Below are 56,182 nucleotides of genomic sequence, written 5' to 3' on the forward strand. Positions count from 1 at the left end.
GGCGGGGCCGGCAAAACCGCACAGACGGGCAGAGGACGTCCCCTGCACCCGTGCCATCGCCACGGCGCGCAGACCAGCGCGGCCACAGCCGCCTGATGGGCCCCCCTTCTGCCGTCCGGCTGCGCTTTCCGCCCCCTTTCACCGGGGAAGCGAAAGGGCGGGACAACAGGTGCCGCGGGGGCCCTAGCGGCCGACGAGCATTTGAAAGAGGGGGGCGCTCTCGTTCCAGACCAGGGGGTAGGTGTGGGGGAAATAGAGGGCCATGCGCACCACGTAGATCAGCAGCACCCCCACCATCATCGCCCCGTAGGGCCAGACCTGGGTATGCCAGGTCTTTTTGAGGAGGAGGGAGAGCAGGGCAACCCCCGCCGTCAGGGCCACCAGATAGATGGCCGGGTTGAGGGCGAAGGCACCGGCAAAGTCCAGCTGCAACAGGCAGATCCCGGCGCGGGTGAGGCCACAGCCGGGGCAGGGCACCCCGGTGATTGCATAGAAGGGGCACTGGTAGTGGCCGGTGAGGATCAGCACCACCTCCACCGCAAAGAGGGCGACGATGAGCCAGACCAGCCAGCGGTTTTTGGGGCGGGGGGCGGATGGAGCACGGTTCACGGACAGACCTCCTCTCCTTCGTTTTTCCGGGCCGCCCAGCACGGAGCAGCGGGCGGCCGATTTTTTTATTTTACCATGAAACGGCCCCGCTGGCAAAGGGGGACGGCGGGTTTCCAGCGGGGTTTCAGCGGGCGAAAATCGGCGAGGGACCCGGCTGCTTGCCGGGCGGCAGGGCTTTTCTCTGCCAACCGCATGTGGACAGGACATCCTCTCAACCGTGCTCCAAACGGTTCTTCCATTTCAAAATTTCCCGATGCAACAGCGCTCCTGCCTGTCAGGGCCTCTCCATTTCCCCGGCGGCAGAGCCGCAATAGGGTGGCACGCCGCCCCCTGCCACGGGCCGCATTGTTTACTGCCGCCTGTGCAAGCGCCCAACTCGTAGCGGGGAAATCGAACGCCCTTATAAGGCCAAACCCGGCCAGCCCTGAAATAGGGGGTCGGCACAGCTTTGGGGAGCTGCGCTCGCGGCCCTCTCCAACCGCCGGTTGGGGCGCACCTCATTTTACGACAGATAAAATCTGCAAATCCGCCCCCGCCGTCTTGCGCAACACCGGGCGGTATGGTACACTATTTTTGTCTAATTTGCGGGATAGAGGCCGTTTTCCAGCGGCTTTTTCCGCCCTGTGAGGAGGGTGTTTCATGACCAAAAAAGAGCGCGCCTTAGAGGCGGTGCGGCGGCTGAAGGAGATCTACCCCATGTCCGACTGCACCCTGGAATACGACCAGCCCTACCGGCTGCTCATCGCGGTGCGGCTGGCGGCCCAGTGCACCGACGCGCGGGTAAACCAGATCACGCCCATTCTATTCGAGCGCTTCCCCACTTTGGAGTCCCTGGCCGACGCCGACCCCCAGGACGTGGAGGCCATCGTCCGCCCCTGTGGGCTGGGCAAGACCAAGGCGCGAGACATCGTCAGCCTCTGCGGGATGCTCATCGACCAGTACGACTCCCAGGTGCCCGACAGCTTGGAGGAGCTGCTCAAGCTGCCCGGGGTGGGGCGCAAGACCGCCAACTTGATCGTGGGGGACGTGTTCGGCAAACCGGCCATCGTCACCGACACCCACTGCATCCGCCTGTCCTACCGCATCGGCCTGACGGAGCGCAAAGAGCCGGTGAAGGTGGAGATGGCCCTGCGCAAGATCATCCCCCCGGAGGAGTCCAACAACTTCTGCCACCGGCTGGTCAACTTCGGGCGGGACGTCTGCAACGCCCGCAGCCCCAAGTGCGAGGGCTGCCCCCTGGCGGACATCTGCAAAAAGACCGACGTGGAGAAAAAGCCCGCCAAGAAGCCCGCCGCCAAAAAGGCGGCCGCCCCGGCGGTCTGAGGAACAAGTGGAGAGAGACGAGAGGAGAGAGAGCATGGCCCCTTCAAAAGTGTATTTCACCAACATGCGCACCACCCTGGAGGAAAATCTGCTGCAGAAGCTGGAGCGCCTCTGCCGGGAGGCGGGGATGGAGCGCATCGACTTTCACAACAAGTACGCCGCCATCAAGATCCACTTCGGCGAGCCGGGGAACCTGGCGTTTTTGCGGCCCAACTACGCCAAGGTGGTGGCCGACCTGGTCAAAAAGCTGGGGGGCCGCCCCTTCTTGACTGACTGCAACACCCTCTATGTGGGGCGGCGCAAAAACGCTCTGGACCACCTGGACGCCGCCTATGAAAACGGGTACAGCCCCTTTTCCACCGGCTGCCACGTGATCATCGCCGACGGTCTCAAGGGGACCGACGAGGCCCTGGTGCCCATCGACGGGGAGTATGTGCGCGAGGCCAAGATCGGCCAAGCGGTGATGGACGCAGACGTGGTCATCTCCCTGACCCACTTCAAGTGCCACGAGGCCACCGGCATCGGCGGGGCGCTCAAGAACATCGGCATGGGCTGCGGTTCCCGCGCCGGGAAGATGGAGATGCACTCCAGCGGCAAACCCTATGTGGAGGAGGAGCGCTGCATCAGCTGCGGCAGCTGCCGCAAGAACTGCGCCCATGGCGCCATCTCCTTTGTGGAGAAAAAGGCCCGCATCGACCACAGCCGCTGCGTGGGCTGCGGGCGCTGCATCGGCGTCTGCCCGGCGGACGCGGTGCAGCCCGCGTCGGACGAGGCCAACGAGATCCTCGACTGCAAGATCGCCGAGTACTCCCTGGCGGTACTTCAGGGGCGGCCCCACTTCCACATCAGCCTGGTGATCGACGTCTCCCCCTTCTGCGACTGCCATGCTGAAAACGACGCGGCCATCATCCCCGACGTGGGGATGTTCGCCTCCTTCGACCCGGTGGCGCTGGACATGGCCTGCACCGACATGGCCAACCGCCAGCCCGCCCTCCCCGGCAGCCACCTGGACGGCAGGGAGGACGGCGACCACTTCTGCGCCGCCCACCCCACCACCGACTGGAAGGGCACCCTGCTGCACGCCGAGAAGATCGGCCTGGGCAGCACCGAGTACGAACTGGTTGAAATCTAGGCCCGCCGGGCGGGCTCTCAGCGCGAAAAATCATTCACAAACAAAGCGGGGCCGGAAGGGATCCTCCTTCCGGCCCCGCCTTTTTGCGCCCTCTTTTCACCCCAAACATTTTCGCCCTTTGCTCCATCCCCCGTGCGGGTGCGCCCGGCAGGCCGCTCTTTGGCCCCAGCAACAGGGCCATCGCCGAGGGCGACCCCCGCAAAGGCGTCCCCATTGCCTCCCCCTCTTGTCCGCCCCCAAACAGACGCTGATCGGTTCGGACCGGGCCGGCCTTATAGGCGCGAGCCCTCTTCTGCTTGAAGTGGGGGCCAATTGGTCGGGGGAAACCGTCCTCCTCCCTTGTTGGGGTCAGCGGCGGCCCGCCAGGGGGATATCCAGGCGGGCCGCCCCTGCCCCCGTCCCTGCCGGTACAACGCAAGGGGCTTGCACTCTAGGGAGGGGGGACATCCCACAGGACGTGGAGTGAACGATCACAGCAAGCACTTGCGACAATATCGTCAAAAAATCATCCCCTCGCGGGGCAATGTTTGAAAGCGCGGCCAGACGGGGAATGGCGGGTCGCACAGCCGCATATTGCAGCCTCCAAAAGTCCCCCCACAACCTGGCGGGGTGTTGGCGGCGCTTTCCCCTGCCTGTCCCACAGAACTTCTCCTTCCCGGCCGAAGGCCCCGCTGGCAGGGGCGGTGGGGCTTTTTTGACCCGCCATCACCCCCTTCACCTGGGGATTCCCTTTCTCCCGGCCATACATGGCATATAGAAGGGCAAGAGAGGACAGGGCCGAAAAGGGGTTCCCTTTTCTCCCATACAGGTAGGCGCGGCCGGAAAGGCCCTGTCAAAATTGGTCCTCACCAGTCGCCCCCCTCTCCTATCCCCTTTCATCGCTTTTGGAGTGCAGGGCAAAGGGGCGCGCTTTTCCCCTCCCGCCCCGGTAGAAAAAGGGGGCCGGCGGTCTAAGACCGCCAGCCCCACAAGGTTTTTTACAGCTTGATTTCCACCACGCCGCCGTCTTTGGTGCGCACCTCCACCAAGGTGAAGCCCGGATGGGCTTTGCGGTAGCGGCGGATGGCCTGAAAGAAGGTCAGGATCTGCGCAGCCGTCAGCTCGATGCCCCGGTCTTTTGCCGCGCGGGCGAAAACCCTGGCCGAGAGGCCGCTGAAGGCCAGCCGGTTGGGGATGGGGAGGTGAAGGCGAAAGCCCTCCTCCCGGATGCGAATGTTCATTCCACCACGATCTCCACGTGTTCGCCCTTGGCGGTGTCGACCTCTACCAGGCGGCCGATGACCCCCTGCTCCACCAAATCAAAGATCTTGTCGAAGTCCAGATCCTTGAGGGCGGGGTTCTCCCCCACCTGGGGGATCTGCAGTCCGATTTGCAGGCCGATGCGCACCAGCGAGAGGGGCAGCTTGATCCGCACCCGGTCCCCCTCGTCGCTGTCGACGATGATTTTGATGAGCATCTCGTCCGCGTTCTTCCGCTCCTCCGGCGGCAGCAGCCGCACCTCTTCCCCCCGGGGGCCCCGCAGCAGTTCGTCCACGGTGATGCCGAAGAAGTCGGCGAGTTGGGGGAGGATGAGGATGTCGGGACAGGAGGCGCCGTTCTCCCACTTGGAGACCGCCTGGGGCGAAACCCCAAACTCCTCCGCCAGCTGTTCCTGGGTGAGCCCCTTGGCCCGCCGGTTTTCCGCGATCTGTCTGCCGATCTGATTCTCTTCCATTTTTCATTTCTCCCTTTCGGTGATGTAGGCGGCTCCCTTTGGGGCCTGGTACCAGTATGCCGGAAATGGCCCCCCGTCGGAAGGGACTTGCCGTTGAGCGAAGGGAGAGCGCTGGTTGCATTTTGCCCGCTTTTCCCCGGTTTTTCACAACTGCGGGTTGGATTTTGCCGGTTTTCCCTCAACCGGCGTCCATCTCTCTACTGTTGGTTGTATCACACCTCCAGCAGCTTGTCAAAGCAGAGGCGCTCGGCCCCCGCCTCGGCGCCGTCTTGCAGGTAGATGATCCCGCAGTAGGCAAAGCCGTTTTTTTCGAGCATCCGCTGCATCGAGGCGTTTTGCCGGTGGGTGTCGATGCGGATCTGCCCCACCCCCTGCGCCCTGCAGAGGTCGGCCGCCGCCGACACCAGCCGGCCGGCCAGCCCCTGCCCCTTGCAGTCCTCCCGCACCGCGACCCGGTGCATCACCGCGTAGGGGCCCTCGCCCCGCCAACTCCCCTGGGAGATGGTGTCGTAGGTGGGCTCCCCCGCAAAGGAGATGGCGGCGGTGCCCAGCACCCGCCCCCCGTCGGCCAGCACATAGGACCAGCCCCGGGCGATGTCCGCCTCGATGGCGGGGCGGTCGGGGTAGCCGTTTTGCCACTGGTCGATCCCCCGCGCCTTTAAGGAGGCCTGCGCCTGGCGGACGATCTCCATCACCCCGTCCAGGTCGGCGGCCTCTGTCCTGCGAAATGTCATCTCTTGCACTCCTCCCTCTTCTCTTTCTCTGTTTGTCCTTTTATTATACGGGATGTGCCCCCCTCCCGCAACACGCAAAAAAGCGCCCCGGACGGGGTCCCGTCCAGGGCGCTTTTCGTCAGGTGGAAAACGGGTCACTGCCCCTGCACCACCGGCTCTGCCGACTCCTCGGGGAGGGCCGCCAGCCGGCTGCGCAGGTTGTAGATGAGCAGGCCGATGCACAGCAGGAAGGTCAGCAGTTCGGAAGAGGGGGTGGTCAGCCAGACCCCGTCGACCCCCAGCAGGCTCGAGAGGGTCCAGAGGCCCAGCAGCATGAAGACGACCCCCTTGCAGATGGAGAGGAGGTTGGCGCTGCGGGAGCACTCGAGCCCCTGAAAGATGGCGATGGTGGTCAGGTTGCAGGCCATGGTCAGGAAGGCAAAGCTGTACAGCCGCAACCCGTGGGTGCCGATGGCGATGAGGGCGTCCTCCCCCGCCTTGGCAAAGACCCCGATCACCTGGCTGGGGAAGAGCTGGAAGAGGGCGAAGAGGAACAGTCCAAAGCCCACCGCCACCGCATAGGCGGTGACGAGGGAGCGCTTGACCCGCTCCCGCTTGCCGGCACCGTAGTTGACCCCCACCAGGGGCTGGGCCGAGAGGCCGATGGAGTTGCACATGGAAAAGACCACGAAGGAGAGGTTGGAGACCACCGAGTAGGCGGAGACCGCCAGGTCGCCCCCCAGCCGCAGCATGGCGTTGTTGAAGCAGAAGATGGTGAAGGCCGAGGCCAGTTCGGACACGCAGGAGCCAAAGCCGTTTTTGGCCACCCGCCCCAGCCAGGAGAACATGGCTTTGGAGGGGCGGAAGGCGATGGTGTGGGGATGCCCCTTGCGGAAGTGGAGCAGGTTGACGGCAATGCCCACCGCCGGGGCCAGACCGGTGGCCAGAGAGGCGCCGAAGACCCCCATCCCCATGGGGAAGATGAAGACGTAGTCGAAGATGATGTTGAAGCTGTTGGAGGCGATGGTCGCCCCCATCACCAGGTTGGGGGCCCCGTCCACCCGCACAAAGAAGCCGATGATCTGGTTGAGGATGTAGAGCACCTGGGTGGCGGTGAGGGGGAGCAGGTAGTCCTTGACCATGGGCAGCAGCTCCTCGCTGGCGCCGGAAAAGCGGGCGATGGGGTCCAAAAAGAGCATGACCACGGCGGTGATGAGCACCCCGGCGATCGCCCCCAAGCTCACGCAGAGGGAGAAGAGCTCGGTCCCCGCCCGCTCGTTTCGCCGCCCGGTCTCGATGCCCAGGATGGTGCAGCCGCCGATGCCCAGCAGCAGGGAGATGACCCCGCCCACAATGACAAAGGGCAGCGCCAAACTCAGCACCGCCAGCCCGTCGGCCCCCACCCCTTTGCCCACATAGAACATGTCGACAAAGGCAAAGGCCGAGACGGAAAAGTTGCTCAGCAGCGTCGGCACAAAGTAGCGGATGAAGTGCCCCTTCACACTTCCCCTGGTCAAATCGTACTGTTTCAAACAAATCCTCCTCTGTCAAAACCGGCGGCGGATGGCCCCGGAAAAATTAGTCCAAAGTTATACTATATACCCCCAAAAAGGGGCACGGCGATGGCTCGCCGCACCCAATTCGGTTGGTTCTTGGCGCCGGTGAAGACCCTGTCAAGGCCCCTGCGGCTATTTTTGAGAACCCCTTAAAGGGGCTTTTTCTCCCGCATTCGCTGGAGGAAGCGCTGGGCCCCCACCACGGCGCGGGTGTGCTCCCCCTCGCCGATCTTGCCAAAATCGTCCTCGGCGGTGACGGCGAAGCGGGCGGTGCGCCCGTCAAAGGACAGCAGGGTGGCCGTGGCCCGGACGGTGGCCCCCAGCGGACTGGGGGAGAGGTGGGTCGAGCCGATCTGGGCCCCTACCGAGGTCTCGCCCTCTTTTAACAAGGGGGCCAGGCAGGCGGTGGCCGCCTTCTCCATCAAGGCCAGCATGGCGGGGGTGGCGTACACCTCCAACGCGCCGCTGCCCACGGCTTTGGCGGTCTTTTCGGGCGTCACCTCTTCGGTGGCGGTGTAGCTGCGGTTTTCCTGCTCCATTGGGCTCCCCCTCGATCGTCCGATATTTTACGAATCGTGTTTAGTATAGAAGAACTGGTCGCCATAGTCAAGGGTAATGGCGTCATTTTTTTGCAGTTTTCCGGCCAACAGCTCCTCCGAGAGCATATCCTCCACGTGGGAGACGATGGCCCGGCGCAGGGGGCGGGCCCCGTAGACCGGGTCAAAGCCCACCGAGGCAAGCTGTTTGACCGCCGCCTCGGTCCAGTCCATCTGCACCCCTACGTTTTTCAGCCGCCCAGCCAGTTCGCCCAGCATGTTGCCGGCGATCTGTTCGATGTTTTCCTGGGTGAGCTTGGAGAAGACGATGATGTCGTCCACCCGGTTCAAAAACTCGGGGCGGAAGGTCTCTTTGAGCTGCTCCATCACCCGGGCCTTGACGTCCTGTTCCAGGCTGTCGGCCACCCCGGAAAAGCCCAGGCTCTGGCGCTTTTCGGTGATGAGCCGGGCCCCCACGTTGGAGGTCATGATGATCACGCAGTTGCGGAAGTTGACCTTGCGGCCCTGGCTGTCGGTGAGGGTGCCCTCGTCCATGATCTGCAGCAGCATGTTGAAGACGTCGGGGTGGGCCTTTTCGATCTCGTCAAAGAGGACCACGCTGTAGGGGTTGCGGCGCACCTTCTCGGTGAGCTGGCCGCCCTCGTCGTAGCCCACATACCCCGGGGGCGAGCCGATGAGCTTGGAGACGGTGTGCTTCTCCATGTACTCGGACATGTCCAGCCGGATCATGGCGGTGTCGTCGCCGAAGAGGGCCTCGGCCAGAGCCTTGGTGAGCTCGGTCTTGCCCACGCCGGTGGGCCCCAAAAAGATGAAGGAGCCGATGGGGCGGCGGGGGTCTTTGAGCCCGGCCCGCCCCCGGCGGATGGCCTTGGCGATGGCGGTGACCGCCTCGTCCTGGCCGATGACCCGCCGCTTGAGGATATTTTCCATGTCCAGCAGGCGCTCGCTCTCCTGCTTGGTCAGCTGGCTCACCGGCACCTTGGTCCAGAGGGAGACCACCTGGGCGATCTCCTCGGGGCCCACCTCGTCGGACTTGTGGGTGTTGCCCTCCTCCCACTTTTTCTTCTGGGCGTCCAACTTCTCCTTGAGGGTCTTTTCCTGATCGCGCAGGGCGGCTGCCCGCTCGAAGTCCTGGGCGTTGACCGCCGACTCCTTCTCGGCGGCCAGCTGGCCCAACTGCTCTTCCAGCTCCCGCACGTCCTGGGGGGCGGTGTAGTTTTTCAGCCGCACCCGGGAACAGGCCTCGTCGATGAGGTCGATGGCCTTGTCGGGCAGGTAGCGGTCGCTGATGTAGCGGGTGGAGAGCTCCACCGCCGCCTCGATGGCCTCGTCGGTGATCTTGACCTTGTGGTGGGCCTCGTACTTGTCCCGCAGCCCCTTGAGGATCTCCACCGAGTCCTCCTTCGAGGGCTCCTCCACCGTCACCGGCTGGAACCGACGCTCCAGGGCGGCGTCCTTTTCAATGTACTTGCGGTACTCGTCCAGGGTGGTGGCGCCGATGACCTGGATCTCCCCCCGGGAGAGGGCGGGCTTCAGGATGTTGGCGGCGTCCACCGCCCCCTCGGCCGCGCCGGCACCCATGATGGTGTGCAGCTCGTCGATGAAGAGGATGACGTTTTTGGAGGCGGTGAGCTCGGCGATGGCGTTTTTCAGCCGCTCCTCAAAGTCGCCCCGGTACTTGGTGCCCGCCAGCATCCCGGTCAGATCCAGGGTGATGACCCGCTTGCCCTTGAGGATCTCGGGCACCTCCCCGGCGGCGATCTTCTGGGCCAGCCCCTCGGCCAGGGCGGTCTTGCCCACCCCCGGCTCGCCGATGAGGCAGGGGTTGTTCTTGGTGCGCCGGGAGAGGATCTGGGTCACCCGCTCGATCTCCCGGTCCCGGCCGATGACCGGGTCCAGCAGCCCGTCGCGGGCGGCCTTGGTCAGGTCCTTGCCGTATTTGTCCAGGGTGGCGGTGCTCCCCTTCCCCCCCTTGGGGGCGCCGGGTTCCACCGCCTCGCCGCCGTCGGCCGAGACCGACTCGGCGCACTCGCCGTAGAGGCGGTCGATGTCCACCCCGCACTGTTCCAGTAGCCGCACCGCCACCGAGTCCCGCTCGCTCAGCAGAGCCAGCAGCAGGTGTTCGGTGCCCACATAGTTGTGGCCCATCTTGCGGGCCTGGAGGATGGATAGCTCCAAGATCCGCTTCACCCGGGGGGTGAAGTCGTTGGGAGTGACGCTGGAGTGGATGCCCCGCCCCACCATCTCCACGATTTTTTGCTCTAAGTCGGTGTAGGTGATCTCGCTCTCGGAGAGCACCTGCCCCGCCACCCCGGAGCCCTCTTTGATGAGCCCGGCCAGGATGTGTTCGCTGCCGATATAAGTGTGGCCCAGGTTCTGGGCTGTCTCAATGGCCATGTTCAAGGCCGTGTTGGCCTTTTCGGTGAATCCGCGAAATGAGTACATCATTTCATCCCTCCTCTATCCCCGCCCTGTGGGCGGGCGCTCTCGGCGGCCTCTGCCGCCCTCTGTCACTGGTTTTCCCGGCCCTCTGCCGGGGATCGGTCCTCTCGGACCCGCCGCTCCCGGCCCAGGATGTCCCGCACGATCTGGGCGCGGATGCGGTCGCGCTCCCGGGCCGACTGGGCCTCGGGGTGGGCCGCGGCGATGGAGTTGGCCCCGGTCTCCCCCAGCAGGCGGGCGGCGGTGAAGAAGTCCAGCTTTTCCACCACCTGCCCGGCGATCCCCAGCCGCAGCTGGGAGACGCAGTCGATGACCTCCCGGTGGGAGAGGAGCCGGGCGTTTTCCAGCACCCCCAGGGCGCGGTAGACCCGGTCCTCAAAGGCCAGGGGGTCCTCGGCGCAGAACTGGGCGCGCTGGCGGCGCTCCTCGGCGGCCAGCTGCCGCACCACCGCGGCCAGATTGTCCCGCACCTGCTTTTCCGAGAGGCCCAGGCTCAACTGGTTGGAGATCTGGTAGAAGCTCCCCTCGGCCGAGGTGCCCTCGCCGTAGGTGCCCCGAATAGTTATGCCCAGTTTGTAGGCGCTGTTAATCAGGCTGCGCAGGTATCCCGAGCGCTCCAGCGCCGGCAGGTGGACCATCACCGAAGCCCGCATCCCGGTGCCCAGGTTGGTGGGGCAGTGGGTCAGGTAGCCCCACCGCTCGTCAAAAGCGAAGTGCAGCCCCTCGTCCAGCAGGTCGTCGAGCCGGTCGGCCAGCTGCCAGCACCCTTCGCAGCAGAGGCCGGCCCCCATGATCTGGATGCGCAGGTGGTCCTCCTCGCAGAGCATCACCGAGACCGTCTCGTCGTCCGAGAGGAGGAGGCCGCCCCCGGCCTTGGCCATCTCCAAACTGATGAGATGGCGCTCGACCAGGGCCATGCGGTGGCTCTGGTCAAGGGCGCCCACGTCCACATAGCGAAGCTGCAGCCCCTCGCCAAAGGCGGCATTTTCCACCGCTGCCTGCACCCGCTGGATGAAGGCGGCCCGCTGCCGGGCACTCATCAAATCGGGGAAGGGCAGATCGCCCACGTTGCGGGCCAGGCGGATGCGGCTGGAAATCACCACGTCCCCCTCGGGGCCCGACTGAAAGTACCACTTCTCGCCCATCACTGCTCCCCCTCCTCTCTCGCGCACTCGGGCTGTTCCAGGGCGCGGATCTGGTCGCGCAGCACGGCCGCCCGCTCAAAGTTCTGGCTCTCGACGGCCGCCTGCATCTCCTCCTTGAGGGCGGCCAGCTCGGCCGACCGGTCCTGCCGCGGGGCCAGGTGGGCCGAGTGGGGGATCTTTCCCTGGTGGGTCAAGTTGCCGTGGATCTTGCCCACCATCCGCGCCACGTCCTCGCCGAAGAAGTCGTAGCACTGGGCGCAGCCCAACTTCCCCTTCTCGGCGATCTGTTCAAAGGTGCTGCCGCAGCCCGGGCAGCGCCGCTGCACCTGGGGGGTATGCCCCTCCCCGAAGAGGGCCCCGGCGAGGATGCCGCCGCCCAAAAGCCCCATGTTGGCCATACAGCTGGGGCAGAGGTGCAAAATGGTCTCCTGCCCGCCCGCCACCTGGCGGTAGCTGATCTGGGCCTGGTTTTTCTTGCAGATGTCACAGAGCATATCGCTTCCTCCTCACGCGTTGAGCAGCATGTTTTTAAACAGGGCCGCCCGCACCCGGTCGCGGCAGTCGGGGGGGCAGGGGCGCAGGGTCTTGTCGGACACCGCCGAGAGCATCAGCCGGGCGGTGTCCTCGCTCAAGATCTCCCGCTGGGCCAGATTTTTTAAGAGGATGCGGGCGGTGTTCTCGTCCAGCGCCTCGCCGATGGAGTTGACCACGTGCATGATGAAATTCTGCGGCCCCACGGTGATGCGGGTGATGCGGATGTACCCCCCGCCCCCCCGGCGGCTCTCGATGGTGTAGCCCTGCTCCGGCGTAAAGCGGGAGGTGAGGACATAGTTGATTTGGCTGGGCACACAGCCGATCTCCCCGGCAAACTCGTTGCGCTGGATCTCGGCAATGCCGTCCTGCTCCTCCATCAGCTGGAGGATGCGCTGGGTGATCAAGTCGCTGATTTTCATCGTTCCCCTTCCCCTTTCTGGGCCTCGTCTCTATCTCTATGCAATAGGAGCTGACTTTATCTGACCTTATGAAATCAGTATACTCATAAGTCAGGAAAAGTCAAAGTATCAAATATTGGAAATAGCTCTCCCACGCGCCCATTTTTGAGACCGTTTGCCCTTTTTCGCCTTCTGACAAAAAAAGCGGGCGCTTCACCAGCGCCCGCTCTCTCTTCTCTCTCACAGCTCTTTGAGCATGCTCACATGGGGCCAGCCGTCCTTGGTAAAGGCTTTGCCCTGGGAGGTGTAGCCCGCCGCCTCGTAAAAACCCGCCGCCTGCACCTGGGCGTGCAGCAACAGCGAGCGGGCCCCCAGTTCGCGGGCCTTGCCCTCGGTCTCCTCCATCAGCAAAAGGCCCAGCTTCTGGCCCCGGCAGCTCTTCTTGACGCAGACCCGGCCGACGATGTACTGCCCCGGCTCCTCTCCGGGAAAGAGGCGGCAGACAGCCACCGCCTCGCCGCCCCGGCGGACGATCAGGTGGTATGCGGTGTCGTCCACCTCGTCCACCTCGATCTCGGCGAGAAAGTCCTGCTCGTAGGTAAAGACCTCCATCCGCAGGGCAAATCCGTCCTCCGCCCCCTCTTTGCCCCGGTGCCACTCGCACCGCAGGGCCTCGCTTTGCAGCTGTCTCGCCATCTCAACGCCCTCCCCTTTTTCACGATTCCCCGCCATTATAGCACAAAGGGAAGGCGGGGAAAAGGCGCGGGCAGTCTCACCCTGACTGGGCGGCCCGGCCGCTCCCTCGCGGCGACGTACTGGGCGGCAGAGACGAAGTTCTGGATGTCCTCTTCGTCCAGCTCCCGGACGGCGCAGAGCTCCTCCCAGAGCAGGGTGCTCCCCTCCACCGTGAAAAGGCCGATGACCGTGTTGACGCCGACGAAGATCCTGCCGCCCACCCTTCCCTCGGGGGCCGAATCGCCGCTCTCCCCCTCACACAGGGTCTTTCTCGCCCCGCTGTTTTCCAGGTAAAAGGTCCGTGCGGCAGGGCGGGCGGCGGCCGGCAATTTTTCGCGGCAGCAGGCATTTCCCAAAACGCTGCCGGTCACGCTACCGGCGGCCCACCCGTCGAACATTTCGGTCAGCTCATACCTGCCCTGCAGATAGCCAAGCAGCGCCCGCCCCGAGGCCCGGTCCGGCCGCAGCCGGTCGCGGTACCCCTCCCAAAGGGCCCGCCACTGCGCGGTCGTCTCTTTTGTCGGCTCTTCTGTGACCACGGCGCACCACCCTCCCTCTGTTTTTTCCCGCCATAACACACCGGGCCCTGCCCTGCTACCCCCGGCGGAGGATCCCCATGGGGGTCTGCTCGCTGCACTGGCCCAGGGGGTTGTCCCGCAGCAGGGAGCGCAGGTGCGCCCGGTCCATCCGCCGGTCGGAGACCCCGAGGATCTCGCCCCCCAGGTCGTTGAGGTCCACCACCGCTACCGCACAGCCCAGGGCCTGGGCCAGCTCTTCGGCCACCCCGTCGGGGCGGAGGGGGCCCAGCACCACATAGCGGTTGTAGGGGGGCAGGGTGTTGGGGCAGGGGCCGTCGATGCTGGCCGCCCGATACCCCGCCACCCGATAAAACCAGCCCCGCTCCCCCAGCAGTTTCCCCACCGCCGAGACCGCCGCCGCCAGCAGGATGCGGAGGGTGCCGCACTCCCGCAGGGCGCACTCCATGGTCTCAGGCATGGCCAGGCCGATGCCGTAGGGGGTACGGCGGACAAACCGGCTCAAAAAGCGGGCCAGAGGGCGGGGGTGGATCTCCTCCAGGGGGATGGCCCGCCGCTGGGTGCAGGCCACCGCCTTCTCGGTGACAAAGAGGATGTCCCCCTTCTCGAGCAGCGGCCCGGCGTACCGGCGCGCCACCTGCACGATGTCGTCCCCCGCAGTGATGACGGGGGTGCGGATGCACAGCCGCCGATAGCGCATCCCCTGCCAGGTGATCTCCTCCTCCTTGTCGGGGTTGATGACGGTCCCCGCCACCGAGGCGGGGCGCTGTACCCCCTTTTCCCCGTCTCTCGACTGCTCTTTTTCTCTCTCGTCCATCTCTCGACTGCTCCTCTCCGGCCCAGGCGGGCCCGTTTCTCTTTGACAAGACCCATTCTAGCGCGGGCGGCGAAGCGGTGTTTTGAGGGGAGATGGAGAAAAAGTGGGGAATTGATGGAGGCTTTCTCAAGACTTGACGGAAGGGGGTACCAAAACGGCCCAGAGATAGGCGGACGCAGCGGCAGGGAGAGGTGGAGCGGCAGAGGGCCGAGCGTTCCAGCGCGGAGAAACCGGCAAGAAGGGGGCCGATGTCCACGGCACGGAGAAATCGGCGAAAGGGAAGCCAGTGGCCATGATACAGGGGAACTGGCAAGAGAGCAGCCGGGAGGGGTGGTGCGAAAAACCCTGTAGGGCGGGCGGAAGCGGCGGTACAAAAAAGCGGCAGGGGGGCTACCCAATGCGATTGCACAGGGAAACTGGCGAGAGCATACCCAGCGCCGCAGCGCGGGGAAAGCAATGAGAGGATGTCCGGGAGACGGGAGGGCACAGGGAAATCGGCAGGAGGGCGACTGGGCGCTGCCGCGCAGGAAAATCGGCAAGAAGAGGGGCTGGGAATGGGGGCTGGGGAAACCAATGGGAGGCTGCTCGAGAGCGGCGGCGCCGGAAAGCCAGCGGAACGGCGCCCGGGAGGGGTCGCGCAAAAAATCGGCAAGCGGGGATGAGAGCGGCAGCGCGGGAAAACCGCGGGAGGAGAACCGGGAGAGGCGGCACGGAAAAGGCAGCAGGAACTCTGCCGAGGGGGGATGGCGCGGGAACCCCCTTGAGCAGACGACGCGGAAGCGAGACCGGCCAAAAAGGCCGGGCTGCAAAGAGAGCGGGCAGCTGCCCCATTCGGCAACCGCCCGCTCCTCTTTATCTATCTCGCCGGTCCTGATGGCCCCCCGCCGGTCCCCACCGGCAGGTCGACGGTGAAGGCGATGCGCCCACCCCCGCTCTCGGCCCGGATATCCCCCCCGTGGCGCTGCACGATGTCCCGGGCGATGGCCAGCCCCAACCCCGCGCCGCCGGTGGCCGTCTGCCGGGAGGCGTCGAGCCGGTAAAACTTCTCAAAGATCGCCTCCAGCTTTTCCTGGGGAATGTCGCCGGCGTTCTCAAAGCAGACAGAGACCCTCTCCCCTGTCCGATTGCCGAAGATGTGGATGTCGCCCTCCGGCGCGCCGTAGGCGACGGCGTTTTTGAGGAGGTTTTGAAAGACCCGGGCCATCTTGTCCGGGTCGACCCAGGCGCAGAGCGAGGGGGGGAGGTGCAGCCTCGCCTGCCGCCCCCCGGCGGCCAGCTGGGGGTAGGCCTCGTCGGCGACCTGTACCAGCATACAGCAGAGGTCCACCGGCTGGCGGGAAAGGGCCTCCTGTTGCAGCAGGTCCCGGGTGATTTCAAAGAATTCCCCCACCAGCCCCTCCAGGCGGCCGGCCTTTTCCAGGGCGATGCGGATGTACTTCTCCCGCTGCTGGGGGGGCATATCCGGCGCCTCGTCCAGCAAGCTCAAATAGCCGATGACCGAGGTGAGGGGGGTCTTGATGTCGTGGGCCAGGTAGAGCACCAGGTCGTTTTTGCGGCGCTCGGCCTCCCGCTCGGCGGCGGCGCTGCGCTCCAACTCGTCCTTGACCGCCCCCAGCTTCTCGGCCATAAAATCCAATTCGGGCGGGAGGACCAGATTTTCCCCCTTCCCGCCGGCCAGCCAGTCCACCCCGGCGATGATCTCGTCAAAGTAGCCGGTGAACCAGCTCAACAGCGCCCAGAAGAAGAGGAGGAAAAAGGCGACGATGGCCACCCCCAAAAAGATGTCCAGGTACTGGCGCACATAGTTGAAGTAGAGCCGGGCGGCGGTCTCCCAGCTGACCCCCAGGTAGGTGCTGATGCACCCGGCGATCCAGTTGCCGATTTTCCCCCGCCCGGCCGAGCGCAGCACCGCCACCGTCACCACCGCCAGCAGGGCTATGCCCAGCACCCGCCCGAACACCTTGCGCATCATCTGCCGATAGGGCTTTTGCCGCCAGCCGTTACCCCTCAATTTTATACCCCACTCCCCACACCGTCTTGATGTATTTCGGCCGCTCCACCGAGTCGCCCATCTTCTCGCGCAGGTGGCGGATGTGGGTGGCGATGGTGTTGTTGTTCTTGGTGAAATAGGCCTCGCCCCAAATTTGGGCGAAGAGCTGCTCTGAACCGACCACCCGCCCCCGCTCCTCGCAGAGGATCTGCAGGATGGCAAATTCGGTGGGGGTGAGCACCAGGGGCTTCCCGTCGAGGGTGCACTCGTGGGTGCCGGGGTCGACGGTCAGCCCGCCCCGCACCAGCAGCCCGTCAGGACGGGCGGCGGCGGGGTTGTAGCGGGTGTAGCGCCGCAGCTGCGCCTTGACGCGGGCCACCAGTTCCAGGGGGCGAAAGGGCTTGGTGACGTAGTCGTCGGCCCCCAGGGCAAAGCCGGTGATCTTGTCGGTCTCCTCCCCCTTGGCCGTCAGCAGAAGGATGGGAAAGGTGTGCTCCTCCCTGATTTGGCGGCAGAGGGCAAAGCCGTCCCCGTCGGGGAGCATCACGTCCAGCACCGCCAGGTCGATCTTCTCCCCGGCGATGCAGGCCAGGGCGTCTTTGGCCCGGTAAAAGGTCCGCACCGCAAAGCCCTCGTTTTTCAAGTACACCTCGATGAGGTCGGCGATCTCCCGCTCGTCGTCCACCACCAACACCGTCTCGCCCATCTGCGCATCCCCCTCTTCTCCCATTTTCTCCATTGTACCAGAAAAGGGGGCGGATATTTATTGAGAATTTCTGTGTTTTTGCGAAATACGGCCCTCCTCCAAGCAGGCGGACTTTTTTGCATTTTGGTTGCACGGCGGGGAAAAATGGGGTATACTGAAGGCAAGAAAACAGCATTTCACAGCGACGACGGGAACTGCGGTCCGCGAATCCGCCCAGAGAGCCGGTGGTTGGTGCAAACCGGCGGGAGGGACGGGCCTTTCCACCCCCGAGCTGTCGGCGACGAGCCGAAGGCCGGTGCCCTTTACCGCACCGTCGAGAGGCCGCCCCGCAGGGGCGAGCAATTTGGGTGGCAACGCGGAAGGAACGCCTTTCGTCCCAACAGCGCCGAGAGGGCGGCTGGGGACGGGGGGCTTTTTTGTTGCCCCACAGCTTTGAAAGAAGAGGAGAGAGAAGCGATGCTGGACATCAATCTGCTGCGGCAGGACCCCCAGCGGGTCAAGGAGAACATCAAGAAAAAATTTCAGGAGGAAAAGCTGATCCTGGTGGACGAGGTGGTAAAGCTGGACCGGGAGTTCCGCGAGGCCAAGTCCCGGGGGGATCTGCTGCGCAGCCAGCGCAACTCCATCAGCAAGGAGATCGGCGCCCTGATGGGCAAGGGGCTCAAGGAAGAGGCCGAGAAGACCAAGGCCAAGGTGGCCGCCATCGCCGGGGAGCTGAGCGAGCTCAAGGCCAAGGAGGAGGAGCTGACCCAGCAGATCCGCGAGCGGATGCTGGTCATCCCCAACCTGATCGACGACTCGGTCCCCATCGGCAAGGACGACAGCGAGAACGTGGAGATCGAGCGCTTCGGCGAGCCGGTGGTGCCTGACTTTGAGGTGCCCTATCACGTGGACATCATGGAGGGGCTCGACGGCATCGACCTGGACAGCGCCCGGCGCACCAGCGGCAACGGCTTTTACTACCTCAAGGGGGACATCGCCCGGCTGCACTCGGCCATCCTCTCCTACGCCCGGGACTTTATGATCGACCGGGGCTTCACCTACTATGTGCCCCCCTTCATGATCCGCAGCAACGTGGTCACCGGGGTGATGAGCTTTGCCGAGATGGAGAACATGATGTACAAGATCGAGGGGGAGGACCTCTACCTCATCGGCACCAGCGAGCACTCGATGATTGGCAAGTTCATCGACACCATCCTCCCCGAGGCCGAGCTGCCCCAGGCCCTCACCAGCTACTCCCCCTGTTTCCGCAAAGAGGTGGGTGCCCACGGCATTGAGGAGCGGGGGGTCTACCGCATCCACCAGTTTGAAAAACAGGAAATGGTGGTGGTCTGCAAGCCCGAGGACAGCATGATGTGGTACGACAAGCTGTGGCAGAACACCGTCGACTTCTTCCGCAGCCTGGACATCCCGGTGCGCACCCTGGAGTGCTGCTCGGGCGACCTGGCCGACCTGAAGGTCAAGAGCCTGGACGTGGAAGCCTGGTCCCCCCGCCAGAAAAAGTATTTCGAGGTGGGCAGCTGCTCCAACCTGGGCGACGCCCAGGCCCGGCGGCTGGGCATCCGCGTCAAGGGGGCCGACGGGAAAAACTACTTCCCCCACACCCTCAACAACACGGTGGTGGCCCCGCCGCGGATGCTCATTGCCTATCTGGAAAACAACCTCCAGGCAGACGGCACCGTGGCCATCCCCCAGCCGCTGCGGATGTACATGGGCGGCAAGGACAAGCTGGAAAAATAGAGCGATCTGCCCAAGAGAGGGGCGCCGGTCTGGCGCCCCTCTCTTTTTTGCGGCCATTTTCCCGTTTTCCCTCCGCCCTCCGCCGTTCCCTCTCGCCGGCAAAGGGCGGCGCCCGACGGTGGCGTGTCCACCCGGGCCTCTCCTCCTGCCTCCCGGACGGGCAAAACAGCGGGCCCGGCGGCAGGACGGGCAGAGAGGCTCGGCTGCACAGTTACCGATGGTCCCCCTGTCCGCCCCGAAAGCAAGCAGAGACACCGCCGCCTTGTTGGGACATCCCCGCCGCCCCCCCGAAAATCGCTGTACTGCGCCCAACGTCGGCCCTCACGGTGGGAGGGATCGGCCCACGCAAAAAGCCTCTTTTCCAGCGACGACAGCCGCTTCCGCAGCTCCACCGAAAAGCCCCTTCTCCCATATTTTTCGCGGGATCGCACAGGTCCGCTTGGCCCGCTGCAAGGCGACCCCCTCTCCTCCCTGTGCTCTTGCACAATTTCAGTCTCCACTTTTCTACACTGTCATAGAATGTTTCACAAACTCTTCACCGTTTTGTTTTTTATGCTATAATAGTAAAAAGGTTTTGTCGAAATCAGTCGATGTGGACAGCTCATCCATTCGGGAGGAGGGGCAGTGCGAAGAAGAGGTTCGGTGGGGCGCTGGCACTGTTCCTCGCCCTGACGCTGGTCCTCACCGGCTGTGGGGCCAACCACAAGGAGGCGATCTAGGGACGCCGTCAACGGCTACTTTGCCACCCTGCAGGCAGGCGATTTGGAGGGGCTGGACGAGCTGTGCACCGACAACTTCACCGACGAGTACAAAATCCGCTTTTACTGCAATGCCATGAAGGCGGAATTCGGCACCACCTCGCTGGGCGGCGGGTTTGAGAAGCGGGGACAGGCATTCGCCAAGTACCTGGCCGCGCACACCATCCGCCAATACAGCCTGGTGAGCGCCAAGGAGGAGAATGGCCATGCCACCGCCGTTCTCACCGGAAAGAAGATCGACCTGCTCAACGACTCCTTCCCTGTGTACAACAAGGATTTGGGCACCCAGTGCGTCAATGAGCACCTCTACGAGCTGCCGCTGTCCTGCAGACCCAAGGGAAAAGGCGATGGAGGAAAAGATCTCCGAAGGGCTTTACGGCCTCCTCTTTGAGAAGATGCGCACTTCGGCGGACAGCGGCCCCGGCAGAGGATTTTGAGATGGAGATGACCCTAAAACAGGCCGATGGAAGGTAGCTGGTCAGCCGCACCCGGCCCAACTAGACGGAAGCGCAGAGCGCCCCGCCGGGAAAAGGGCGTTTGCAAAAGGGGGAAGTGACATGAAAAAATGGGGAAGCATCCTGTTGGCCGCCCTGCTCTGCCTCGCCCTTTCGGGGTGCGGGAAGAGGGATCAGCAGGCCATTGAGAGCACCGTCAACAATTTCTTTGCCGCCGTGCAGGAGGGCGAGTGGGAGAGGGCAACGGAGGAGAGCTGCACCCCGCGCTACGACTCCGGCACCTTCCGCATCGAGGACAAGGTCGCCTACTACTACGACCTGATCCACGTCCTCCTCCGCGAGAACCTGGGCGACACCTTCCGCCAGGAGGGGGAGCGGTTTCTCCAGCACGCCTTGAGCAAATTTGTCCCCAGCTACGCCATCGAAAGCATTGAAATCGAGAAGGGCTCTCCTACCAAAGAGCGAACGGCTAGGGTGACGGTGCGCGGCAAGTCCATTGATTTCCACCAGTTGCCCCTGCAGTTGGAGCCGGAGGCCATCATCACCCAGTACACCGACACCCACCTGTACGAATTGGCCGCCATCCTGCGCTCCCAAGGGGAGGACGCCATGGGACAGTGGCTCTACGATGCTGTCGCCCCCCTGATTTACGACGACCTCTGCAAACAGGTCGACGAGATCGAGTCCGTCGACTTCGCCTGCGTTTTGACCCTCAAGGGAAACGACGGCGAGTGGCGCATCGATCGCATTCAGGAACTGTAAAAAAGCAGCCTGCCGGCAAAAAAGAGGAGGATGCCCCATCCCCGGCAGAGCGCTTTGAGAGGGCGGCCGACCCGTCTGGGCGACCGCCCGCGAAAGGAGAAGGAATATGAAAAAGCTCATCAGTACCGCCCTTGTCGTTGTGCTCTGCCTGGCCCTCACCGGCTGCGGCAACAAGGACGAAAAGGCCATTCAAGAGGTGGTCAACGGCTATTTTGCCGCCTTTCAGGCGGGGGATCTGAGCGGGGCCAAGGACTTTTGCGACGATGATCTCTCGGACCACACCACCATGGTCCTCTCTGCCGAGGTGATGGGGGGATTTGTCACCGACCAATTCGGCGACGTCTTCCGCAGTGAGGCCGAGCAGTTTGGCAAGGACACCATCGCCAAATTTGTCAAGGAGTACAAGCTGGACAGCCTCTCCATCGAAAAGGGGAAGGCGGTCGCCACCCTCAGCGTCAAGATGCTCGACTTGGGCCAGCTCCCCATGGACAATACGGCGCTGGTGCAGGAGTTGGGCAACCAGTACACCGAGGACCACATGTACGAGCTGATTGCCGTCATGCAGACCCAGGGAGAGGCGGCCATGAAGAAAAAACTCTATGACGGGGTGGCCCCTCTCCTCTTTCAAAAGATGGGCGAAAGTGTGGACAAGATCAAGGCGGTGGACTACACCTTTGAGGTGAAACTCGAAAAGCAGAACGACCGCTGGGTCATCACCCAGCTCTCCCGGTAGGTCCAGCTTCCCCCTCCGCAAAAAAGAGAGCCGCTTTAGACGGCTCTCTTTTTTGCGCTGTCGGTCGGACAGACATCCTCCTCCCCTTTCGCTGCCGTTTGTTCGCCTTTTTCCCTCGATTTTTCGGTTTTGCGGCCAAAACAGTCCACAAATTTTTGTATCTGTGGTATAATGGCAACAACATTTCTTTTGAAAGAGGGATTATATGAAAAAACTGGCAACACTCACACTGGTCCTGGCGCTCTGCGTCTCCATGACCGGCTGTGGAAAAAACAACAAAGAGGCCATCAAAAACGCCGTGGACAGCTACTTCACCGCCATGCAGGCGGGGGACGTGCAGGCGTTGAGCGCGGCCTGTGAAGAGGGCTATTCCGACGAGATGGGGCTGGTCGAGTTTGAGAAGACCCTCGACGAGTCCTTCGGCGCCGAGGAGATGGGCGAGGTCTTCCAGACCGAGGCCAAAGACTTCTTCAAAAACGTGGTCAGCAAGGTGATCAAAGAGTACACCCTGGTGAGCGCCGAGGAGAAAAACGGCGAGGCCTACGCCGTCGTCAACATCAAACAGCTCGACTTTGACAGCATCGACTTCTCCACCGCCTCTGAGGAGTTCGCCCTTCTGGGCCAGACCTACGCGCTGGAGCACATGGACGAGCTGCTGGAAGTCATGCAGAACGAGGGAGAGGCCGCCATGCAGCAGAAGCTGACCGACGCCCTGGCCCCCCAGCTGTTTGACAAGATGGAAGAGATCGTCGCCGCCGCCCCCTACGTGGACTCCACCCTGAAGGTGACCGTCGTCGAGCACGGTGACAAGTGGCTGATCTCGGGCGTTTACGAGCAGTAGATCGCACCGAACAATCAAAAACAGGCGGGCGCTCCCCAGCGGGGACGCCCGCCTGCTTTTTGTCCTCCCCTTTGCAGGGATCGGGGAAAATCGCCGCCCTCTTCCCCGCCGCGCAGGGCAGATTGAAAAGCCGCCGCAAAAAAAGGCATTCGGCCCGGTTGGGCCGAATGCCTTTTTTCTCCCCCCGAGGCCTTGGCCCGCCGGAGCTCCTATGTACCCTCACAGCCCAAAGAGGAATTTCAAGAAGAGCATCCCCACCACCCCCGGCACCCCCAGCACCGCCGAGGCGCCGCAGGTGTAGAAGTTGAGCTTGAGGGTCGGCCCGATAAAGGGCGAGAGCACGTTGAGCAGCAGCAGAACGCAGATGCCCGCCAGGCCGGTAAAGAGGGCGGTGGGACAGGGGTGCCGCCCCCGCGAAAAGGCCCAGATCATGCAGAGCACGGCCACCACCGCCACCGCGATGAGGGCCCAGGTATAGCTGTCCATCCTGTTTTCCATCCCCTTTTATGGCGGGGGCAGGGCTCATCCCTGCGCCCCGATGTGCAGTCCCTTTTCCTTTGCCTTGCGGTAGAGAAAGGCGAGTCTGCTCTCCAGCGCCTGCATTTCAAAGGCAGCCGCGTCGATGAGCAGGTCGTCACAGGAAAAGTTGAACCGGTTGACCGCCGCCGCCAACTCGTCGTTGGTGCGGGCGATGTCCCCCAATATCTGCTCCAGGTCGGAAGGCTGCTCCTCGCCTTTGGCCCGGCGCAGCCAGTCTCGCGCGCTCGCACGCGCCTTGATGATCGCTTCCACTGGGAAATCCCCCTTCCGCTTCGCTGTCGGTAGTGGTAGTCTGCCCGGTCGCTACCATTTGTATGCAGCGGGGGAAGGTTTTAGTAACCCGCACCCGGGCGCAAAAAGAGGGCGGAGCCGCAGCTCCGCCCTCGCAAAGGCGTTTTGGAAGGAAAAAAGCTATTTTGCCAGGTCAAAATCCACCTGGCCCAGGGAGACGTTGACCGCCCGCACCTTGACCCTGACCGGGTCGCCGATGCGCAGGGTGCGGCCGGTGCGCTCCTCCACCAGCTTGGTGCCGTCCTCCGACAGTTCAAAGTCGGTGTTCTCGATGGTCGCCAGCCGCACCAGCCCCTCGGCGGTGTTGGGCAGCTGGACGTAAAAGCCGTAGCTGGCCACGCCGGAGATGATCCCGTCCAGCTCCTGGCCCACAAACCGCTCCATGTACTGGGCCTTGTAGGCGTCGTCACAGGAGCGCTCGGCCAGCATGGCCCCGATTTCGCGGTTGGTGGACTGAAGGGCCGCCTCCTTGACAAACTCGCCGTAGCGCTTTTTGATCTCCTCGGCCGGCACCCCGTCCAGATAGTCGGTGAGGATGCGGTGGATCGAGAGGTCGGGGTAGCGGCGGATGGGGGAGGTGAAGTGGGTGTAGTCGTGCAGCGACAGGCTGTAGTGGCCCAGAGGGGTCTCGGCGTACTTGGCCTTGGCCATGGAGCGCAGCACCATCTTGTGGATGAGGATCTGCTCGGGCTTGCCCCGGGTGGCGTCCAGCACATCGGCCAGCACCTTGGAGGGGGCCCCGGCCTTGATTTTCAGGTAGGGGTGGCCAAAGGCCTTGACGATCCCCTGCAACACCTCCAACCGCTCGGGGTCGGGGTCCTCGTGCACCCGGTAGACAAAGGGGAGCTGTTTCTCCCTGCCAAAGCGGGCCACGGCCTCGTTGGCGGTGAGCATGAACTCCTCGATCATCTTCTCCGAGTCGCCCCGGTCCCTCACCAGGATGTCCACCGGGTCGCCGTTCTCGTCGATGACGATTTTGGCCTCCATGCTCTCGATGTTCATGGCCCCCCGGCCAAAGCGGCGGGCCTCCAGCACCTTGCCGAAGGCGCCCATCTGCAAAAGGGTCTCCTTCACCTGGGCGTAGGCCGCCTCCACCTCGGGGGTGGCGGTGCCGTCCAGAAGGGCGTTTACCTCGCTGTAAGCGCACTTTTTGCAGGAGCGGATCACCGTCTTGGCGATGCGGTAGCCGAGGATCTCGCCCGAGGGGGCCATCTTGCAGATGCAGGAGAGGGCCAGCCGGTCCTCGTCGGGGTTGAGGGAGCAGACCCCGTTGGAGAGCTCCACCGGCAGCATGGGCACCACCGCGTTGGCGTAGTAGACCGAGGTGCCCCGCTCAAAGGCCTCGGCGTCCAGGGCGCTGCCCCGCTTCACGTAGTGGGACACGTCGGCGATGTGCACCCCCAGCTCGAAACCGCCCTCCACCTGGCGAAAGGAGATGGCGTCGTCGATGTCCTTGGTCTCCTTGCTGTCGATGGTGAAGATGCACCAGTCCCGCAGGTCCTCTCTGCCGGCAAAGTCGGCGGGGTCCACCCCCCGCTCGCCCACGGCCGCGGCCTCCTGCAGGGTGGCCTCGTCAAAGTCCAGCTTGACCTTGTTCTCCACCAGGATGGCGTCGCAGCAGTTTTTGGCCTTTTTGCTGTCGCCGAAGACGGTGACCACCTCGGCCACGTGGCTGAAGTGGCTCTTGCCCCGCACCGCCAGCTTGACCATCACCTTGTCGCCGTCCTTGGCGGTCCCCACGCTGGAGGGGCGCACCTGGATGTCGGTCTTGGGCATCGAGTCGAGCACCACCCAGCAGCTCTGGCCGGCCTGGTGCAGCACCCCGATGTAGCCGCCGTCGGGGTCGGGGGTGACGTGGAGCACCTCGCCCTCCAGCGATTGGCCGGTGCGGCTGGGGCGGGTCTTCAGCAGCACCTTCTCCCCCGCCATGGCCCCCATCAAAAAGCGGCCGGGGATGAAGACCTGGGTGCCCTCCTCGTCGTCGAGCTGGGCAAAGCCAAATTTGCCCGCCACCTTGACCACTGTGCCGCTGACGATGCCCAGCCGGGAGCAGAGGGCGTAGCCGCTCTCCTTGGAGAAGTAGACCTTGCCCTCCCTCTCCAGCTCGTTGAGGCAGGCCCGGATCTGGTACTTCTGAAAGCTGGGCATCCGGGTGCACAGCAGCTTCATGTTCATGTAGGGCTGACGGGATTCCCGCAGCTGTTTCTCTACCGTTTCTTTCAGTTTAATGGTCGTTCACCTGTCCTTTTCCCAGGGGCCGTCCCGGCCCAACTGTCTTTTCATCCACAATATCCGACGAATTTTTTGCGAAATAAAGCACCCTGCACATCCGGCAGGGTGCTTTTTCTCATCTTACTTAAAAAATATTTCAAGTACGCCGACTAAAATTGTCAGTACAAAAAAGGCGACCGCTGCGATCTTGGTCCACTTGCTCAGCAGAGCTTCCGGGGTCCGTCCGCCGGAGCGCCCCAGGTAGGACTGCGTCGCGCCGCCGCTGATGGCGCCGGACATGCCGGAAGTGGCCTCCTGCATCATCACCATCAAGATGATTACCAGGCAGGCGATGATCAGCAACACGCCCGCTACGATTTGAATTGTATTCACGGCGAACCCTCCGAATAGAATTTTTTCTCGCTCAAGACCTCAAAATAACATTCATATTCTAGCACACCCACCGGGGCTTGTCAATTTTGTTTTTCCCCGATTTTTCGCATAAATACCCGGCGGCGGGGACAGACTAGTTCTTGTCCAGTGTACCTTTATTTTTTGGCGTTTGCAAGTATTGTCCACTGGACAGAGCCGGCGGGAAACCGCCGGCTCTCTTTTTTGCCCAAAGAAGGGGGCGGAGAGGCCGCCAAATTCTCCCCCGGCCGCCCCCCTCTTTGCCTTGTGCTTTTGGGGCGATTGTCGTAAAATGGGAAAAGAGAGATTTTCACTGCCCCTCGCGGGGCTTCTTTCTTTTGGGGGTGAGCGCTTTTGAATATCGCCATGGCAGGCATCGACCACCGCCGCGCCTCCCTGCAACTGCGGGAGCGCTTTGCCTTCACCAAGGCCGAGGCGGCCGAGGCCCTGGGCCGGCTGGCCGAACATCCCGCGCTCGAGGGGGCGGTCCTCCTCTCCACCTGCAACCGCACCGAGCTCTGGCTCTCCTGCGCCGAGGGGGCGGCCCTCGACCCCGCCGCGCTGCTGGGCGCCCTCAAGGGGGCCGACCCGGCGGACGTCCCCTTTGCCGTCCGCCGGGGACGGGCGGCGGTGGACCACCTCTTCGCCCTGGCCTGCGGGCTGCGCTCCCGGGTCTTTGGGGAGGACCAGATCATCGCCCAGGTCAAGGGCGCCCTGGCCCTGGCCCGCAGTTGCGGCAGCGCCGACGGGGTGCTCGACCGCCTCTTCCTCTCGGCCGTCACCGCCGCCAAAGAGGTCAAGACCTCGGTGCGGCTGACGGCGGTGGACAGCTCCTCCGCCAGCCGGGCGGCCGACCTGATTTGCCGCCACTTTGCCGATTTAAAGGGGCTTCCCTGCCTGGTCATCGGCAACGGGGAGATGGGCCGGCTGGCCGCCTCCACCCTGGTCTCCCTGGGCTGCCGGGTGGAGATGACGGTGCGGCAGTACCGCTCGGGGGAGGTCAAGATCCCCGCGGGCTGCCGGGTGATCCGCTACGACGAGCGGCTGCAGGGGCTGGCCCGCTGCCGCGCCCTCGTCAGCGCCACCGCCAGCCCCCACCACACCCTCCGCTACGAGGAGGCGGCCCCCGTCCTCGCCGACGGGGCGGAGCGGGTGCTCATCGACCTGGCGGTGCCGCGGGACATCTCCTCCCGGCTGGGGGCGCTCCCCAGCGTCACCCTCTACGACATCGACGACCTGGAGGGGGGCGGCGAGGGGGAGGCCCGCCGCCAGGAGGTGGCGCGGGCCGAGGCCATTTTGCAGGCCGCCGCGGACGGGTTTTGCGACTGGTGCGACTTTCGCCCCCATCTCCCCGCCGTGCGGGAGGTGGCGGCCCTGGTGGCCGACGACGCGGCCGCCCGGCTGGAATTGGAGCGCCGGGCGCGGGACGCCTGCGAAAAGGCGGCCGCCCGCCTCCTCTACGGCCTGCGGGAGGAGCTGGACCGCACCCTCTACCAAGACTGCATCGAGGCGCTGCGGCGCTCGGCCCGGCCCCGTGGGGAGTGATCCCCCCCTTTTTCACCACAGAAATCACCTGCAAAGGAGCATTGCCGATATGGATATGACCAAGCGCCCCCGCCGCCTGCGGGGGAACCCCGCTCTGCGGGAGATGGTGCGGGAGACCAGGGTGGACAAGTCCTCCCTGATCTACCCCCTGTTTGTGCGGGAGGGCAGCGGCGTGGTGGAGGAGATCCCCTCCCTCTACGGCCAGCTGCGATACAGCCCCGATACCCTCTGCCAAGGGCTCGAAGAGGTGGTGAAGGCCGGGGTGCCCGCCGTCCTCCTCTTCGGGCTGCCGGACGAGAAGGACGCCTGCGGCAGCGGCGCCTGGGACGAAAACGGGGTGGTGCAGCGGGCGCTGCGCCAGGCCAGGGCGGCCTTCCCCGAACTCTACCTCATCACCGACGTCTGCCTCTGCGAGTACACCTCCCACGGGCACTGCGGCATCCTCGACGGGGAGACGGTGGACAACGACAAGACCCTGGAGGTGCTCTCCAGGACCGCCCTCTCCCACGTGGAGGCGGGGGCGGACATGGTGGCCCCCTCCGACATGATGGACGGGCGGGTGGGGGCCATCCGCCGGGCGCTGGACGGGGCCGGCCGCAGCGATGTCCCCATCCTCTCCTACGCGGTGAAATACGCCTCGGCCTTTTACGGCCCCTTCCGGGAGGCGGCGGACAGCGCCCCCGCCTTTGGCGACCGCCGCGGCTACCAGATGGACCCCCACAACCGGCGGGAGGCCATAAAGGAGGCCGCCCTGGACGTGGAGGAGGGGGCCGACCTGCTGATGGTCAAGCCCGCCCTCTCCTACCTGGACGTCATCCGCGACGTGTCCCAGGCCTTCCCCCTCCCCTGTGCGGCCTACAGCGTCAGCGGGGAGTACGCCATGATCAAAGCCGCGGCGGCAGCCGGCCTCATCGACGAGGCGGCGGTGGCCTGCGAGGCCGCCCTCTCGGTCTACCGGGCCGGGGCGGACATCCTCATCACCTACTACGCCAAGGAGCTGGCCGGGTGGATGGACGAAGGGAGGATCGGCTGATGGGCCGTTCGGAAGAGCTCTTTACCCGGGCGGTGCAGCACATCCCCGGCGGGGTCAACAGCCCGGTGCGGGCCTTTGCCGCGGTGGGCAGCACCCCCCGCTTTATCCGCAAGGCGGACAAGCAGTTCATCTGGGATGTGGAGGGCAACCGCTACATCGACTACATCGGCTCCTGGGGGCCGATGATCCTGGGCCACAACTTTCCCGCCATCCGCGAGGCGGTGATCTCGGCGGCGGGGAGCGGCCTCTCCTTTGGCGCGGCCACCGAAAAGGAGGTGGAGATGGCCGAGCTCATCTGCGAGCTGGTCCCCTCCGTCGAGATGGTGCGGATGGTCAACTCCGGCACCGAGGCTGTGATGAGCGCCCTGCGGGCCGCCCGCGGCTACACCGGCCGCCCCAAGATCGTCAAGTTTGACGGCTGCTATCACGGCCACTGCGACGCCATGCTGGTCAAGGCCGGCTCCGGCGTCATGACTGCGGGGGTGCCCAGCAGCGCCGGGGTGCCCGCGGGCACGGCGGAGGACACCCTCACCGCCGCCTACAACGACCTGGGCAGCGTGCGCGCCCTCTTTGCCGACAACCCCGGGCAGATCGCCGCCGTCATCGTGGAGCCGGTGGCCGCCAACATGGGGCTGGTCCCCCCCGCCCCCGGCTTTTTGCAGGGGCTGCGGGAGATCACCAAAAAAGAGGGGGCCCTCCTCATCTTCGACGAGGTGATCACCGGCTTTCGCCTGGGGCTCGATGGGGCCCAGGGCTTTTACGGGGTGCAGCCCGACCTGACCACCTTCGGCAAGATCATCGGCGCGGGGATGCCGGTGGGGGCCTACGGCGGCCGCCGGGACGTGATGGAGCAGATCGCCCCGGTGGGGCCGGTCTACCAGGCGGGCACCCTCAGCGGCAACCCGGTGGCCATGGCCGCCGGATTGGCCCAGCTGCGCATCCTCAAGGGCCACCCGGAGGTCTATGCCCGGGCCGCCGCCCGCGCCACCGAGCTCTTTGACGGGCTGCGGGAGATCATCGGGGAGAGCGGCGCGCCCTGTACCGTCAACAGCGTGGGCTCCCTGGGCTGCCTCTTCTTCACCCCCGGCCCGGTGGTGGACGCCGCCAGCGCCCGCCGCGCCGACACCGACGCCTACGGCCTCTACTTCCGCCACATGCTGCAAAACGGCTGCTACTTCGCCCCCGCCCAGTTCGAGGCTATCTTCCTCTCCAACGCCCACCAGAGCGAGGACATCGAGCGCACCCTGGAGGTGGCCAGGGCCTATTTCACCCGCTGATTTCCCCCTTCCCAGCGCTCCCCACAAGCCTCTTTTCGGCAGCGAAAAGAGGCTTGTTTTCTGCCGAAAAATGCGCTATTCTAGGAGTTGCGTCTGCCGGACCCTTCTCCGGCGGCGCGGTCAGTTCGAGACCTTCCTGACCCAAAATAAAACTAAAGGATGGATGAAATGATGAAACGAAGGAACCCGACGCGCTACCTGGTGCAGGCCGGCATGATCGCCGCCCTCTATGTAGCGCTCACCTACCTCTCCAACGCCCTGGGGCTCGCTTACGGCATGGTGCAGTTTCGCCTGTCCGAGGCGCTGTGCATCCTGCCCCTCTTCACCCCCGCCGCCGTGCCCGGCCTGGCGGTGGGCTGCATTGTGGGCAACCTGGGCAGCCCCATGGGGGTGGTGGACATCGTCTTCGGCACCCTGGCCACCCTGGGGGCCGCCCTCTGCACCCGCGCCCTGCGCCGGGTGCGGGTGCGGCGGCTCCCCCTCCTCCCCGCGCTGATGCCGGTTTTGTGGAACGCGGTGGTGGTGGGCGTCGAGCTGACCATCTGGCTGGTGCCCGGCGAGGCGTTCACCCTGCCGGTCTTCTTCACCAACGCCCTCTGGGTGGCGGTGGGCGAGGCCGCCGTGGTCTACCTGCTGGGCATCCCCCTGGCCCTGCTGCTGGAGAAAAAGGGGCTGCACCGCCAGCTCTTTGGGGAGTAAGTCGTTGATATAGGTCAAAAGAAGTGCCCGGCGCGCAGTTTGCGCGCCGGGCACTCTCGCTTTTGTTCTCCCCCCTGTTTTAGCCGAGGGCCGCCAGGGCCTGGCCGATGTCGGCATCGATACAGATGGCCCGCCCCGCCAGCTCCCGCGGGGCGGATGCCTCCCCCAGGTTGATGCAGCAGTAGGTGGCCCTGGGATTTTCGGCGCTCATCTGCCAGAAGGGGTACTTGATGATGACCGGGGTGTTGCCCCCCACCCCCAGCTCCAAAAAGAGGAGACGCCGGCCCCGGTGGCCCTCCAAAAAGGCCCGGTAGCGCAGGGCCGCCTCATGCCAGCCCTCGTCCTCCACAAAGCGGCCGTCGCAGCGCAGGTTCATGGCCATGGGCGCCCCGCAGACCGGGCAGCGGGGCACCAGTTCACCGGGGACCCGCTGATCCCTTTGGCGCCGGACCATCTGCCGCACCGCCTCCTCGTTGTCGTAGGTGCGGTCGTGACAGGGGCGGGAACACTGCCAGAGACCGTAATCCCCCTGGGTGTAGAAAAGCCGCCTCTTGTCAAAGCCCGCCAGTTGAAACTGGTGGTCCACGTTGGTGGTGAGGACAAAGTAGTCCCTCCCCGCCAGCAGCCGCAGCAAGTCGAGATAGGGCCCGCCCGGCGGCTGATCGTAGCGGTTGAGGAGGATTTGGCGGCTCCACCAGGCCCAGTACTCCTCCAAGCTGCCGTAGGGGTAGAAACCGCCGGAGTACATGTCCCCAATGCCGTACCGGGCCTTGAAGTCGGCAAAGTTCTTCTCGAACCGCTCCCCCGTGTAGGTCAGCCCGGCCGAGGTGGAGAGCCCGGCCCCGGCCCCCACCACCACCGCGTCGGCAGCCGCCAGGGCCTGCCGCAGCCGCTCAACCTCTGCCCAGCAGCCGCCGGTAGAGGGCGAGGTCCCTCTCTGTAAAGACATTGAACACCACCTCCAGTGGTCGCTTTGACAGGGCCCGGTGGGCCCGAACGGTTTCGACGGCGATCTCGGCCGCCGCCTCGGCGGGGAAGTGAAATTCCCCGGTGGAGATACAGCAAAAGGCCAGGGAGCGCAGCCCCCTCTCCTCCGCCAGCGCCAGGCAGGCGCGGTAGCAGTCGGCCAGTCGACGGCGGTGCCCCTCGGTCAGGGGGCCGGCCACGTAGGGGCCCACCGTGTGGAGGACGTACCGGCAGGGCAGGTTGAAGCCGGGGGTGATTTTGGCCCGGCCCACCGGCTCCTCTTCCCCCTGGCGGGCCATCAGCTCGGCGCAGGCCAGGCGCAGCTGCACCCCGGCGTAGGTGTGGATGGCGTTGTCGATGCAGCCGTGGCAGGGGTAGAAGCAGCCCAGCAGTTGGCTGTTGGCGGCGTTGACGATGCCGTCGATGCGCAGGGCGGTGATGTCCCCCCGCCAGAGGGCGATACCCTCCTCCACTGGGGCGAGGTCCGCCCAGTCGACGATCCCCTTGCGGGCGGTCTCCTCCTGCAAGTAGGCGTCCTGCACCTGCAAAAACGCCTCGCTGACCGGTTTGGGCGGGCGGACGTTGAAAAGGCTGCGCAGCAGCCGCCACTGTTCCCCCGGCGAGGAGGGGATCGTCCCCCCTTCTTCCTGCCGCTCTGCCAAAAGGGCCCGCAGCAGGTAGGCCCTGCGCTCGTCCTGATCCATCGCTCCTGCTCCTCTCTTTATAGCTGTCAAAGGGGACGGCAACGCCCCGGCCGGTTTTGCCCTGCCGGGGGAATTGGCCCCTGCCGTTCAATTCGGTTGGTTTACCGCCCCCACCGGGCAGGCATCCGCGCAGTTGCCGCAGTGGATGCAGTGCGCCGGGTCGATGGTGCGGGGGTTCTCCCCGCTGATGCAGCCGGTGGGGCAGACCTCCCGGCAGGCCCGGCAGCCGATGCAGCGGGCCGGGTCGATTTGGTAGGCCGCCGCCCGGCCCTCCTCCCCGCCAAAGGAGAAGGTCTGGCGAAAGGGCGGCAGCTGGGAGAGGTCGAAATACTCCCCCTCCCCCCGGTAGAGGCAGAACACCTCCAGTGCCCGGCGGCCGGCCTCGGTGGGGTAGATCTCCCGCATGTAGGGGTTTTTCTCGAGGATCTCCTCCAGCCGCTGCCGGCCGATGGGGTTCACCCAGCCCCGCACCGAGACGGCCACGGTGGAGAGGGTGTCCTTCCCCTTCATCCCGCTGAGGGCCAGGTAGCGCCGGGCCATCAGCCGCCGGTAAAAGGCCTTGCCCCGGGCGGTGAGGAAGTAGAGGCCCCCCTCGTCGGCGAGCATCATGTCGATGGCGCAGGTGTGGGGCATCCCCTGCTCATCCACCGTGGCCGCCACGGTGGAGTGGATCTCCTCCACCAGGTAGGTCAAACACTGCTGTGCGTTCACCGCGTCCCCTCCCCCCTAAAGGGTGTACTCCCGGGGCGGGTTGCCGGAAAAATCGGCCAGGACCGCCTTGGCCCCTTCCAGGTAGAAGACCACGAAGATCGGGTTGTCGGCGCTCTGATACTGGCCCTTGACGATGGGGTTTTCCATGCACCCCTCCTTCACCGCCCGGTCGTCGGCAAAGACGGCCTTGCCGCTCAGGCGGATCCAGGCATAGGCGGGGCTAGAGGTGGAGACCTCCACATAGGGGTTCTCCTGCAGGTCCTTGTAGACCTCCTTGGTGTTGTTGGTGCAAAACCAGAGTTTGCCCTCTCTCTCAAAGCAGAACATGAACGGCCGGCATTTGGGCTTGCCGTCCCGCCCCACGGTCGCCAGGTACTGCACCGGGTTCTCCTGCAAAAATGTGACCACTTCGTTCATCATAAGGCACCTCCTGTGTCGCTCAGGGGGAGGAGTTGACTTTTCCCTCCCACGACCCTATACTAGTCCCACAGGCGCTTTTCGTAAAGTACGCACTATAAAGTGGTGTAGTTACCAAATGGAAACCATTGTGTGATCGTGCGGTTTGTGGGGAACTTCCTTTTTCCCCCCGCGCGCAGAAAAAGGAGGAAACGAGATGGAAAAACAGCTGCCCGCCTGCCCGGTGGAGACCACCCTCACCCTCATCGGCGACAAGTGGAAGGTGCTGATCCTGCGGGACCTGCTCTCCGGCACCAAGCGCTTTGGCGAGCTCAAGCGCTCCATCGGCAGCGTCTCGCAGAAGGTGCTCACCGCCCAGCTGCGGGCCATGGAGGCCAGCGGCCTGGTGCGCCGCAAGGTCTACCCCGAGGTGCCGCCCCGGGTGGAGTACACCCTCACCGAGACCGGGTACAGCCTCCGCCCCATCCTCGACGCCATGTGGGACTGGGGCGAACAGTACAAGGCCCAAAACACCCCCTCCGCCTAGGGAAAAAGAAGAGAGGGCGGGCTGCCAGCTCTGCGCCGGCGACCCGCCCTCTCCCTTTATCTCTCCCCCCGCCGCGCCCGTCTCAGGGCAACGGGGCGGGCAATCAGTACAGGGGACGCCCCTCCCCCGCCCGGCAGAGGGCCTCGACATCGCCGCTGCGGATGGCAGGCAGCAGCGCCTCGATCGCCGGGCGCGGCAGGTCCCACCAGCGGGCCGTCAGCAGCCGCTGCACCGTCTCCTCGTCGAAGCGGCGCTTGATGGGTTTCGCCGGTACGCCCCCCACCACGGTGTAGGGCGGCACGTCCTTGGTCACCACCGCCCGCGCCCCGACGATGGCCCCGTCGCCGATGTGGACACCCGAGAGGACGACGGCCTCGTAGCCGATCCAGACGTCATTTCCGACGACGATGTCCCCCCGGTTGTCCCAGGCGGTGGCGACCTCGGCCACCGGCAGCCCCCACTCCTCGTAAAAGAGGGGGAAGGGGTAGGTCGAGAGGGAGCGCTGGGTGTGGTTGGCACTGGTAAAGAGGAACTTGGCCCCACAGGCAATCGAGCAGAAGCTGCCGATGATCAGCTTGTCGCCGTTGACGGGGTAGTGGTAGAGCACGTTGTTTTTGGCAAAGTCCACCGGGTCGTTGACAAAGTCGTTGTACATGGTGTAGGCCCCCACCTGAATGCGGGGCCCCTCGGTGACCGCGTCCAGATAGACCGTCTGGCGGTCCCCGGTGCGCGGGTAGATGGTTTTGGCCGGAATAGGCATAACTGAAAAACCTCCCTGTAAGCGGTGTTTTAGTTCGGTGCTATCCCGGCGGCGGCAATGCAGCGCTTCACCTGATCCCCTTCTCTCTGTCTCTGCGGGCCGGGCGGCCCGCCTTCCCCTCTATCCTACCCCACAAAAGGGCCGTTGTCCACACCCGGGCGGGGGGAAAGGCAGAGGAAGATCCTCCTCAGCCGCACAAAAAAGGGGTGCCCCATGGCGCGGCCTCTCGCCGCGCCGCAGGGCGCCCACTGTATTTTGAAAGCGTTCTTCGCCGTCGGCCCATCAGCCCAGGGTCAACTGGCTGGCCAGGTCCTCCACGGCGATTTTGGCCCCCATGGAGGGGATGGTCTTGGTGCGGTAGCGGTGCTCGTCGGCCAGCTCGGCCTCCCGCAGGGGGCGCACGCTCTGCAGCACCGCCTTTTTGGTCAGCTTGATGCCCGCCACCCCCTGGGTGTTCTTGGTCTGTTTGGGGGCGATGAGGGCCGAATTGACGATGAGCATCCGGTCCAGCGAGGTGCGCAGCAGGTACTCCTTGTCCTCGGGGGCGTAGTCGATGGCCACCAGGGGGGACTTGTCGCTGTACGCGCCCACCAGCTTTTTGCGGTTGGTCTTGGTCTGGTAGGCCGAGAGGCCCACCTTGGCCACCTTGCCGTTTTCAAAGAAGAAGAGCATGTACCCCTCAAAGGTCTTGGTGGCCACCATGTAGAGGCACTTCTCCCCCGGCTCCATCTCCAGCTTGGCGGGGATGAAGTCGCCGATGAGGCTGGCTTTGGTGTCGGCAAAGTCGGCGCAGCGGGCCTTGTAGACCTGCTGGCGGTCGGTGAAGAAGAGCAGCTCGCAGTCGTTGTTGGCGTCCATCTCCTGGGCGATGAAGTCCCCCTCCTTGAGCTTGTGCACCTGGCTCATCCGCCAGGACTGGGGGGTGATCTTCTTGAAGTAGCCCTCGGCGGTGAAGAACAGCCGCACCTCGTAGCTCTGCACCTGCTCCTCCTCCGGCTCGTAGACGTGCTCGTCCACATAGCTGATTTCGGTGCGGCGGTCCTGGCCGTACTTGGCCATCACCTCTTTGAGCTCGCCGATGATGATTTTGTCCAACTTCTTCTGGCTGCCGAGGATCTCCTCCATCTCGGCAATCTCCGCCTTCAGGGTCTCGATCTCGCCGGTGCGGGCGAGGATGTACTCCCGGTTGAGGTGGCGCAGCTTGATTTCGGCCACGTAGTCGGCCTGGATCTTATCGATGCCAAAGCCGATCATCAGGTTGGGGACGACCTCCTGCTCCTCCCTGGTCTCCCGCACGATGCGGATGGCCTTGTCGATGTCCAGCAGGATCTTTTCGAGCCCCAGCAGCAGGTGCAGCCGGGCCTTTTTCTTCTCCAAATCGAAATAGACCCGGCGGCGAACGCACTCCCGGCGAAAGGCTGTCCACTCCTGCAGCAGCTCCCGCACCCCCATCACCCGGGGCGACCCGGCGATGAGGACGTTGAAGTTGCAGGAGAAGTTGTCCTGCAGGGGGGTCATCCGGTAGAGTTTGGCCATCAGCTTGTCCGGCTCCACCCGGCGCTTTAGGTCGATGGCGATCTTGAGCCCGCCCAGGTCGGTCTCGTCGCGGATGTCGTTGACCTCCCGCAGCTTGCCCTGTTTGGAGAGGTCGATGATCTTGTCGATGATGGCCTCCACCGTGGTGGTGGGGGGGATCTCGGTGATCTCCAGGCAGTTTTCCTTCTCGTCATAGCGGTACTTGGCGCGGATTTTAAAGCTGCCCCGCCCGGTGTCGATGACCTTGCGAAGCTCTGCCTCGTCGTAGAGGTAGATGCCCCCCACCGGGAAGTCGGGGGCCTTGATGGTCTCGCTGATGTCGCAGTCCGGGTCCTTGAGGATGCCGATGGTGGCCTCGCAGACCTCCCGCAGGTTGAAGGAGCAGATGGCGCTGGCCATCCCCACGGCGATGCCCAGGTTGGCGTTGACCAAGATGGTGGGGAAGGTGGCCGGCAGCAGGGTGGGCTCCTTCATGGTGTTGTCGTAGTTGTCGACAAAGTCCACCGTGTCCTTGTCGATGTCGCGAAAGAGCTCCTCGGCGATGGCGTCCAGCTTGGCCTCGGTGTACCGGGAGGCGGCGTAGGCCATGTCCCGGGAATAGGCCTTGCCGAAGTTGCCCTTGGAGTCCACGTAGGGGTGCAGCAGGGTCTGGTTGCCCTTGGAGAGGCGGACCATTGTCTCGTAGATGGCGGCGTCCCCGTGGGGGTTGAGCTTCATGGTCTCGCCCACGATGCGGGCCGACTTGCTGCGCCCGCCCTTGAGCAGCCCCATCTTGTACATGGTGTAGAGGATCTTGCGGTGGGCGGGCTTGAAGCCGTCGATTTCGGGGATGGCCCGGGAGACGATGACGCTCATGGCGTAGGGCATGTAGTTTTCCTGCAGGGTGTTGGTGATGGGCTGTTCCACCACGATCCCCGCCCCGGCGATCTCGGCGTTGGGGATGGCCCGCTTCTGCCGCGGGGCCTCTTTTTTCTTTTTGGGTGCCATATCATTTCCCTCTCAAAAGCGTTTTCCTGGGGCGCGTCTGGATCAGGACACGTCCAGCATGTCCAGGTAGTCCTGTCCGCGCTCGGCGATAAACTCCTTGCGGCCGGCCAGGTTGTCCCCCAGCAGGATGTCGAACATGGTGGCGGTCTCCTCCACCGAGTCGGGGGTGACCTTGATCAGCCGCCGGCTCTCGGGGTTCATGGTGGTCATCCACATCATGTCCGGGTCGTTTTCGCCCAGCCCCTTGGAGCGCTGGATGGTGTATTTCTGGCTGCCGATCTCCCGCAACATGTCGGCCTTTTCGCTCTCGTTGTAGGCAAAGTAGACCTTGTCCTTGGTGGTGATCTCATAGAGGGGCGACTCGGCGATAAAGACGTACCCCTCCCTTATGAGGGTGGGGGTCAGCCGGTAGAGCATGGTGAGGATCAGGGTGCGGATCTGAAAGCCGTCCACGTCGGCATCGGTGCAGATGATGACCTTGTTCCACTTGAGCTGGTCCAGGTTGAAGCTCAGGAGGTCCTTGTTGGCCTTGCTCTTGACCTCGACCCCGCAGCCCAGCACCTTGATCAGGTCGGTGATGATCTCGCTTTTAAAAATCTTGTCGTACTCGGCCTTGAGGCAGTTGAGGATCTTCCCCCGCACCGGGATGATGGCCTGAAACTCGGCGTCCCGCGAGAGCTTGCAGGCCCCCAGGGCCGAATCGCCCTCCACGATGTAGACCTCCCGCCGGGAGACGTCTTTGGTGCGGCAGTCCACAAACTTCTGCACCCGGTTTGCCATGTCGATGGTGGCGGTGAGGGTCTTTTTCAGGTTTTTGCGGGTGTTCTCCGCCTTCTCCCGGCTGCGCTTGTTGATGAGCACCTGGTCGGCGATCTTCCCCGCCTCCTCCGGCTTCTCGATGAAGTAGACCTCCAGCGAGCGCTTGAGAAAGTCGGTCATGGCCTGGGCGATAAAGGCGTTGGTGATGGACTTTTTGGTCTGGTTTTCATAGGAGGTCTGGGTCGAAAAGGAGGAGGAGACCAGCACCAGCGCGTCGGCCACATCCTGGTAGGTGATCTTGCTCTCCCCCTTGAGGTACTTGGCGTTTTGCTTCAAGTAGGCGTCGATCTGGTAGACAAAGGCCGTCTTCACCGCCCGCTCGGGGGAACCGCCGTGCTCCAGGAAGCTGGAGTTGTGGTAGTACTCCACCACCTGCCGCCGGTTGGAGAAGCAGCAGGCCACCGACAGTTTGACCTTGTAGTCCTGCTTGTCGGCCCGGTCCCGACCGGCCGTCTCGGTCTGCCAGTACTGGACGGCGGTGAGGGTGTCCTCCCCTGCCAGCTCCTGCACATAGTCCTTGATGCCGTTTTCGTACCGGTAGGTGAACTCCTCAAAGCCGCTGTCCCCCTCTGCCCGCAGCAGAAAGAGGACCCCCGGGTTGACCACCGCCTGGCGCTTGATGGTCTCCTGGTAGTACTCCAGCGGGATGTCGATGGCGGTGAAGACGTCCAGATCGGGCCGCCAGCGGATGCGGGTGCCGGTCTTTTTGCGGGTGGTGGGCTCCTTTTGCAGCTCCCCCACCGGCTCGCCCTTTTGAAAGTGCATCTCGTAGCGGAAACCGCCCTGGTAGATCTCCACGTCCATGTACTCGCTGGCGTACTGGGTGGCACAGAGCCCCAGGCCGTTGAGGCCCAGGGAGTACTCGTAGTTGTCCCCGCCCTGGCCGTACTTGCCGCCGGCGTAGAGCTCGCAGAACACCAGTTCCCAGTTGTACTTTTTCTCCCGGGTGTTGTAGTCCACCGGGATGCCCCGGCCAAAGTCCTCCACCTCGATGGAGTTGTCCCGGTACTTGGTGACCACGATCTTGTCGCCAAAGCCCGCGCGGGCCTCGTCGATGGAGTTGGAGAGGATCTCAAAGACCGAGTGCTCGCAGCCCTCCAGCCCGTCTGAACCAAAAATAACACCGGGGCGCTTGCGGACCCGGTCAGCCCCCTTCAGGGCGGTGATGCTTTCGTTGCCGTACTGCTTGGCTTTCGCTGTCATATCTGCTCTACATCCTTTTTCTCTGTCGGTGCGGCGTCGGATAACGGGAGCGGCGCCCGGCGGACCCCTTAGAATCAGGGGGCGGCGGGCGCACTTCCCAACTTTATTAGAGTATCTCAAAACAGGGCGGACTGTCAAGGGCCGACAGCCGTCTTTGGTGATTCTGCGCCCTTTTTGCCCACTTATGCGCCCGTCCCGGGGCGCGCACAAAAGGGGCGCGGGGGACCGGCCCACTGTGCAGCCGGTCCCCCGCGCCATCTATTTTTTCTGCCGGCGGGCAAAAGGGAGCTATCCCCAGACCCCGCCGGGCAGCTTTCGGTGCAGCAGCGCTGCAATTTCCTGCGCCTGTTCCAGGGGCAGGCCGCGGCGGTCCACCGCCAGGTGCCGCGCCCCGTCGCTCAGGTAGATGACGCCGCCCTGTTCGCGGGCACGCACCACCTCGGCGTATACAAGGCGCCATTCCCGCCCACCGGCGGTACAAATCAGCTGCCGCCGCCCCAGCATCAGGTGCTGGCGGCCCAGCAGAGGGCTGTTTTTCCGGCAGTAGAGCCGGGGCAGCACCCCCTCCCAGAAGAGGGCGAGGGCCAACGCGGTAAGCCCCAGCAGGAAGAATGCGGCCTGCAGGAGGAGCCCGCCCCACACCGAGGAGAGAACTGGGGCGAGGGCGGCGGCAAAAAAGAGGAGGGCGGTGGCAAACAGGGCGGCGCGGGTGGCGCGCTGTACCCCGCGCCCGGGGGCCAGCGCCGCGCCCATGGCCTGCAGCCCCTCTCTCGTCACATAGCTGTCGATTTCGTAATAGCAGTCCATCGTGCCACCTCCCTGTGCTGATAGGATACCCAGCTTTTGTGAAAAAACGGTGACGGGGCGGTGAGATTTGGGTAAAAAATGGGTGGCAAAGAGGAGGGCAAAAACCGCACCGGCCGCCAGGCAGATGGCCCCCCTGCGAGTAGGCGCAAAAAGGCGGCTGCCGGTAGTTCGGCAGCCGCCTATCTCTGTTTGGCAAAAAGTGCTATGCTTGGGGTCCGCTCTTGTCCTCTTCTCCGCCCTCACCCGCATCGGGCTGGGCCGGAGGAGCGGGGGGCGTCGGCAGACCGCCGTTCCCCTCGGGCAGGACCGGGGGTTCGCCCGCCGGGGCCGAGAGGGCCGGAGCCGCCTCTTCCCCTTCCAGCAGCGGGGTCTCCATCAATTTGATGAAGGTCTCGCCGTCGACCTTTTCGTATTCCAGCAAAACCTTGGCCACGGTGTGCAGGGCGTCGGTGTGCTCCTCCAAAATGGTCTTGGCCTGGCTGTACGCCCTGTCGATGATGGCCCGCATCTCCTTGTCGATCTTGGAGGCCACCTCTTCGGAGTAGTTGCGCGCCTGGTTGAGGTCGCGCCCCAAGAACACCTCCTGCTGGTCGGTGCCGTAGACCAGGGGGCCCAGCTCCTTGGAGAAGCCGTAGCGGGTGACCATCGCCCGGGCGATGTTGGTGGCCCGCTCGATGTCGTTGGAGGCGCCGGTGGAGATGTCGTCGAGCATCAGCGACTCGGCCACTCGGCCGCCCAGCAGGGTGACGATGTCCTCAAACATCTGGGAGCGGGTGCGGTAGTTGCGGTCCTCCTTCGGCAGGCTCATGGTGTAGCCGCCCGCCTGGCCCCGGGGGACAATGGAGATCTGGTGGACCGGGTCCTGGGACTTGCAGTAGTAGGTGACGATGGCGTGGCCCGCCTCGTGGTAGGCCGTCAGGCGGCGCTCCTTGTCGGAGACCACCCGGCTCTTCTTCTCAGGGCCGGCCACCACCTTGATGGTGGCTTCCTGAATGTCGGCCTCGGTGATGGCCTTGCGGTTTTTGCGGGCCGCCAGCAGGGCCGCCTCGTTGAGGAGGTTGGCCAGGTCGGCGCCGGTGAAGCCGTTTGTTGTCTTGGCGATGACGCCCAGGTCTACATCGGGGCCCAGGGGTTTGTTGCGGGCGTGGACCTGCAAGATCTCCTCCCGGCCCTTGATGTCGGGGTAGCCCACATAGACCTCGCGGTCAAAGCGGCCGGGCCGCAGCAGGGCGGGGTCGAGGACGTCGCGGCGGTTGGTGGCGGCGATGACAATGACCCCTTCGTTGGCGCCAAAGCCGTCCAGTTCCACCAGCAACTGGTTGAGGGTCTGCTCCCGCTCGTCGTTGCCGCCGCCCAGGCCGGCGCCGCGCTGGCGGCCGACCGCGTCGATCTCGTCGATGAAGATGATGCTGGGGGCGCTCTTCTTGGCCTGGTCAAAGAGGTCGCGCACGCGGGAGGCGCCCACGCCGACAAACATCTCCACAAAGTCGGAGCCGGAGATGGAGTAGAAGGGGACTTTGGCCTCCCCCGCCACCGCCTTGGCCAGCAGGGTCTTGCCGGTGCCCGGAGGGCCGATGAGCAGCACCCCTTTGGGGATGCGGGCGCCCAGGGCGGAGAACTGGCCGGGGTTTTTGAGGAACTCCACCACCTCGCGCAGCTCTTCCTTCTCCTCGTCGGCGCCGGCCACATCCTGGAAGGTGACCCGGTTGGGGCCCTCTCCCTGCTGGGGTTTGACCTTGGCCTTGCCGAAGGAATTCATCTTGCCGCCGCTGCCCGCGGACTGGCGGAACATGAAAAACCACAGCAGCGCCATCCCGCCGATGAGCAGCACGTAGGGGATCATGGCCGCCCACCAGGGAGCCTCCACCGGCGGGGTGTAGTCGTACTCAATGGGGGCGTCGGGGTGCTTCTCGTTGTACTCGAGCACGCCGGGCTCCACATGGTCCACAAACATCTTGACATTGGGCACGTTGTAGGTGACGGTCTCCTCCTGGCCCCGCAGCTTGGCCTTGAGTTCCCCGCTGCCGAAATCCAGAGTGAACTTCTCCACCTTCTGGTCGTCAAAATACCCGATGACTTCTTGGTAGGTCCTGGTCTCGCCCGTCTTGAGGTTGAGCAGGACGAAGGCGCAGACCACCAGCCCCAACAGGATGAGTACATAGATTCCTGTGCCGGAGCCTTTCCCTCTCTTTTTTGTCAACGGCTTAGCCTCCTAACTGACTGCTTTTGCTATTTCGTGTAAACTTCTGGTTTGAGAACGCCGATATAGGGGAGGTTGCGGTACTTCTCGTCGTAGTCCAGCCCGTAGCCGATGACGAATTCGTCGGGGACGGTAAAGCCCACATAGGCGGGGGCCACCGACACCTGGCGGCGCTCGGGCTTGTCGAGCAGGGTGCAGATCTTTACCGAACTGGGCTCCCTGGCCTCCAACATCTCCATGATGTAGCTGAGGGTCATGCCCGAGTCGAGGATGTCCTCGACGATCAGCAGGTCATAGCCCTTGAGGTCGATGTCCAGGTCCTTGATGATCTTGACCACGCCGGAGGTCTTGACCCCCGCGCCGTAGCTTGAAACCGCCATGAAGTCGATGGACAGGGGCAGGTCGATGGCCCGCATCAAGTCCGCCATAAAGGCAATCGAGCCCTTGAGCACGCTCACCAGCAGCAGGTTCTTGCCCTGGTAGTCCCGGGTGATCTGCTCGCCCAGCTCCCGCACCCGCTCCTTGAGTTCCTCTTCGCCGATCAGGGTCTTCAGCACGTCGTCTTTCATCATTTTATACGTCCTCCCCGCAGTACAGTACCGCTATCCTCTCGGTTTTTCCGGTCACGGCGACCCGGGCCGCCACGTCCACGCCGGGGATGCAGACCACCCCTTCGCCGTCGGCGACCACCGGGACCCGCCCCCGCTCTTGGGGGGGGATGCCCAGCTCGCAAAACAGCTTTTTCAGCGTTTTGGTGACGCCCCGCCGGGAGAGGGAGATGCTGTCCCCTTCCCGGCGGCCGCGCGCAACAAGTGTAGTCTTTAGTTTATCATAGTCCATACAATTTATTAAGTGGTTTTTGTGAACTTTTTCTAGAATTGCGCCATTTTCCGCTGTTGTGACACAGAGGGTGAGGGTTTTGCCAAAAATACTGGCGCTTTTGCCCACCGCCAGCTCGCAGGGCACCGCCGGCGGCGGGGGGACGGTCCGCTCCCGGCAGACGAGAAGCCCCTCCTGGCGGCGCAGGTAGCGCCCGGTGGCCAGCTCCCGCTCCCCCTCGTCCCCGGCGGTCAACCGCACCACCGCCTCGGCGGCCAGGGCGGTGGCGGGCAGGGCGCAGTCGGTCAAAAAGAGTCGGGCCACCCGCCCCTGCAAGGCCGGATGGAGGGCCGCAAAGGCGGCGGCGTTCAGGCGGGGGAGCACCCCGCCGCCGGGGTCCTTGCAATCAGCATATGCCTCGGTGGCCCGGAGATTGAGAAAATCCCGGTCCTGGGCCAGGTAGCCGGCGGTGGCGGCCACCGTTTTCTCCAGGCTGGGATTGAGCTGCCGCAGGGCGGGCAGCACCTGCAGCCGGATGCGGTTGCGGGCATACGCCTCGTCCCCGTTGGTGGAGTCCACCACAAAGGGGAGCCCCTCCTCCCGGCAGTAGTCCTCCACTTCGGCCCGGGTGCAGCCCAGCAGGGGGCGGATAAAAGGGCCCCGCACCGGGGGGATGCCGCAGAGCCCGTCGAGCCCGGCGCGGCGGGTGAGGCGAAAGAGGACGGTCTCCACCTGGTCGGTGAGCTGGTGGGCAGTGGCGATCTTCGCCCCCTCCCGCTCGGCCAGCTCGCCGAAGAGGCGGTAGCGGATCTCCCGCCCGGCCAACTCCTCTGAGATGCCCCGGGACCGGGCGGCGGCCCGCACGTCCTCAGAAAAGGCGTACAGGGGCACCCCCCACTCGGCGCAGAGGGCGCGGACAAAGGCCTCGTCCCGCCCGGCCTCCTCCCCCCGCAGCCGGTGGTTGAGATGGCAGGCCGAGAGCCGGGCCCCCAGCTCCCCCTCGCTTGCCAGCAGGGCGTGGAGGAGGGCCACCGAGTCCGGCCCGCCCGAGAGGGCCACGATCACCCGCTCGCCGGGGGAAAACATCTGGTGCCGCCGCACCGCGGCGCAGACGGCCGCCCGCAGCCCCTCCCCCTCTGGGTTACGGGGCATCGCGGTAGGTTTCCAGCGAGGCGAAGCGGGTGTAGGAGCCGTCCCAGCTCAGCTTCACCGTGTCCACCTCGCCGTGGCGGTTTTTGGCCACGATGCACTCGGCGATGTTCACGTCCTCGGTGTCCCGGTTGTAGTACTCGTCCCGGTAGAGGAACATGACGATGTCGGCGTCCTGTTCGATGGAGCCGGACTCGCGCAGGTCGGAGAGCATCGGCCGCTTGTCGGGACGGCTCTCGGGCCCGCGGGAGAGCTGGGAGAGGGTGATGATGGGCACGTCCAGCTCCTTGGCCATGATCTTCAGGCTCCGGGTGATCTCGGACACCTCCGCCACCCGGCTCTCGATGCGGCGGCCGGAGGTCATCAGCTGCAGGTAGTCGATGACCACCAGCCCCAGGTTCTTGATCCGCCGCAGCCGGGCCTTCATCTCGGGGACGGTGATGCCCGAGGAGTCGTCGATGTAGATCTCCTTTTGGGAGAGGTGCTCGGCCACCGCCACCAGGTTGGCCCACTCCTGTCCGGTCAGGTCGCCGGTGCGAAAAGCCGAGTTGGAGATGGACGCCTCGCTGGAGAGGACCCGGGAGACCAGCTGCTCCTTGCTCATCTCCAGCGAGAAGATGACCACCGCCTTGTCGCTGCGGTTGGCCACGTTGGTGGCGATGTTGAGGGCGAAGCTGGTCTTGCCCATGGCCGGGCGGGCCGCCAGCAGGATCAGGTCGGACTTGTTGAGGCCGAAAATCAGGCTGTCCACCGCCGAAAAGCCGGTGGAGAGGCCGGTGAAGGCCTGCTTGTCGTCGCCGGAAATCTGCTGCAGGCTGTCGAAGGTGTCGATGATGATGCCGTCGATGCGCTGGGGCCCCTGGGTGGTGCGCCCCTGGCGGATGTCGAAGATCTTCTGCTCGGCAATGTCCAGCAGCATCTTGGCGTCCTGCTCCCCCTCGGAGGTGGTGTCGATGATGTCCCGGGCGGTGTAGAGGAGGGTGCGCAGGTAGTACTTCTCCTCGATGATGCGGGCGTAGGTCTCCATGTTGGAAAGGGAGGGCACCATCTGGGCGATGTTGGTCAGATAGATCTTGGCCTGGTCTTTGGTCTCAAAAATCTGCCGGTCGCAGACCTCGTTGAGCAGGGTGACAAAGTCAATGGGCTCGCCGGCGGTGAACATCCGGATGATGCAGGCGTAGATCTCCCGGTGTTGGGGGTTGTAAAAGTGTTCGGGTTTCAGCCTTTCCAACACGGTGGAGAGGCAGTTGGGGTCGATGAGGATGCCGCCCAGCACCGACTGTTCGGCTTCCAGGTTGTAGGGCATATTCAGGCCGTACACGTCCCCGGTTGGTTGCAGCGGTTCCACCGCAGTCCCTCCTTCTTGGGCGGGCGCCCCTCGGGGCCCGCCTCGACTTCTCACTTACACGGCGAAAGGGGACGCGGGCGGGCCGGTTTTCCCGGCCCGCCGTCGTCCCCCTGCGGCGCTGTTACAGCTCGACTACCGAAACCTTGATCTCCGCCTCGATGGAGTGGGCGAATTTCACCTGGGCGCTGTAGCTGCCAAAGGCCTTGATGGCCGTGTCCAGCTTGATCTTGCGCTTGTCCACCGCCACGCCGTAGGCGTCCTGCACGGCCTGGGCGATCTCCTTGCCGGTGACCGAGCCGAAGAGCTTGCCCTCTTTGCCTGCCTTGGCCTTGACGGTGACGGTCTTGCCGTCTATCTTGGCGGCCTCCTCCTTGCAGCGGGCGATGTCCTCCTGGGTGTGGTGCTCGGCGGCGGCCTGCTTGTTTTTCAGGTCGTTGATAGCCTGGGCGTCGGCCTCGATGGCCAGCCCTTTGGGGAGCAAAAAGTTGCGGGCGTACCCGTCGGAAACCTTATGTAACTCTCCCTTTTTGCCCGTTCCCTTCACGTCCTGTTTCAAAATGACCTGCATGGCAGTTCTCTCCCTTCTCTCCCCCGCTCGCGGGGGCCTTTTCATCTGATGGTATCTATTGAATGTGGTTTTGCTCGTAGTAGAGGTCGATGGATTTTTCCAGCATCTTCACCGCGGTGTCCAGGCTGGTCTCCCGCAGCTGGGCGCCGGCCATGGTGTGGTGGCCGCCGCCGCCCAAACTCTCCAAAATCAACTGGACGTTGAGCTGCCCCAGGGAGCGCGCCGAGATGTTCACCTGGCTGCCCTGGGAGAAGAGGACGAAGGAGGCCCGCACGTCGGAGATCTCCAGCAGCTCGTCCGCCGCCTGGGCCGACACCACCCGGATGTCGGGGATGTCGTCGGGGGATTTGGCGATGGCGCAGCTCTTGTAGACGTGGGCCCCGGTGACGATGGCGGTGCGGTTTTGAAAGTCCTCCATGGTGGAGGAGAAGAGCCGCTTGACCTCCACCGTGTCGGCCCCCAGGGAGCGCAGGTAGCCCGCCGCCTCAAAGGTCTTGACCCCGGTCTTGACGGCGAAGTTCTTGGTGTCCAAAACCAGCCCGGCCAGCAGGGCCTCGGCGAAGACGGCCTCCACCTCCTTCTCCCCGTCGCCCAGGTACTGCAGCAGCTCGGCCACCATTTCGGAGGCGGAGGAGGAGTAGGGCTCGTGGTAGAAGATGACGGCGTTTTCGATGTAGTCCACCCGCTTGCGGTGGTGGTCGATCACCACCACCGACTTGCACCGCTCCAGCAGTTCGGGCACCTCGACCATCGGCTTGGCGTGGGTGTCCATCACCACCACCAGGGTCTCGTCGTCCACCAGGTCGCGGGCCGCGGCGGCGTCCACAAAGAGGGACTCAAACCCGGCGGCGCCGATCTGTTCGATGAGGGGGGCCGAGAGGGTGGTCTGCCGGTCGACGGCCACAAAGGCGTCGATCCCCAGCAGCCGCAGCCCCCGGCAGAGCCCGGCGGAGGAGCCCACGCTGTCCATGTCGGAGAAGCGGTGGCCCATGATGATGACCTGCCGGTGGATCTTGCAGAGTTCCAGCAGGGCGGAGGCGATGATCCGCGCCCGCACCTTGGTGCGCTTCTCCACCCCCTTGGAGACCCCGCCGTAGAAGTCGTAGCCGTTGACGGTCTTGACCGCCACCTGGTCGCCTCCCCGGCCCAGGGCCATGTCCAGGGCGTGGCGGGAGGTCTCCAGGTTGCCGGTGAGATTGTCCGGCTGCATCCCCACCCCGATGGAGACGGTGATGGGCACCTTGCCGTCCACCGTGATCTTGCGCACGTCGTCGAGGATGGGGAAGCGCTCCTCAATGATCTTGTGCATGTAGCGGTACTCCACCACGGCGAAGAAGCGGCGGTTGTTCATCTTGATGAGGATGCCGTTTTGCCGGCCCACAAACTCCTCCAAGCTCCGCTCCACCTCGCCGGTGACCCGGGCCTTCTCGCTCTCCTTGTAGGACTGGAGGATGTCGTCGTAGTTGTCCACCAGGATGCTGAAGATGCAGGGGCGGGATTGCAGGTACTCGATGGAGTCGCGCTTGAGCTTGGTGGTCTCGCAGAGGTAGACCACCGAGGTCTCCCGCCCCTCCCGCAGGGAGACGGCGGCAAAGGCCGAGAAGAACCGGTCGCCGATGCGCACCGGGCAGCCGGTGGGCTGCTTGGCCTTGGCCAGGTTGAAGCCGGAGATGAGCCGGGAGAGGCCGTCGCTGAAACAGTCCCCCTCCCCCTTGCCGAAGATGGCGGCAAAGAGGCCGTTGTGCCAGAGGATCTCCCCGTCCGCCGCGGTGACCGCCGTGGGCAGGGGGAAGGATTGGATGGCCGCCCCCCGCTCGAAGGTGATGTCGGAGGCCACCACGTCGATGACCTGAAAGGCCCGGCGGCGCAGCCCGGCGATCATCCACCAGGTGACGGCCACCACCCCGGCAGAGACCACACCCATGGCCGCGCAGAGCAGCGGGTGGACAAACCAGGCCAGCGCCGTCAGCAGCACACAGCAGCCGGCGATCACATAGAGGAGGGGGTAAAATCCCTTGTAGCTTTTTTTCACGCCTTCACCTTCCCAATGGCGCCGCCCCGCCGGGGGCGGCCAGATCGTTGCCTCAGACCTCCATGATGATGGGGAGGATCATGGGGCTGCGCTTGGTCTTTTGAAAGAGGAACATGGACAGGGCCTCGCGGATGTTCAGCTTGAGGTCGGCCCAGTCGTTGACCTCCCTCTCCAGACACTTGTCGAGGGTTTTGGCCACCACCGCCCGGGCCTCTTTGATGAGCTGTTCGCTCTCGCGCACATAGACAAAGCCGCGGGTGACGATGTCGGGGCCGGCGACCACTTCGCTGGTCTCGGAGTCGATGGTGATGACGATGGTCAGCAGCCCGTCCTCGCTCAGGCGCTTGCGGTCGCGCAGGACGATGCTGCCCACGTCGCCCACGCCCAGGCCGTCCACCATGACCTTGCCGGCGGTGACCAGCTCGTCTTTCCTGACGCCCCGGGGCCCGAACTCGACCACCCGGCCATTTTCGCTGATGACGATGTTCTTTTCGGGGATGCCCAGAGAGCGGCCGAGACCGGCGTTTTTGATGAGGTGGCGGTACTCGCCGTGCACCGGCATGAAGTACTGGGGCTTGGTCAGGGCGAGGATGGTCTTGAGCTCGCCCTGGCAGGCGTGGCCGGAGACGTGCACCTCGTACATGCTCTCGTAGATGACCTCGGCCCCCAGCTTGAAGAGGGCGTTGACCACATTGCCCACATGCTTTTCGTTGCCGGGGATGGGCCGGGCCGAGATGATGATGAAGTCGCGGCTGTTGACCGACAGCTGCCGGTGGGTGCCGTTTGCCATCCGCGAGAGGGCGGCCATGGGCTCGCCCTGGCTGCCGGTGGTGATGACCACCAGCTTCTCCGGCGGGTAGTCGCCGGCCTCGGCCAGTTCGATGAGCTGGCCCTTGGGCACCTTGAGGTAGCCCAGCTCAATGGCGCGGGCGGTGACGTTTTCCATGCTGCGGCCGCTGACGAGGACCTTGCGCCGGAACTTGTGGGCGGTGTCGATGATCTGCTGGATGCGGTGGATGTTGGAGGCGAAGCTGGCGATGATGATCCGCCGGTTGCCCGCCTTGGCAAAGAGGTTTTCAAAGGAGCGGCCCACGCTGCGCTCAGAGGCGGTCATGCCGGGGCGCTCGGCGTTGGTGGAGTCCATCAGCAGCGCGGTGACCCCCTCCTTGCCCAGTTCGGCAAAGCGGGCCAGGTCGATCATCTCCCCGTCGATGGGGTCGTAGTCGATCTTGAAGTCGCCGGTGTGCACCAGCGTCCCCGCGGGGGTGTGGAAGGCCAGCGCCACCGCGCCGGGGATGGAGTGGTTGACCCGGATGAACTCGACTTGCATCCTGCCCAGCTGCACCCGGTCGCCGGCGGCCACCACGTTGAGCTTGCTCTTTTCCAGCAGGCGGTGCTCCTCCAGCTTGCCCTCCACCAGGCCCAGGGTGAGCCGGGTGCCGTAGAGGGGGACGCTGATCTCCTTTAACAGGTAGGGCAGGCCGCCGATGTGGTCCTCGTGCCCGTGGGTGAGGACCACGCCGCGGATCCGCTTTTTGTTTTCGATCAAATAGGTGAAGTCGGGGATGACGATGTCCACCCCGGGCATGTCGCTGTCGGGGAAGGTGAGGCCGCAGTCGATGACCACGATGTCCTCGCCGTACTCGACGGCGGTGCAGTTTTTGCCCACCTCGTGCAGCCCCCCCAGGGGGACGATGCGCAGCGGCAGGGCGCCGCCCTTTTTGCCGGAAGCCGATTTTTTGCGGCCGCCGAAGGGGGTCTTTTTCTTCCCCTCGGCCTGGGGCTGCTCCTGGGGCACGGCGGCCGGGGCCAGCGCGGCGCTCTGGGCGGCGGGCCGGCTGTCGCCAATCGGCGCGGCGGGGAATACCCTTTGATGAGGGCCCGCTTTTGGGCCGTGGCCCCTTCCCCCCTCCGACGGCGGCCCCCTTTGAAAAAAGGCGGGCGGCCCCCTTGCAATTCATACTAAATTGGTGTATATTAGAGCCGACGGGTCCCCCAGCCGCGCCGGACGGCGCAGCCGGCCCCCATTTTACAGAGATATGAGGTGTGTTCCATGAGCAGATATATCTACGCGGACAACGCCGCCACCACCCCGGTGAGCGAGCCGGTGCTGGAGGCCATGCTCCCCTTTTTAAAGGAGGAGTACGGCAACCCCTCCAGCATCTACCAAAAGGGGCGGGCCGCCCTGGCGGCCATCGAGCACGCCCGGGTGCAGACGGCGAACGCCCTGGGCTGCGAGCCGGGGGAGATCTACTTCACCGGCTGCGGCTCAGAGGCGGACAACTGGGCCCTCAAGGCGGCCGTGTTGGCCCTGGCCAAAAAGGGGAAGACCCACCTGATCACCACCGTGTTTGAGCACCACGCCATCCTCCACACCGCCCAGAAGCTGGAGCGGCTGGGCTGCCAGGTGACCTACCTGCCGGTGAGCCCCGAGGGGCTGGTAGACCCGGCCGACGTGGCCGCCGCCATCCGCCCCGAGACGGCCCTGGTCTCGGTGATGTACGCCAACAACGAAATCGGCACCATCCAGCCCATCGCCGAGATCGGCGCCATCTGCAGGGAGCGGGGGATCTGGTTCCACACCGACGCGGTGCAGGCGGTGGGGAACGTGGAAATCGACGTGAAGGCCCAAAACATCGACATGCTCTCCCTCTCGGCCCACAAGTTCCACGGCCCCAAGGGGGTAGGCGCCCTCTACCTGCGGCGGGGGATCGCCATCCCCAACCTGCTCGACGGCGGCGGCCAGGAGCGGGGCCACCGCGCCGGGACCGAGAACGTGGCCTCCATCGTGGGACTGGGCCGGGCCATCGAACTGGCCTGCGACCCGGCGGCCATCGCCCGCAAGCGGGAGCACCTGACCCCCCTGCGGGACCGCATCATCGCCGCGGCCCTCGAGCTGCCCCACACCCGCCTCAACGGCGACCCGGTGAAGCGGCTGCCCGGCACCATCAACCTCTCCTTCGAGGGGGTGGAGGGCGAGTCCCTGCTGCTGATGCTGGACCTGAACGGGATCGCGGCCTCCTCCGGCTCGGCCTGCACCTCCGGCTCCCTCGACCCCAGCCACGTGCTGCTGGCCCTGGGGCTGACCCACGACGTGGCCCACGGCTCCCTGCGCCTCTCCCTGGCCGAGGACATCACCGAGGAGGAGGCCGACTACATCATCGAGACCATCCCCACCGTGGTGGCGCGGCTGCGCGCCATGTCCCCCCTGTGGGAGAAGATCGTCAAGGCCGAGCAGTAGCGGCCCGGCCGGGCGCGGGCGGACCTTTCCCCCGAACGCGCCCCTCTCAACACACATTTTTACAACTGGAAAGGCGGATGACAAATGCTCTATTCTGAAAAGGTACTGGACCACTTCTCCAACCCCCGCAACGTGGGCGAGATCGAGGACGCCGACGCCGTCGGCGAGGTGGGCAACGCCAAGTGCGGCGACATCATGAAGATGTACTTGAAAATCGACGGGGATACCATCACCGACGTGAAGTTCAAGACCTTCGGCTGCGGCGCAGCCATCGCCACCAGCTCGATCGCCACCGAGATGATCAAGGGCAAGAAGATCAGCGAGGCCCTGAAACTCTCCAACAAGGCGGTGATCGAGGCGCTGGACGGGCTGCCCCCGGCCAAGATCCACTGTTCGGTGCTGGCCGAGCAGGCGGTGAAGGCCGCCCTGAGCGACTACTACCGCAAGCAGGGCATCGACCCGACCCCCATCGTGGGGGAGATCGGCGACTGCGAAGCCTGCCATGGCTGAGCGGGTCCTGGTCGCCATGAGCGGGGGGGTGGACTCCTCCGCCTGCGTCTCTCTGCTGCAAAAGCAGGGCTATGAGGTGGGCGGGGTGGTCTTCGACATGTCCCCCGCCCACCATCAGGCGGTGGAAGACGCCCGGCTGGCGGCCGACTTCTTCGGGGTACCCCTGACCGTCTGCAACCTGAGAGAGCGCTTTTCCCGCCAGGTCATCGACTACTTCTGCCAGAGCTACCTCTCCGGCGAGACCCCCAACCCCTGTGTCCGCTGTAACCCCACCGTCAAGTTCGCCGCCCTCTACGAGGAGATGCGCCGCGGCGGCTACGACTGGATGGCCACCGGCCACTACGCGGGGATCGTGCGCCGGGGGGAGACCTACTACTTCACCCAGGCCCAGTCGGCCCAGCGGGACCAGAGCTATATGCTCTACCGGCTGCCCCAGGAGATCATGGCCCGGCTGCTGCTCCCCCTGGCGGGGATGGAGAAGCCCCAGGTCCGCCAGTTGGCCCGGGAGGCGGGGCTCCCCACCTTCGACAAGCCCGACAGCCAGGAGAACTGCTTCATCCCCGACGGCGACTACCCCGCCTATGTGGAGGGGCGCTGCGGCCCCTCCCGCCGGGGACAGTTCATCGCCCCCGACGGCAGCCCCGCCGGGCCCCACCGGGGCATCGCCCACTACACGGTGGGCCAGCGCAAGGGGCTGGGCATCGCCCTAGGGCGGCCGGTCTTTGTCCGCGCCATCGACCCCGCCAGCGGGGACGTCCTCCTCTGCGACGCGGGGGAGGAGTACGCCGGGGAAATTTGCCTGCGGGAGGTCTGCGCCCCCGACCCGGCACAGCTCGCCGAAGGGGCGCAGGTGCTGGTGAAGATCCGCTCGGTGGCCAAACCCTGCCCCGCCACCCTGCACCCCCTGCCCGGCGGCGGGCTGACCGTCCGCTTTGCAGCGCCCCAGCGGGCGCCGGCCCCCGGCCAGTCGGCGGTCTTTTACCGAGACGGGCTGGTGATCGGCGGCGGGATCATCGACCGGCCCCGGCCGGAGAACGGAGGTGCTGCAGGTGGACCCCAGACAACCGCGTGAAAAGCCCTCTGCCATGAAGGTGCTGGTGATGACCGTCGGGGTGATCGTGGCCCTGGTGCTGCTGGGCTACTTCTTCGGCGGAAAATAACCCCCTTTTTTAAAGAGAGCGACCAAAAAGAGCTGTGCCCCGGGCCGACCGGCCGGGACACAGCTCTCTTTTTTTCTCGGTCCGGGAAGGGCGCTTAGCCCCTCCCCCTCACCCCTCCGGGGTGTAGGGCGGGTATCCGGCGGCCGCCAGCTCCCGGTCAAAATCGGCCCGGGCGCGCTTCATGGCGTCCTCCATCGTCCCCTGCACAAAGGTGAAGGGCACCCCCAGAAAGAGGTTGTAGGGCAGGCCCCTGTCCTCGATGAGGTAGCTCTGCCCGTCCACCCAGCGGCCCTCCAGATTTTGGTACTTGGCGCCGGAAAAGCGCTCCACCAGGGGGCGGATGTCCTCCATAAAGGCGTAGCAGCGCATCCCCAGGGCCCAGGCAGCCCCGCACTCAAAGGCGGTGCCGGAGTCGGGCTCCTGCCCGCGGCGGAAGTCGTTCAGATTGGCGATGATCATGTCCGAGCGGTAGATCTGGTTCATGTCGTGGGTGAAGATCTTCTTCTCCAGCTCCTCCTGCGAGTTGTCCACCGGGGTGTACTCCCGGTACTGGTCCTCCCTGGCGGGGTCGGGGGGGAAGATGCCGTCGATGCCGTAGCGGTGGCTCAACTCCACATACCCGGCGCCGATCTCCATTCCGTTGGGCCAGAACATGTCCGGCCCGGCCAGATAGGCCACCGGGCGGCGGACCACCCCATTTTTGTCTACAAACACCGGTGTGCGCCCCCTTCCTCGTCCTGCTGGATCCGCTCCAGCGCCTCCTCAAAGCCGCCCTCCACCATGGGCGCGTGGGCGGACATCATCAGGTTCAGGGGGCCGTTTTCCAGAACGATCCCCTCCTTGTCCCGCCAGCCCTTGGAGACGGTGCCCTTGTTCTGGTTTTCGGGGGCGGTGATGTCGATTTGCTCCCCCGGCTTGTCCTGGTACTTCTCCTCGGTGAACTTCTCGGCGCAGCTGCGCAGGTCATCTAGGTAGAGGTAGATCTTCTTCCCCCAGACATAGCCCGCGCCCAGGACAAAGCAGGCCCCCGAATCGGGCTCCCAGCCGCGGAAGTTGTTCATGTCCCCCACCAGGATGTCGCAGCGCCGAACGGCCTCCATCCAGCTGTGGAAGTCGTCCTCCACCCGCTGTCCGGCGCAATCGGGCTCCAGCAGGGCAAAGCCCCGCGCCTCGCAGGCCCTTTGGTATCTCTGTCGCTGCTGTTCCCAATCCGGCGCATACCGCTGGGGGGTGCACAGGCAGATGGTCTGTTTGCTTGCCATTTCATCACTCCTCGATCGATTTGGCACACCACCAGTACAGGCCGATGGAAGGTGTCTCCACCAGCATTGACCAATGCGTACGCCACCAGTATAGGGAGAAATCGCCGGGCTGTAAATGCGCAAAGCCCCCAAAGATAGACGGGGCTTTTGATGCCCCTCTACAAGGATCGCCCCGGGCCGTTGACAGCCTCCCTCCCCTTCGCTATACTGGGCTGGAAACCAAAAAACAGAGAGCCCCTTCCCGCTGTTGGGAAGGGGCTCTCACCCTCTTTTCAGGCGGGGAAACCGCCCCCCACCTCCAGCACCTGGCCGGTGATGAAGGAGGCCCCCTCCCCCGCCAAAAAGAGGACCGCCTGGGCCACCTCCTCCGGCCGGCCCAACCGGCCCAAAGGGGTGGCCTCGGCCAGCTCCCGGCGGTCGGCAGGGCCGAGGTGGGCGTTCATCTCGGTGTCGATGACGCCGGGGGCCACACAGTTGACCCGCACCCCGCTGGGCCCCACCTCTTTGGCCAGGGCCTTGGTCAGGCCGATGACCCCCGCCTTGAGGGCGGAATAGGCCACCTCGCAGGAGGCCCCCTGCACCCCCCAGACCGAGGAGAGGTTGACGATGCTGCCGCCCCCGGCGCGGATCATCCCCGGCAGGGCCCGCTGGCAGCAGTAGACTGCGCCGTCCAGGTCCACCCCGCAGAGTCGCCGCCAACCCGCGCTGTCCAGGTCGGTGAAGAGGCCCTGGCGGGGGGCGACGGCGGCGTTGTTGACCAGGGCCGCCACCGGGCCCAGGTCCCGCTCGACCCGCGCAAACATCTCCTCCACCGCACGGCGGTCGGAGACGTCGGCCCCCACCGCCAGCACCGCCGCANCGACGTCTACGCCATCTCCAAAGGCCGGCTGGTGGGCCGCCCCTGGAGATAGGGCAGAGTGGGCAGAAAAACGCGACAGACAGCTGAGAGCAGGAGGAATATACTGTGAAAATTGTTGATTTGGTCTGCGCCAAGGGGCGCACCGGATTTTTCTTTGATGACCAGCGGGCCATCAAGCTGGGGGCCGAGTCGGACGGCGCGGCCTATTTAGGCAAAACCACCACCGCCGGGTTCTCGGCAGTCCGCCAGGCGGGCGAGGCCATCTCGGTGATGCTGGTGCTGGAGGACGGGCAGGTGGCCTACGGCGACTGCGCGGCGCTCCAGTACAGCGGCGCGGGCGGCAGGGCCCCCCCCTTTCTGCCGGAGGCCTTCATCCCCGTCCTCGCGCGGCCCACAACGTCCCGCCCGCTGGCCACGGCGGCCGCCAGCTCCCCCGCCAGGGCCTCGGCCGCCCCGCGGCTGTGGCAGTAGTTGATGGCCACCTTCCACCCGGCAGCGGCAAAAGCCCGGGCACAGGCGGCGCCGATGCCCCGAGAGCCGCCGGTGATGAGCGCCGTTCTCCCCATCGCGTTTCCCCTCCATCCTTTTTTCTTCAGTGTGAGTATAGCACAGCAGCCCCCTTTGGGCAAATGCGCGCCGGCCGGCACAGCGAAGGGCTGCACCGGCCGGCGCGCAAACTGGTCAGGGGGCCTGCCCCCTCGCCCCGGAAAGGACAGAGGGGCAGTGGCGATGGCCCCCGGCGGCCCTTTACAGCCGCACCGAGTCGCGGATCTTTACAAACTCGCTCTGCTCCATGCCGAAATAGCTGCTCACCTTGATTTTCTTCTCGACGATCTCACCCTTGATCTCCTCCAGGTAATCCCGCACCTCCTGGGGGACCATCTCCTTGTAGTAGTCGTCCTCCACCAGGGCGGTGACCCCCTCTTTGACCCCCATGGTCTCCAGGGTGCCGTAGGCGAGGGTGCCCTCCACCGTGCCCTTGAGCATGTTGTACATGGCGATGTCGTTTCGCTTGAGCATGGAGGTGATGATGACGTCGGCGATCTCGGGCTTGCTGTCCAGGAAGAAGGCCCGCTGGTCCGCGTCCACGCCGATGCCCAGGGCCCCCTTCTCCTGGCAGGCCTCAAACATCCCCAGTCCGGCGGCCCCCGCCACCTGGTGCAGGATGTCAGCCTTCTGCTGGATCATCAGCAGCCCCATCTCCTTGGCCTTGGTGGCGTTGACAAAGTCGCCCACATAGGAGATGGCGATCCTGCCGTTGGGGTCGGCCCGCTTGCTGCCCTCGACAAAGCCCACCAGGAAGTCGTTGATGACGATCACCTCTGCGCCGCCCAAAAAGCCCACGATGCCGGTCTTGCTCATCTTCTGGGCCAGGACGCCCGCCAGGTAGTCCCC

The 56,182-nt window shown here is 64.7% G+C and carries 54 protein-coding genes and 1 pseudogene (1 of these 55 only partly in view); 16 read left to right on the plus strand and 39 right to left on the minus strand.

Features of this window, described 5'->3' with window-relative positions:
- Positions 1 to 183: 183 nt before the first annotated feature.
- Positions 184 to 609, minus strand: a complete 426-nt coding sequence (locus tag BN3266_RS12675; RefSeq protein ID WP_059005488.1) for a DUF2752 domain-containing protein — start codon at positions 607 to 609, stop codon at positions 184 to 186.
- 639 nt (positions 610 to 1,248) lie between these two features.
- Here BN3266_RS12675 and nth point away from each other — a divergent pair.
- Positions 1,249 to 1,932, plus strand: coding sequence for an endonuclease III (gene nth / locus BN3266_RS12680; RefSeq protein ID WP_059005490.1), 684 nt, complete (start codon positions 1,249 to 1,251; stop codon positions 1,930 to 1,932).
- A gap of 34 nt (positions 1,933 to 1,966) precedes the next feature.
- Complete coding sequence (locus BN3266_RS12685) at positions 1,967 to 3,064, plus strand: DUF362 domain-containing protein (RefSeq protein ID WP_044992182.1); 1,098 nt, start codon at positions 1,967 to 1,969, stop codon at positions 3,062 to 3,064.
- 977 nt (positions 3,065 to 4,041) lie between these two features.
- Here BN3266_RS12685 and BN3266_RS12695 read toward each other — a convergent pair.
- The 14 genes from BN3266_RS12695 to vanR form a co-directional block, all read right to left on the minus strand.
- Entirely contained in the window at positions 4,042 to 4,284 is a 243-nt protein-coding gene (locus tag BN3266_RS12695) for a hypothetical protein (protein WP_059005493.1), read from the minus strand.
- On the minus strand, positions 4,281 to 4,778 hold the full coding sequence (locus BN3266_RS12700) for a helix-turn-helix domain-containing protein (protein WP_059005495.1): 498 nt from the start codon (positions 4,776 to 4,778) through the stop codon (positions 4,281 to 4,283). Before BN3266_RS12700 ends, BN3266_RS12695 begins: the two co-directional genes overlap by 4 nt.
- A gap of 212 nt (positions 4,779 to 4,990) precedes the next feature.
- A complete protein-coding gene (locus tag BN3266_RS12705) occupies positions 4,991 to 5,512 on the minus strand; it encodes a GNAT family N-acetyltransferase (RefSeq protein ID WP_059005496.1) in 522 nt (173 codons plus the stop codon).
- Positions 5,513 to 5,646: 134 nt separating this feature from the next.
- Positions 5,647 to 7,023, minus strand: a complete 1,377-nt coding sequence (locus tag BN3266_RS12710; protein WP_021658820.1) for an MATE family efflux transporter — start codon at positions 7,021 to 7,023, stop codon at positions 5,647 to 5,649.
- A 173-nt stretch (positions 7,024 to 7,196) separates the two neighbouring features.
- Positions 7,197 to 7,586, minus strand: a complete 390-nt coding sequence (locus BN3266_RS12715) for a thioesterase family protein (protein WP_059005498.1) — start codon at positions 7,584 to 7,586, stop codon at positions 7,197 to 7,199.
- A gap of 27 nt (positions 7,587 to 7,613) precedes the next feature.
- The gene (locus BN3266_RS12720; protein WP_192926655.1) at positions 7,614 to 10,049 is read right to left on the minus strand and encodes an ATP-dependent Clp protease ATP-binding subunit; all 2,436 of its coding nucleotides are present in this window, start codon (positions 10,047 to 10,049) and stop codon (positions 7,614 to 7,616) included.
- A gap of 65 nt (positions 10,050 to 10,114) precedes the next feature.
- The gene (locus tag BN3266_RS12725) at positions 10,115 to 11,191 is read right to left on the minus strand and encodes a hypothetical protein (protein WP_059005501.1); all 1,077 of its coding nucleotides are present in this window, start codon (positions 11,189 to 11,191) and stop codon (positions 10,115 to 10,117) included.
- Positions 11,191 to 11,685, minus strand: a complete 495-nt coding sequence (locus BN3266_RS12730; protein WP_059005503.1) for a UvrB/UvrC motif-containing protein — start codon at positions 11,683 to 11,685, stop codon at positions 11,191 to 11,193. The genes BN3266_RS12725 and BN3266_RS12730 overlap by 1 nt, the downstream gene beginning before the upstream one ends.
- A 12-nt stretch (positions 11,686 to 11,697) precedes the next feature.
- Positions 11,698 to 12,144: a CtsR family transcriptional regulator gene (locus BN3266_RS12735; RefSeq protein WP_021658814.1), complete on the minus strand. Its 447-nt coding sequence runs from the start codon at positions 12,142 to 12,144 to the stop codon at positions 11,698 to 11,700.
- A 219-nt stretch (positions 12,145 to 12,363) separates the two neighbouring features.
- Positions 12,364 to 12,819, minus strand: a complete 456-nt coding sequence (locus tag BN3266_RS12740; RefSeq protein ID WP_059005506.1) for a GNAT family N-acetyltransferase — start codon at positions 12,817 to 12,819, stop codon at positions 12,364 to 12,366.
- Between the two features lie 35 nt (positions 12,820 to 12,854).
- Positions 12,855 to 13,397 (minus strand): hypothetical protein, encoded by a 543-nt coding sequence (locus BN3266_RS12745; protein ID WP_059005508.1) that lies wholly within the window; start codon positions 13,395 to 13,397, stop codon positions 12,855 to 12,857.
- Between the two features lie 55 nt (positions 13,398 to 13,452).
- Positions 13,453 to 14,211: a coenzyme F420-0:L-glutamate ligase gene (locus tag BN3266_RS12750; RefSeq protein ID WP_082671843.1), complete on the minus strand. Its 759-nt coding sequence runs from the start codon at positions 14,209 to 14,211 to the stop codon at positions 13,453 to 13,455.
- An 856-nt stretch (positions 14,212 to 15,067) separates the two neighbouring features.
- The gene (locus tag BN3266_RS12755) at positions 15,068 to 16,222 is read right to left on the minus strand and encodes a sensor histidine kinase (RefSeq protein ID WP_242861780.1); all 1,155 of its coding nucleotides are present in this window, start codon (positions 16,220 to 16,222) and stop codon (positions 15,068 to 15,070) included.
- Complete coding sequence (gene vanR / locus BN3266_RS12760) at positions 16,212 to 16,907, minus strand: VanR-ABDEGLN family response regulator transcription factor (RefSeq protein WP_059005511.1); 696 nt, start codon at positions 16,905 to 16,907, stop codon at positions 16,212 to 16,214. The genes BN3266_RS12755 and vanR overlap by 11 nt, the downstream gene beginning before the upstream one ends.
- A gap of 456 nt (positions 16,908 to 17,363) precedes the next feature.
- Here vanR and serS point away from each other — a divergent pair, with 456 nt between their 5' ends.
- The 5 genes from serS to BN3266_RS12785 all read left to right on the plus strand — a co-directional run bounded on the left by serS (position 17,364) and on the right by BN3266_RS12785 (position 22,196).
- On the plus strand, positions 17,364 to 18,647 hold the full coding sequence (gene serS, locus BN3266_RS12765; protein ID WP_059005513.1) for a serine--tRNA ligase: 1,284 nt from the start codon (positions 17,364 to 17,366) through the stop codon (positions 18,645 to 18,647).
- Between the two features lie 690 nt (positions 18,648 to 19,337).
- Positions 19,338 to 19,796, plus strand: a complete 459-nt coding sequence (locus BN3266_RS12770) for a hypothetical protein (protein ID WP_154669092.1) — start codon at positions 19,338 to 19,340, stop codon at positions 19,794 to 19,796.
- Between the two features lie 166 nt (positions 19,797 to 19,962).
- Complete coding sequence (locus BN3266_RS12775) at positions 19,963 to 20,622, plus strand: hypothetical protein (protein WP_059005516.1); 660 nt, start codon at positions 19,963 to 19,965, stop codon at positions 20,620 to 20,622.
- A gap of 106 nt (positions 20,623 to 20,728) precedes the next feature.
- The gene (locus tag BN3266_RS12780) at positions 20,729 to 21,355 is read left to right on the plus strand and encodes an LptM family lipoprotein (protein ID WP_059005517.1); all 627 of its coding nucleotides are present in this window, start codon (positions 20,729 to 20,731) and stop codon (positions 21,353 to 21,355) included.
- A gap of 205 nt (positions 21,356 to 21,560) precedes the next feature.
- Entirely contained in the window at positions 21,561 to 22,196 is a 636-nt protein-coding gene (locus BN3266_RS12785; RefSeq protein WP_059005518.1) for a hypothetical protein, read from the plus strand.
- A gap of 219 nt (positions 22,197 to 22,415) precedes the next feature.
- Here BN3266_RS12785 and BN3266_RS12790 read toward each other — a convergent pair whose 3' ends face one another.
- The 4 genes from BN3266_RS12790 to secG all read right to left on the minus strand — a co-directional run bounded on the left by BN3266_RS12790 (position 22,416) and on the right by secG (position 25,631).
- Positions 22,416 to 22,682 carry a pro-sigmaK processing inhibitor BofA family protein gene (locus BN3266_RS12790; RefSeq protein WP_161213615.1) on the minus strand — a complete coding sequence of 89 codons (267 nt, stop codon included), beginning with the start codon at positions 22,680 to 22,682 and terminating at the stop codon, positions 22,416 to 22,418.
- Positions 22,683 to 22,718: 36 nt separating this feature from the next.
- A complete protein-coding gene (locus BN3266_RS12795) occupies positions 22,719 to 22,988 on the minus strand; it encodes a DUF2508 family protein (RefSeq protein WP_021659759.1) in 270 nt (89 codons plus the stop codon).
- 159 nt (positions 22,989 to 23,147) lie between these two features.
- Complete coding sequence (gene rnr, locus BN3266_RS12800) at positions 23,148 to 25,256, minus strand: ribonuclease R (protein ID WP_075109759.1); 2,109 nt, start codon at positions 25,254 to 25,256, stop codon at positions 23,148 to 23,150.
- 123 nt (positions 25,257 to 25,379) lie between these two features.
- Positions 25,380 to 25,631, minus strand: a complete 252-nt coding sequence (gene secG, locus BN3266_RS12805) for a preprotein translocase subunit SecG (RefSeq protein WP_021659757.1) — start codon at positions 25,629 to 25,631, stop codon at positions 25,380 to 25,382.
- 372 nt (positions 25,632 to 26,003) lie between these two features.
- Between secG and hemA the strand changes: the two genes are divergently transcribed.
- The 4 genes from hemA (at position 26,004) to BN3266_RS12825 (ending at position 30,203) form a co-directional block, all read left to right on the plus strand.
- Complete coding sequence (hemA, locus tag BN3266_RS12810) at positions 26,004 to 27,194, plus strand: glutamyl-tRNA reductase (RefSeq protein ID WP_059005520.1); 1,191 nt, start codon at positions 26,004 to 26,006, stop codon at positions 27,192 to 27,194.
- 49 nt (positions 27,195 to 27,243) lie between these two features.
- Positions 27,244 to 28,227: a porphobilinogen synthase gene (gene hemB, locus BN3266_RS12815; protein ID WP_059005521.1), complete on the plus strand. Its 984-nt coding sequence runs from the start codon at positions 27,244 to 27,246 to the stop codon at positions 28,225 to 28,227.
- On the plus strand, positions 28,227 to 29,504 hold the full coding sequence (gene hemL, locus BN3266_RS12820; RefSeq protein WP_059005522.1) for a glutamate-1-semialdehyde 2,1-aminomutase: 1,278 nt from the start codon (positions 28,227 to 28,229) through the stop codon (positions 29,502 to 29,504). Before hemB ends, hemL begins: the two co-directional genes overlap by 1 nt.
- A gap of 171 nt (positions 29,505 to 29,675) precedes the next feature.
- Positions 29,676 to 30,203, plus strand: a complete 528-nt coding sequence (locus tag BN3266_RS12825) for a QueT transporter family protein (protein ID WP_242861781.1) — start codon at positions 29,676 to 29,678, stop codon at positions 30,201 to 30,203.
- Between the two features lie 79 nt (positions 30,204 to 30,282).
- On the opposite strand, the gene BN3266_RS12830 is transcribed toward BN3266_RS12825, so the two are convergent.
- From BN3266_RS12830 to BN3266_RS12845, 4 genes are all read right to left on the minus strand, one after another.
- Positions 30,283 to 31,152 (minus strand): SIR2 family NAD-dependent protein deacylase, encoded by an 870-nt coding sequence (locus tag BN3266_RS12830; RefSeq protein WP_059005524.1) that lies wholly within the window; start codon positions 31,150 to 31,152, stop codon positions 30,283 to 30,285.
- Entirely contained in the window at positions 31,097 to 31,873 is a 777-nt protein-coding gene (locus BN3266_RS12835) for a protein-ADP-ribose hydrolase (RefSeq protein ID WP_059005525.1), read from the minus strand. The genes BN3266_RS12830 and BN3266_RS12835 overlap by 56 nt, the downstream gene beginning before the upstream one ends.
- A gap of 87 nt (positions 31,874 to 31,960) precedes the next feature.
- Positions 31,961 to 32,584, minus strand: coding sequence for a 4Fe-4S binding protein (locus tag BN3266_RS12840; RefSeq protein WP_059005526.1), 624 nt, complete (start codon positions 32,582 to 32,584; stop codon positions 31,961 to 31,963).
- Between the two features lie 15 nt (positions 32,585 to 32,599).
- Complete coding sequence (locus BN3266_RS12845) at positions 32,600 to 33,001, minus strand: pyridoxamine 5'-phosphate oxidase family protein (protein WP_059005527.1); 402 nt, start codon at positions 32,999 to 33,001, stop codon at positions 32,600 to 32,602.
- Positions 33,002 to 33,197: 196 nt separating this feature from the next.
- Between BN3266_RS12845 and BN3266_RS12850 the strand changes: the two genes are divergently transcribed.
- A complete protein-coding gene (locus BN3266_RS12850; protein ID WP_059005528.1) occupies positions 33,198 to 33,527 on the plus strand; it encodes a winged helix-turn-helix transcriptional regulator in 330 nt (109 codons plus the stop codon).
- A 103-nt stretch (positions 33,528 to 33,630) separates the two neighbouring features.
- On the opposite strand, the gene BN3266_RS12855 is transcribed toward BN3266_RS12850, so the two are convergent.
- The 11 genes from BN3266_RS12855 to BN3266_RS12905 form a co-directional block, all read right to left on the minus strand.
- A complete protein-coding gene (locus BN3266_RS12855; protein WP_059005529.1) occupies positions 33,631 to 34,287 on the minus strand; it encodes a CatB-related O-acetyltransferase in 657 nt (218 codons plus the stop codon).
- A 282-nt stretch (positions 34,288 to 34,569) separates the two neighbouring features.
- On the minus strand, positions 34,570 to 36,810 hold the full coding sequence (locus BN3266_RS12860; RefSeq protein ID WP_059005530.1) for a DNA gyrase subunit A: 2,241 nt from the start codon (positions 36,808 to 36,810) through the stop codon (positions 34,570 to 34,572).
- 42 nt (positions 36,811 to 36,852) lie between these two features.
- On the minus strand, positions 36,853 to 38,832 hold the full coding sequence (locus BN3266_RS12865; protein ID WP_059005531.1) for a DNA gyrase/topoisomerase IV subunit B: 1,980 nt from the start codon (positions 38,830 to 38,832) through the stop codon (positions 36,853 to 36,855).
- A gap of 288 nt (positions 38,833 to 39,120) precedes the next feature.
- Positions 39,121 to 39,639 (minus strand): hypothetical protein, encoded by a 519-nt coding sequence (locus BN3266_RS12870; RefSeq protein WP_059005532.1) that lies wholly within the window; start codon positions 39,637 to 39,639, stop codon positions 39,121 to 39,123.
- Positions 39,640 to 39,841: 202 nt separating this feature from the next.
- A complete protein-coding gene (gene ftsH, locus BN3266_RS12875) occupies positions 39,842 to 41,839 on the minus strand; it encodes an ATP-dependent zinc metalloprotease FtsH (RefSeq protein ID WP_075109760.1) in 1,998 nt (665 codons plus the stop codon).
- Between the two features lie 29 nt (positions 41,840 to 41,868).
- Complete coding sequence (hpt, locus tag BN3266_RS12880; protein WP_044992738.1) at positions 41,869 to 42,408, minus strand: hypoxanthine phosphoribosyltransferase; 540 nt, start codon at positions 42,406 to 42,408, stop codon at positions 41,869 to 41,871.
- A 4-nt stretch (positions 42,409 to 42,412) separates the two neighbouring features.
- Positions 42,413 to 43,810 (minus strand): tRNA lysidine(34) synthetase TilS, encoded by a 1,398-nt coding sequence (gene tilS, locus BN3266_RS12885; protein ID WP_059005533.1) that lies wholly within the window; start codon positions 43,808 to 43,810, stop codon positions 42,413 to 42,415.
- A complete protein-coding gene (gene dnaB, locus BN3266_RS12890) occupies positions 43,800 to 45,155 on the minus strand; it encodes a replicative DNA helicase (RefSeq protein WP_021659429.1) in 1,356 nt (451 codons plus the stop codon). The genes tilS and dnaB overlap by 11 nt, the downstream gene beginning before the upstream one ends.
- Positions 45,156 to 45,276: 121 nt before the next feature.
- A complete protein-coding gene (rplI, locus tag BN3266_RS12895; protein WP_021659427.1) occupies positions 45,277 to 45,723 on the minus strand; it encodes a 50S ribosomal protein L9 in 447 nt (148 codons plus the stop codon).
- Positions 45,724 to 45,778: 55 nt separating this feature from the next.
- A complete protein-coding gene (locus BN3266_RS12900; RefSeq protein ID WP_021659426.1) occupies positions 45,779 to 47,755 on the minus strand; it encodes a DHH family phosphoesterase in 1,977 nt (658 codons plus the stop codon).
- Positions 47,756 to 47,807: 52 nt separating this feature from the next.
- The gene (locus BN3266_RS12905) at positions 47,808 to 49,553 is read right to left on the minus strand and encodes a ribonuclease J (RefSeq protein WP_082671844.1); all 1,746 of its coding nucleotides are present in this window, start codon (positions 49,551 to 49,553) and stop codon (positions 47,808 to 47,810) included.
- Positions 49,554 to 49,808: 255 nt separating this feature from the next.
- Here BN3266_RS12905 and nifS point away from each other — a divergent pair, with 255 nt between their 5' ends.
- The 3 genes from nifS to mnmA all read left to right on the plus strand — a co-directional run bounded on the left by nifS (position 49,809) and on the right by mnmA (position 52,578).
- Positions 49,809 to 50,996: a cysteine desulfurase NifS gene (gene nifS / locus BN3266_RS12910; protein WP_059005534.1), complete on the plus strand. Its 1,188-nt coding sequence runs from the start codon at positions 49,809 to 49,811 to the stop codon at positions 50,994 to 50,996.
- A gap of 84 nt (positions 50,997 to 51,080) precedes the next feature.
- Positions 51,081 to 51,506 (plus strand): Fe-S cluster assembly scaffold protein NifU, encoded by a 426-nt coding sequence (gene nifU, locus BN3266_RS12915; RefSeq protein WP_021660233.1) that lies wholly within the window; start codon positions 51,081 to 51,083, stop codon positions 51,504 to 51,506.
- Positions 51,499 to 52,578: a tRNA 2-thiouridine(34) synthase MnmA gene (gene mnmA / locus BN3266_RS12920; protein WP_059005535.1), complete on the plus strand. Its 1,080-nt coding sequence runs from the start codon at positions 51,499 to 51,501 to the stop codon at positions 52,576 to 52,578. Before nifU ends, mnmA begins: the two co-directional genes overlap by 8 nt.
- Before the next feature lie 196 nt (positions 52,579 to 52,774).
- Here mnmA and BN3266_RS12925 read toward each other — a convergent pair whose 3' ends face one another.
- The 3 genes from BN3266_RS12925 to BN3266_RS12935 all read right to left on the minus strand — a co-directional run bounded on the left by BN3266_RS12925 (position 52,775) and on the right by BN3266_RS12935 (position 54,779).
- Entirely contained in the window at positions 52,775 to 53,380 is a 606-nt protein-coding gene (locus BN3266_RS12925) for a nucleoside 2-deoxyribosyltransferase (protein WP_059005536.1), read from the minus strand.
- On the minus strand, positions 53,371 to 53,928 hold the full coding sequence (locus BN3266_RS12930) for a nucleoside 2-deoxyribosyltransferase (protein ID WP_059005537.1): 558 nt from the start codon (positions 53,926 to 53,928) through the stop codon (positions 53,371 to 53,373). Before BN3266_RS12930 ends, BN3266_RS12925 begins: the two co-directional genes overlap by 10 nt.
- Before the next feature lie 272 nt (positions 53,929 to 54,200).
- On the minus strand, positions 54,201 to 54,779 hold the full coding sequence (locus BN3266_RS12935) for an SDR family oxidoreductase (protein ID WP_059005538.1): 579 nt from the start codon (positions 54,777 to 54,779) through the stop codon (positions 54,201 to 54,203).
- Positions 54,780 to 54,892: 113 nt separating this feature from the next.
- On the opposite strand from BN3266_RS12935, the pseudogene BN3266_RS12940 reads away from it, so the two are divergent.
- Positions 54,893 to 55,177: pseudogene (locus BN3266_RS12940) on the plus strand (methylaspartate ammonia-lyase); the annotation flags it as partial.
- On the opposite strand, the gene BN3266_RS14480 reads toward BN3266_RS12940, so the two are convergent.
- The gene (locus tag BN3266_RS14480; RefSeq protein WP_075109761.1) at positions 55,087 to 55,353 is read right to left on the minus strand and encodes an SDR family NAD(P)-dependent oxidoreductase; all 267 of its coding nucleotides are present in this window, start codon (positions 55,351 to 55,353) and stop codon (positions 55,087 to 55,089) included. The pseudogene BN3266_RS12940 and the gene BN3266_RS14480 sit on opposite strands and share 91 nt — an antisense overlap.
- Before the next feature lie 181 nt (positions 55,354 to 55,534).
- Positions 55,535 to 56,182, minus strand: partial view of a BMP family ABC transporter substrate-binding protein gene (locus tag BN3266_RS12945; RefSeq protein WP_059005540.1) — the 3' portion only. Its footprint extends 429 nt past the window's final position; the window shows 648 of its 1,077 coding nt (coding positions 430-1,077); the start codon falls outside the window, past its right edge — the gene reads right to left on this strand; it ends in the stop codon at positions 55,535 to 55,537.

This window comes from Bittarella massiliensis (ex Durand et al. 2017), from assembly GCF_001486165.1.
Lineage (GTDB): Bacteria > Bacillota > Clostridia > Oscillospirales > Ruminococcaceae > Bittarella > Bittarella massiliensis.

Bases quoted from the DNA above. Each gene is read 5' to 3' on its own strand.
- nth (WP_059005490.1), top strand. From the start codon at position 1,249: ATGACCAAAAAAGAGCGCGCCTTAGAGGCGGTGCGGCGGCTGAAGGAG.
- BN3266_RS12685 (WP_044992182.1), top strand. From the start codon at position 1,967: ATGGCCCCTTCAAAAGTGTATTTCACCAACATGCGCACCACCCTGGAG.
- BN3266_RS12695 (WP_059005493.1), bottom strand. From the start codon at position 4,284: ATGAACATTCGCATCCGGGAGGAGGGCTTTCGCCTTCACCTCCCCATC.
- BN3266_RS12700 (WP_059005495.1), bottom strand. From the start codon at position 4,778: ATGGAAGAGAATCAGATCGGCAGACAGATCGCGGAAAACCGGCGGGCC.
- BN3266_RS12705 (WP_059005496.1), bottom strand. From the start codon at position 5,512: ATGACATTTCGCAGGACAGAGGCCGCCGACCTGGACGGGGTGATGGAG.
- BN3266_RS12715 (WP_059005498.1), bottom strand. From the start codon at position 7,586: ATGGAGCAGGAAAACCGCAGCTACACCGCCACCGAAGAGGTGACGCCC.
- BN3266_RS12720 (WP_192926655.1), bottom strand. From the start codon at position 10,049: ATGTACTCATTTCGCGGATTCACCGAAAAGGCCAACACGGCCTTGAAC.
- BN3266_RS12725 (WP_059005501.1), bottom strand. From the start codon at position 11,191: ATGGGCGAGAAGTGGTACTTTCAGTCGGGCCCCGAGGGGGACGTGGTG.
- BN3266_RS12730 (WP_059005503.1), bottom strand. From the start codon at position 11,685: ATGCTCTGTGACATCTGCAAGAAAAACCAGGCCCAGATCAGCTACCGC.
- BN3266_RS12735 (WP_021658814.1), bottom strand. From the start codon at position 12,144: ATGAAAATCAGCGACTTGATCACCCAGCGCATCCTCCAGCTGATGGAG.
- BN3266_RS12740 (WP_059005506.1), bottom strand. From the start codon at position 12,819: ATGGCGAGACAGCTGCAAAGCGAGGCCCTGCGGTGCGAGTGGCACCGG.
- BN3266_RS12750 (WP_082671843.1), bottom strand. From the start codon at position 14,211: ATGGACGAGAGAGAAAAAGAGCAGTCGAGAGACGGGGAAAAGGGGGTA.
- vanR (WP_059005511.1), bottom strand. From the start codon at position 16,907: ATGGGCGAGACGGTGTTGGTGGTGGACGACGAGCGGGAGATCGCCGAC.
- serS (WP_059005513.1), top strand. From the start codon at position 17,364: ATGCTGGACATCAATCTGCTGCGGCAGGACCCCCAGCGGGTCAAGGAG.
- BN3266_RS12775 (WP_059005516.1), top strand. From the start codon at position 19,963: ATGAAAAAATGGGGAAGCATCCTGTTGGCCGCCCTGCTCTGCCTCGCC.
- BN3266_RS12780 (WP_059005517.1), top strand. From the start codon at position 20,729: ATGAAAAAGCTCATCAGTACCGCCCTTGTCGTTGTGCTCTGCCTGGCC.
- BN3266_RS12785 (WP_059005518.1), top strand. From the start codon at position 21,561: ATGAAAAAACTGGCAACACTCACACTGGTCCTGGCGCTCTGCGTCTCC.
- BN3266_RS12790 (WP_161213615.1), bottom strand. From the start codon at position 22,682: ATGGACAGCTATACCTGGGCCCTCATCGCGGTGGCGGTGGTGGCCGTG.
- hemB (WP_059005521.1), top strand. From the start codon at position 27,244: ATGGATATGACCAAGCGCCCCCGCCGCCTGCGGGGGAACCCCGCTCTG.
- hemL (WP_059005522.1), top strand. From the start codon at position 28,227: ATGGGCCGTTCGGAAGAGCTCTTTACCCGGGCGGTGCAGCACATCCCC.
- BN3266_RS12825 (WP_242861781.1), top strand. From the start codon at position 29,676: ATGAAACGAAGGAACCCGACGCGCTACCTGGTGCAGGCCGGCATGATC.
- BN3266_RS12830 (WP_059005524.1), bottom strand. From the start codon at position 31,152: ATGTCTTTACAGAGAGGGACCTCGCCCTCTACCGGCGGCTGCTGGGCA.
- BN3266_RS12835 (WP_059005525.1), bottom strand. From the start codon at position 31,873: ATGGATCAGGACGAGCGCAGGGCCTACCTGCTGCGGGCCCTTTTGGCA.
- BN3266_RS12845 (WP_059005527.1), bottom strand. From the start codon at position 33,001: ATGAACGAAGTGGTCACATTTTTGCAGGAGAACCCGGTGCAGTACCTG.
- BN3266_RS12850 (WP_059005528.1), top strand. From the start codon at position 33,198: ATGGAAAAACAGCTGCCCGCCTGCCCGGTGGAGACCACCCTCACCCTC.
- BN3266_RS12855 (WP_059005529.1), bottom strand. From the start codon at position 34,287: ATGCCTATTCCGGCCAAAACCATCTACCCGCGCACCGGGGACCGCCAG.
- BN3266_RS12860 (WP_059005530.1), bottom strand. From the start codon at position 36,810: ATGGCACCCAAAAAGAAAAAAGAGGCCCCGCGGCAGAAGCGGGCCATC.
- BN3266_RS12865 (WP_059005531.1), bottom strand. From the start codon at position 38,832: ATGACAGCGAAAGCCAAGCAGTACGGCAACGAAAGCATCACCGCCCTG.
- BN3266_RS12870 (WP_059005532.1), bottom strand. From the start codon at position 39,639: ATGGACTGCTATTACGAAATCGACAGCTATGTGACGAGAGAGGGGCTG.
- hpt (WP_044992738.1), bottom strand. From the start codon at position 42,408: ATGAAAGACGACGTGCTGAAGACCCTGATCGGCGAAGAGGAACTCAAG.
- tilS (WP_059005533.1), bottom strand. From the start codon at position 43,810: ATGCCCCGTAACCCAGAGGGGGAGGGGCTGCGGGCGGCCGTCTGCGCC.
- rplI (WP_021659427.1), bottom strand. From the start codon at position 45,723: ATGCAGGTCATTTTGAAACAGGACGTGAAGGGAACGGGCAAAAAGGGA.
- nifS (WP_059005534.1), top strand. From the start codon at position 49,809: ATGAGCAGATATATCTACGCGGACAACGCCGCCACCACCCCGGTGAGC.
- nifU (WP_021660233.1), top strand. From the start codon at position 51,081: ATGCTCTATTCTGAAAAGGTACTGGACCACTTCTCCAACCCCCGCAAC.
- mnmA (WP_059005535.1), top strand. From the start codon at position 51,499: ATGGCTGAGCGGGTCCTGGTCGCCATGAGCGGGGGGGTGGACTCCTCC.
- BN3266_RS12930 (WP_059005537.1), bottom strand. From the start codon at position 53,928: ATGGCAAGCAAACAGACCATCTGCCTGTGCACCCCCCAGCGGTATGCG.
- BN3266_RS14480 (WP_075109761.1), bottom strand. From the start codon at position 55,353: ATGGGGAGAACGGCGCTCATCACCGGCGGCTCTCGGGGCATCGGCGCC.